Source organism: Micromonospora sp. NPDC048170, assembly GCF_040652795.1.
Taxonomy (GTDB): domain Bacteria; phylum Actinomycetota; class Actinomycetes; order Mycobacteriales; family Micromonosporaceae; genus Micromonospora.
Window position 1 is genome coordinate 1 of record NZ_JBEZMR010000047.1, and the last position, 41,191, is coordinate 41,191.

Sequence of the window (41,191 nt, forward strand, 5' to 3'; positions counted from 1 at the left end):
AGACCATGCCCGCCGCCGACCTCATCGCGCACCTGCACCCGCACGACCAGCCCAGCCGGGAGCACACCCTGGCCGCCGTGGCCCAGATCCGCGAGTTGGCCCGCTACCTGGCCACCGTGACCGACCACCCGCAGGACGTGTCCAAGGCGCTGCCGGCGCCGAACGTGGTCAGCGACGTCTGTCTCATCCTGCGCGACGCGATGCCCAACCTCGCCGAGCTGTTCCAAGCGCTGGGCGCCCGCACCGAGCAGTTCGCCGACAGCCCTCGGCTGTATTCCTACGCGGAAGACGACGGCGACGCGCCGCCCGGTAGCGCCGCCCACTACGTCACCCAGGCCGCGACGAAGCTGCTTGCCGTCGCCTCGACCGTCAACACGCTGCGGACCACCCTGGACACCGCAGGCGAGGCCGGCACCATGTTCAACCTGCGAACCGGTGCCTGAGCGGACACCTCGCCGGGTTGCTCCACGCGCGGGTCGGGACCATCCGAACTGGCCCCGACCCGCGCACCCCGATCATCTCCGACCACCCGGGAGGCCGCACCGCATGACCACCGACAAGCCAATGATCAGGGTGCGGATCGTCGCCGACGACGTCGACCAGGCCAACGCCGCGGCGTTGGCCATCGGCCAGGCCCTCACCATCACTCGGGAGAGCTCACCGCGGCCGCGCCGATCCGGTGACGGCGTCACCGTCTACCTGGACGCCGAGCTGCCGCCAGCCGACCGTGGCGCTCTCGATAGCGCCGAACAACGCGATCGGAGGATCCGGTGACCGTGCTGTCCGGCGAACTGCTGCCCGCCGTCGCGGCCCCCCATGGTGGGGCCCCCACCGTGGGGGCCGCCGCCGGCGGCGGTGAACTCGAGGAGCTGCTGCGCGAGTGGCTCATCGGGTACGCCTCCCCACACACCCGGGCCGCCTACCAGCGGGACCTGCGGCACTGGCTGACGTTCCTGGCCGCCTCCGACGTCGACCCGCTCACCGAGGCCCGCCGTGTGCACACCCACGCGTGGCTGCGCGCCCAGGAGGCCTCCGGCGGCGCGTCGGCGGCGACCCGGGCCCGCCGCCTCGCCGCCGTCAGCGCGTTCTACTCGTGGTTGATCGCCGAGGACCGCACCGACCGGGCCAACCCCGCCGCCATCAACCCCAAGCAGAAACCCAAGACCGACCAGAAGCGCTCCAAGACCCCCGGGCTGTCTCGCGCCCAGGCCGAGGCGCTGCTCGCCACCGCCGACGCCGACACCGGCCCCCAGGCCGCCCGCACCGCCACGGTCGTCGCCCTACTGCTCTACACCGGGCTGCGCGTCGGCGAGCTCGTCGGCGCCGACGTCGAGCAGCTCGACCACAACCGCAACCACCGCGTCCTGCGGTTCGTAGCCAAAGGGGGCGGGGAGCACCTGGTGGCGCTGCCGGCCCCGGTCACCCGCCGCCTGGACACCTACCTCGCCGGCCGCGCCGACCTCGCGGCCGCCGGGCTGCCGGTACCGGCGGGGCAGGCCGGCGTTCGGCCGCGCCGGCCGCTGGTGGCCACCGCCAGCGGCGCCCGCCTCGACCGGGGCGCGGTGTGGCGGCTGCTGCGCCGCCTCGCCACCACCGCCGGCATCCCCGTCAAGATGAGCCCGCACGTGCTGCGGCACACCTGCGCCACCCTCGCCCGCGACGCCGGCGCCCGCCTGGAGGACGTCCAGGAGCAACTCGGGCACGCCGACGCCCGCACCACCCGCCGCTACGACCACGGCGGCCAGCGCCTCGACCGGGCCCCCGCCTACACCCTCGCCGCGTACCTCACCGTCGACGACGGCGACGATTCGACGGAATCAGCCGAGGGGGCGGCGGCATGACCACCAAGGCCCGCACCTCGCCGGCGGCGGTGGCCGCCTGGACGGAACTCAACGACCGTCAGCAGGGCACCCTGCGCGCCATCTACGACATCGACCAGCAGAAAGAAGCGAGCCGGCGCCGCGACGCGGCCCGGGGAATGTTCGACGGCACCCCGGCGGTCGAGTGGCGGCGTATCGACTTCGCCCACGATCCCTCCGACCGGAGGGCTTTCGGCGTCACCGACCTGCAGGCACGCCTGGACATGCACGGGTGGGACAACCAAGGCAACGGCTCCACGATGGCGGCCCTGGCCAGCCGGGGGCTGATCACCCGCAACATCCGAGGCACCGCGTTCGGGGTGATGCACACCGTGGCGTTGACCCGGGCCGGCCGGGCCGCCGCCCGCGCCGGCACCTCCCTGGACACCGGCACGAAACCGAAGGTCGGACTCAGTGAGCGCGCGTGGGAGGTCCTGGCCCTGCTGTGGGCGGTCGACCAGCGCGGCCAACCACTCACCTGGGGCTACTCGAAGACGATCGAGCACGTGCTGATCGACCGGCACATACCGCCGCTGGCCGAGAGGTGCGCGGACGGCTACCGCATCACCGACCGGGGCCGCGACTTCTACCGCAACCAGCACGCCGCACACACCGCCGCCTATCCAACCGTCACCGCCCGGCACCCCGACGGCGCCGACGCCGAGCCGTGGCCCGCACGAGCCGACGAGCTGCTCGGCCAGCACCGCACGTTCTACCGCGCGCTGGTCACCGCGTGGAGCACCGCACGCGCCATGCAGCTCGCGGCCGAGAGCGAAGCGAACATCGAACCGCCGACGCCCGCCGCCGTCCTGCCCGCCACGGTGACCAAACAGGCCGCCAAAGTGCACCAGCTGTGGCAGAAGACCGCCCGCCAGCGCGCCACCCTCGCCACCACACACGTCACCGACCTGGCCGAACGCGCCGAGCGGGCCGCCCGCACCTACGCCGCCGCCGCGCTGAGCGTGTTCCACGCCGCCACCACCAAGGCCGACCCACTCAACGGCCTCCAGCCGCCGAACGACGCCGACACCTGGGACGAGCCACCCCTGCCACTACGCGGCGAGACCGGCATCCACGCCATCGACGCCGAGGTGCGGAAACTGCACGCCGCCGCCGTGGGCGCCCCCCTGAAACGACGCGGCCCCGCCCCGAAATGCCGACCCGCCCGCACCCGCCAGCCTGAGCAACCACCACCGCCCGGCGCCGCCCTGGCAGCACTCGCCGACTACCTACACAACCACACCCACGGCGGCACGCTGCTGCGCCGCCTGCACCACTGACCCGGCCAAGCCCGCCACGGCGGCCCCAACGCGCCAACCCACAAGACGCGCCAACCTCGACGCCCCCGGGGGCAAGGTCACCTTGCCCCCGGCGGTGCCGTCACCATCGACGGCCTCGATCGATGATCACGGCGAGGGGATGCGCCGCCGACGAAGAGTGCCCTCCCCCGTGTGGCACCCGTCGACGGCGCGGCAGGGGGCCGGCGCCACAGGGGTGGGGCGCCGGCCCCGCACCACAATCCCGACGCTGCTGGGGACAGCGGCTCAGTTTCGATACTCGACCCCTTGGTTGACCAGGGCGGGACACACGGCGCATGGCATGCGGCAGGTTGGCCACCGTGAACGGGTGGTGGAGTCGCGTAGCCGGGGGTGGCTGGGTTAGACGGATCGGCGCTTCTGGTGGGCCTCGATCTGCCGGCGCAGCTTGTGCATTCGCCGGCCAAGGGCAGCGAGTTCTCGGGTGATACGCCTGGACCTGGTTCGTAGTTCCTCCAGTTCGCGGTCCGCCGCGGGGGTCGGGGTGGCAGCGGGCGCGCTGGTGGGCATCGGTGCGTTCCGGCCGCTGGTGAGCCGTTGCTGCTCAGCGTCGACCATGCGGGAAACGGCCCTGGTTGCCGCGTAGCCGGTCGATGACCGGCAGGAGGTCTGGCCGCGCGTAGGCGTTATCGTCCCGGCCGGCTGTCCATCCTCGGCCGGCGTTACCTAGCCCGTTGTCGCTGGGCAGCTCGCCGCGCTGGTCCTCGCCCGCCGCCACAGCCCTCGCGCTCCCCCGGTAGGACGTGCGGCCGGCACCCGTCACTCCCCGGGTGCCGGCCGTGCTGCCCTTCGACGGTGTGGTGCGGTAGAGGTGACACCTAGCCGTCGATGGCGCGCACCCTTCGCCGTGTCCACCGATCGGCGCTACCAACGGGTAACGGGTTGACGGCGGACGAATGCAAACGGTTGCGGTCCCGGGGCCACCGTCCCTGACGAACGTGGTGTCGAAACAGTTGCCGATCACGTGCCCAACGCACCGGAGCTCGAAAACATGATGTCCAAGGACGACTGGTAACCGCTCCCGGCCGCCCTTGTCAGCGCAATGTCGAAGATCACCGCACACCCTTACCGACATCCCCGGCAGCCGGGAAGAGTTGCCACGCCGCCCGGCCCCGCCCGTAGGGCCAACTACAGGGCCAGCTGGTAGGCGCAGGTGCTTCACGAGGCTCGGATGGCCGCTCGATCCTCGTGGAGCACCCCGCCGCCGGCCGAGCGAGGGCAGGCACCCGCTGTTCATGGGACCGCGCTCACCAGAGGGATCTAACGAGGGTTCCAACGAGGAATCCAACGACGGGGACCGCTCGCCTGAACCCTCACCCGTGTTCAAGCCACCTCCCCTGGTGGCAGACGGTGAAGCGGCCGGCGTACCGGGGCCGACTGATAAGAGGTATCCCACCTACCGCCCACCAGCGCGCGCGAACCTGTGCCCGAACGGCGAGGGCAAGACCGCCTGCCCCGGCCGGTGTCCGGCCGGGACCGGCCGGAAACCTGCAGATCCGGCAGGTCGCGAGCCTTCGGAATCCAGATCCCCGGGTCGGGACGGGAACGGGTCGGGTCGGGAACCGACGTTTCGGTACGCCTGCTTGCAACACCGCCCGTTGCCGTGCATGCTCAGCCCGCACGACCCTGCGCGACCTGGCAGCCAGCCGGACACCGCCGCACGCGACCCGACAGCCAGCCGGACACCGCGACCGCTCGACGCCAGCGACCTGGCCGCCAGCCGGACCACGCTCCCCACCACCGCCGCCGGGTTCCGGGCCCGCCGCCGGTCACTCAGCAGCAGGGAGGGACACCGTTGGCCAGCGCCGCGTCCTTCCTCGACGACCTGGACCAAGACCCGCGCCAGACCTGCGTCAGACCTGTGGTCGGACCTAGATCCGGACCCAGGTCTGACGCAGGTCCGGACTCAGGTCCAGGTCCAGGTCGTGGGTGCGAACTCGACCAGGTCAAGCGCACGGGTCTGTCCGCAGACCCGCGCCCAGACCTGCGTCGGGATTCAGGTCCCGGGGTCTCCCGGGACGGGACGGGGCGGGACGCGCGTAGGTCCGCACCCAGGTCTCACCACCCGGCCGCCTCCCAGCACCAGGCGGCCGTTCCCGGCGATCCGGCACCCAGCCGGACCACGCCGCACCGCGACCCCGCCGCCAGCGGGACACCGCACGAGCAGCCCACCCTCACCCAGGACCAGCGACTGGCCAATCCGTCCAATCACCTGGCTACCGGATCCGGATCCCCGGGACGGGACGGGCAGGGCAACCCTGTCCGCCCCGCCCATGGCCCTGCCGTGGCCGCGCGCCGATCAGCGACGAACCACCGACCGATCACCGACGAAACAGCGACCGATCACCAACACGAACAAAAACCAGTCGTTGATCGGATCAGTGTTCGAACACTGATCCGATCACCGGTTCGTTGGCGATCCGAACGACGATCTGACGCCATCAGTGCGCCCTGCGTACCGCCGATCACCGACGGCGGTGATGCCAACCAGCGCGGGGAAGGGTCCGGGTTGGGTCGGGGCCGCGCGGTTGTTGGTGATCGGCCGCCAACGGCGCCCGGCAGGCTGGCCGCCAGCCCTCGGCGCGGGCACCCGCCGGTGATCCACCAGCCTCGGCGGGTAGGGGCGGGTCGGATCTCTGCCGGTAAAGGGCCGCGAAACGCGCGGGTAGGGCAGCTCACGCGCTGACGAGTTTCCACACTCGCCGTACCCGGTGGCCTGCGTTTTTCGGCGACGGCTGAACCAACGACCCCGAACCCAGGCGACAGAAAACTCTCCCCGGGGCCACGAGGGACACCGGGATCGACCGTGAGGATCAGCCGATGATCGGTACGGTCACGCCCGGGATCACCAGGGGCACAGGCGGACCTGACCCCGGCTCGGTTCGTTGAGCAGTCCATGACGGATCAGTCGCACCACCTGGTGGCCAACCCGCAGCGGTACTTCGAGGCGTTGGGGCGGGTCATGTCCTCTCTGCGGGACACCTGCGCGCTCAACGGCGCTACCAACCTCGACTGGTGGCAAGGCAAGGGTGGGCGAACATGGGAGATCGAGTGGCAGGGCGGCCCGTTCCCGGCCGAGGTCGCCGCGAAGCTGCTGGGCGTACCGGAACCCGGCGCTGCCGACGGCGCGATCGAGACGGCTGTGCAGGACCTGATCGCCCCGGGTCCGGACAACTCCGGCCGCGCGCATCTGGTCGTGCTCGACGTGCCGGTGAACCTGCGCGCCATCGACCCGATCGGCGCCAGCCAGGTCTGGGCGACGCTCACGCGGTGACGACCAGGAGGCCGCTCAGTCGGGCAGCCGCGCGTCGGGTTCCTGGTCGCCCCGGCCGGTCGTAGGTGTTGGTAACGGCGAGCCGGTGCCGGCCGGGGTGCCCCCGGGGTGATGTCCGTGGGGAACATGGTGGGAGACCCCAGGAGTGCCAGCCCCCTTTTTCTCCCCCCGAAGCCGCACGGCCCCACCGAACTGGTCACCACGACACGGGACCCGACCACGGCGATCAGGCTCACGATCGGCCAGGTGACACGGGCGCGGATCAGCCAGGGCATCGAGCCGGCCGGGCTGGGGAACGTGCGAACCCACAAGACCTGCGAACCGGGGCGGGGGAGCCCGGATCAGGGGCCGGCGGTCGGGCGGCACCGTCGACGGTAGTCACGCGCGCCGAATCTCAGAATGACACCGCGAGGGGTGCCCTGAACTGCGCCGGAACCGCAACTCGGCCTGCCATGCGGTCGAGGTGGTGTCGGGTGTGAACGTGCAGACGACAAAACGCGCGCGCGAAGCGGTGGGGGCGGCAGCTGGCCGCGCGGACCAGCCACCCTCACATCCGTTCCCAGAATCCTCACCTCGTGGTGACAGCGGCGAGTCTCAGTCCAGGCCCGCGCGGCGCCGGTACCACAAGCCGGCCAGGAACGCCGCCAGCACGCCGCACACGGCCGAGCCGACTCCACCGGCGAGCCGCACCGCACCGGATCCGGTCCAGGAGGCGAGCAGCGCCAACGTGGCCACTACCGCGCACACCACGGCGGTCGCCATCATCCGCCGCCCCGTTGCCGCCGTTGTCGCCTGGGTGGTCTGTCGTGGCACCAGCAGCGCCCGCTCGTCGAGCGGGTCCGGTTCGACCTGGTAGCCGGCTCGCTCCAGAATCGCCCGGTAACGGGCCGTAGTCTCCGGCACGCCGACGGTGTCGCAGTAGGTGACGATGAACGGCTCTGGCCCGTCCTGGCTGGCGTTGGCGCCCTCGACCGCGAAGCCGTCCAGGTGCCGCTCGTCGAAATCCCGCAGCCCGGCTTGGCGCAGCACCTTACGCAGCTTCTCCGCGTCGCGGTCACGTGACGACCACAGCGGCCGCCCGCCCCGGCCGTAGCCGTACCGCGGGTGCTCGGCATCCGTGGCGGTCACCGAGAACCGCCCGGGTGTCGGTCAGGGGCCGCCGATACGCGAGTTCCGCGAGCCGCCCACGCCCACGCGCACGAACGCGACCCGGATCCGGGCGCACCTCGGTCGATCATCGCCCACCGCCGGTGGGCGCCGTGCCGATCTGGTCATCGAGGACGATGGCAGGGATGGCGACGCCAGGTTCACCCGCGTCGTACTGCTTGAGGACGTCGCGGATCTCGACGTACAGCCTTGTGGCGATCGCCCGAGACTCCGCCGTGTAGTGACCTCGCATGAACGGGATGTCGGCGACGATGGCCAGCGCTTCAATGGCTATGGCCAGTTGAGGCCCGGACAGCCGCACCTCAACCATCGAATCCTGGCGGTCTGACATCGGCGCCGGGTCAGGAGACCTCCAGTGATCACGGCGGGAGGCGTGACGCTCGACGAACTGCCAGGTGTCGTCGTGACACTGCACCACCGCGACGGAGAGCCCCGCAGCGGTCTCCATCAGCGCGGCATGGTTGGCCCAACGATGCAGTTCGAGTTCCTTGACGGCACGGCGCTTTCGCAGCGAGTCCAGAAGTCCCATGGGCATGCATGATGCCCGATGCGCTGCGTGCGGGGAAAGGCGCTGTGCGTTGTGCAGCGGAGGGTTGGTTGTCCGCTTGGTGCCCTGTCATCGGTTGCCGTTTGCTTCGGACCCGAACGGCAACCCTGACCGCTCTCACACCGCAGGTCGCGCCGCCTGTGACAGATTCGGCTCGACAGGCGACTGACACTGTCTGTGTCACCGGTGGTGGCCAGAGGCAGCGAGATCGCGGGAGGCAGCGCCGTCGTGTCGGATCGGGCGTTCGTGCAGCGGCTACGGACCTCCGGCGGCCCGTCACACGACCTGCTGGTCCTGCTCAACGATCATCGGATCTTGACCACCGACCAGCTGGCCCGGGCCACCGCCGCACCGGTCCGTACGGTCCGCCACCGCCTGGACCGACTCCGTGCCGCCGGCCTGGTCGACGCGGTCCGCCCGGGCCGGGAAGCGGGGTCCGCGCCCCGGCACTGGTGGCTTCGCGTCGCCGGCGCCCGCCTCGTGGCCGGCACGGCGGCCGCACCAGGCCGGCAGCACCCGTCCGGACTGCACGTGGCCCACGCGGCCGCGATCGGCGAGACGTGGCTCGCGGTCCGCGACCACGGCCCCGCCGCAGGCCTGCGACTGCGGCAGTGGTGGTCGGACCGGGCCGGCTGGCAGCAATGGCAGTCCACCCGGCCGGGTCACGGTACCCGACAGCGGCGGCTGACCCCCGACGCGATGCTGCTCGTCGACGTCGCGCACGCCGACGTCGCCGGCGAGGCCGCCGCGTTCGTGGAGGTCGACCTCGCCACCATGACCCAGGCCGTGCTGCGGCAGAAAGTCGACCGCTACCTCGCCTACACCGAAGCCAGGGCGTGGGAAGGCCGGTGGCCGCACTGCCCGCCGCTGCTGCTGCTGACCACCACGCAGGCCCGCGCCGCCACCTTCCTCGCCGCCGCCGACAAGCAGCTCGCCGCCGCCAGCCGCGGCAACCTCGTCCACGGCGGGCAGGCCGGACGCGACATCGCCGACGCCCGCACCCTCGTCATCGCCGCCTGCGGCCTCGTACGCGACCCCGCCGCCGCGGTGGTCGACCAGCCGGTGTGGCAACTCTCCGGCGCCACCGTCACCCACGTCAGCCTGCCGCGGCTGCTCGCCGGGCGGATCGCCGCGCAGGCCCGCGCCCAACACCACCTGGACCAGGCCGACGACGACACCGCCCGCCACGACCGCGTCGAGCGGCTCCGCGAGGTCCACGACGCCGTCGAGCAGGTTGCCCGACTCCTGGGTGCCGCCGCCGGCGACATGCTCACCCACTGGTACCCGGCCGACCTGCCCGCGCTGGCCGACGACGACCCGCAGCTCGTCGACGCGCTCCTGCACTGGTGGGCCGACCCCGACGACCCCGACCGGGCCGGCCCGGCCCGCCAGATGCTGACCGACCGGCACACCACCACCTGGCACCGGCAGGCCGAGCAGCTGCTCGCCGCCGCCCACCACGACCACCCCCGGCTGCGTGCCGCTGCCGCCACCCTGGCCACCGGTCGGCTCCTGCGCGGCTACGACGTCGACCAGCTCCACCAGCCACCCCAGGCCACCTGGACGCAGATCCAGCAGACGGCACTCGAGGACTACCGGGCCCACCGCGACGACCAGGTCGCCGCCGTCTGGGCCAGGACCAGTTGGCGGGCCCGCCGCCACACCAGCCCCACCCAGCTCGGCGACGACCACGACCGCGAACATTTGCTCGTCTGCGACACCTGCGCGATCACCTACCCCCGGCCCGACCCGACCGGCCCCGACTGGCACGCCGGCGAGCACTGCCCGCACTGCCACACCGGCACGCCACTGCCCTACCGCCAACGCGACCAGGTGCCCACCCTCACCGAACGACTCGCCACCATCCGCACCCGCCTCGCCCCACCGCACTGACCACGAGTACGGCCGGTGCTCCGGGGCAGGCTGGGACGGCGTACCCGCCGGTTTTTGCGAGCCAGTCAGCGGGAGACCCCACACACCGCTCCCGACTTTTCTCCCCGACCACCCGCCACACCGCCGAACTGATCACCCTGATCCCTCGCCGGATCACCGCGATCACCACCCTGATCGCGACCCGATCACCACCGCGATCCGCGACCACACCCAGGCATCACCGGCCAGACGGACCAGCTCGTCGACGAGCCAGCCGCCCCGGGCATGACGTCTTAGAGGGGACACACCCCCTTGCATTCTCGGGCCGCCGCAACGTCAGTGACGCGACCGCAGCCCCGCCCCGCCGTGCGCGCGTGACGCCGGCAGGAACCGCTCGGTCAACCGGAACTCGGTGTTGCCGGACCCGTCGGGATGCTCGTACGGCAACCGCACGAACAGGCCGTCCTCGTTCTCGCCGAGACTCCCAGGCACCTCGTCGTCGCCGTACAACTCGCCCAGCAACCCCACCTGGTCCTCGTCGATCGTCACCGTGCCGTCGCCGTTGTCGACGGCCACGCTCTCACCGAGGGTGTTGTCGGCGTCCGCGAACCACGCCGCGTTCGCGGCACCCACGTCCGCGACGAAGTCACTGATGTAGAACGACATGCCGGATCTCCCAGTGGTCCAAGCCGCGCCAACGAGCGCGGCGAGCTGCGTCACCAGATGAAACCCACCAGGCGCGCAGCAAGATATGCGCGGCTGGCCGCCAAACACAGGAACCGACCGTTGCCGGGAAGGGGCAGGCGGCGCGGGCCTGAACTTCAAGTGCGCGCTCGTCGACGTGCCGAAGAAGTTGTCGACCAGCCATACCGGGGCGTTGCCAGCGTCCTGACGTGCCGCCGCACGCCGGCAGGCGAGGTGGACTTTCGGAAGCGCCCAGGGCCACGACCGAGGAACCACCCAAGGCAGATCGCGGGGAACCACCCAGGGCCCTCGACCGGAGGCGTTGCCACCCCGGTCGACGTCCTGGCCCCGCCGGAGCAAGTTGGAGAAGAAGAGGCTCTTGTCGCCGGGCACGGCCCCGACGTCGACGTCGTCGACGCCCGGCGCTGCCGGAGCAAGTTGGAAAAAAAGGCAGACTTTTGGCCGGCGCAGGGCCGTGTCGGACGCTCAACGGTGCCGGCCGCCGTCGTGTGTCCGGCGTCCGCCGCCCCGCCCCTTCGGGACGGGCCACCGTAGTTCACGTTGTGGGGGTGACAGACCGACCGGGCATGCTGGCCGATGTGAGTTCTGTTCAACGTCCTGCGGTGGTGGTGAGTTCTGGCCGCACGGGGAAGAAGGCGCTGCGGGCGGTGGCGGGTGTGCCCGAGCTGCTGGCCATGTGGGCGCGTGATCTCAACCCGGGCCTCGATCCCGCGACCGTTTCGATCCGCTCACGTACGCGAGTCTGGTGGCGCTGCTCGGCGGGGCACGTCTGGCATGCGATGGTGTCGAGCAAGGCCGCCGCGCCCGGTCGGTGCGGCCAGTGCCCTCGTGTCCGCCATCCCGGTCTCAGTGTCGGTCGACCCGATCTGTTGGCCGAGTGGGCAGCTGACCTGAACCCCGGACTCGACCCGGCACAGCTGCGATGCGGGTCGACGACGAGGGTGTGGTGGCGGTGCCAGGCTGGCCACGTGTGGGACGCCAAGGTCGAGGTACGGGCGCTACGCGGACGTGGCTGTCCGACCTGTGCGGGGGGACGCCGGCCGGCACCGCGGCTGCCACAGGCCGCGCCGATGCTGATGCCGCAGTGGGCGGTGGACCTCAACGGAGGCTTGGACCCGAGGACGCTTTCCGCCCGGTCGAACCGAGCGGTGTGGTGGCGGTGCGCGCGGGAGCACACGTGGCAGCAGAAGGTCGCTGATCGGACTAGGGGCCGTGGCTGCCCCGCCTGCTACGCCACGCGTGGGGGCCGCGAGGGCGAGGTACTTGTCGCCGTGGCAGCAGCCACCGGACTGCGCTACAGCGGGCATCCATCGGTGGCACCGCCGGTGCGCGGAATGCGCGACCTGGTCGACGCCGAGGAGCGCATCGTCGTCGAGTACGACGAGTTGGCGCACCGCTCGCGGATCGACCAGGACCGGCGGTTGACCGAACAGATGGAAGCAGCCGGATACCTGGTGATCCGGATCCGTGAACAGGGCCTCCCATTCGCAGGCGGTCTCACCGTGACGGTGAGTGCGCAGGACAGCCCCAAGGCGATCGGCCGGCGTGTCGCGGCTGCCCTGGACGCTGCCGGCCGATACCTGCCGCCGACCGCTACCGTGCCCATCTTCGTGCCTCGGCAGACTCCACCGCCCGTGCGGCAGCGAGCGGTGTACGCCCCGAGACCACACCAGGCCGCTGAGCTGTCGACCCCGGCTGGCCGGCCGCCGACGTCGAAGCGGGACCGGATCGAATCGGGCCTGGTGGTGCTGCTGTCACAGGGAGTACCGCTTTCCAGCCCCCGGTTGGGCGGTCTCCTGGCGTCGCTCACCGGTGCGTCGGAGTCCTACGCCAAGCAGATCCTGCGCGATGCCAGACGCAAAGCTGCGGTCCAATGACTGCCAACACCGAACGCGAGATCGAGACGCCGTGCGGGTGGTGCGGCAACGCCATCGTTCAGCCCACCACCGGCCGGCGCAGACGCTACTGCGACCGGTCCTGCCGGCAACGCGCCTACGAGCTGCGTACCGCCCAGCGTCGCCACCAGGCCGACGTCGACACCGGCCGGATCCGCAGCGTGCCCGCCCCACGGGTCATCGAGCGGGCCGTGCAGCCACGCCACCCGACGACCGTCGCGCAGTGGGAGTACACCCTGACCGACCTCGCCGAGCAGCTGCGCGCCGGCCGCCACGCGTGGGAACGGCACCGCATCCGCGCTGCGCTCAACACCGCGCTCGCAGCCCTCGGCGACCCGGTGCCGGCGGCGCCGAGGACGCCGGCAACGGCAGCCGCGGTGATGCTCGACGACGCCCTGGCGGCCGCTGTGGCCGCCGTCGTCGCCTGCACGGACCTGGACGGCATCGACACCACCCTGACCCGCCTGCAGGCCCGCACAGGCCATCCCACGCCCCTGCTCCGCGACGCCCTGCGCCACCTCACCATCTCTCGCTACGCCGTGCTGCGCCGCCACGGTGTACCCGTCGACGACGTCGACGAGCTCGCCGAGCACGCCCGCTTCCACCTCGCCATCCAGGCGCTTGAGGACCAACGTTCGGGAAAGTCACGCTAAGCCGACGACGACTGATCCGCGCCGCCGTCGGGTCGCTGCGCCCGGTACAGCGTGGAGCGGCCCACGCCCCAGTGCGCGGCGATGGCGGTCACGGACTCGCCACACGGTGGGGGGCGGTGGTCGCGCCGAGCATGGTTCCGGAAACGTCCCACAACCTCCTTCCGGGACCCACTTCAACCCGAACCAAGATCACCCTTAGCGTGGCTTTCCCGAACGTTGGTCATCACGGGCCGGGCCCAGCTCACCGACACGACACTGCCCCGGCTAGCCGAGCGCACCGGCCACCCCGTGGCGGTGATCCGCGACGCCTTGGACCACCTCGCCGACCGTCAGCTAGCCGTGCTGTACCGGCACGGCGTGATCGTCGATGAGGCCGTCGCGCTGGCCGAGCACGCTCGTTTCCAGCTGCGCGTCGCGTCTGTCCCACGCCGGCTGTCCGGGCCTGCTGGCCAGTAGGTGAGGCACCCGGCACCGCGCTTCGATCCACTGACGGGACACCGGGCAGATCCATCCGGCGACCAGCAGCGCCGTCGTCCGCAGCTCGTCGATCGGCCGGTTGAACATCGGCTCGTTGTGCGCCATCCGGTTGCGGGCCAGGTGAAGGTCACGGACCGCGTCGCTGACGTCGCGGCGCATACCGCGCCCCCGCAACTGCGGGAACGCCTGGCGGAGGCAATCGAGCCACAGGGTGCGCTCGTACCGGCTGGCCACCAGGTAGCGCCAGAAGCCGAGCGTGAGCTCGGCGACCACCCTGCCAGGAGCCTCGGTGCGGCCGTCACGAGTCGCGCGGCGGCGCGCGGTGGCCACGTCACGAGCCGCGTCCACGGTCAGCAGGTCACCGGGGTCCAGGTACCAGCGCGGCTCGCCGTGGCAAGCGGTCGACCATACGGTCAGCGCGTCGTGCATGGCGTTGCGGAGCAGCACCTCCAGATGGCCCAACGTGGTGCCCAGCGCCCCGGAAACCTCGGCGTTCCACTCGTAGAGCGCCACAGCGGCGGCAAGATCCCCACCGCACGCCGCCCGGTACGGTCCCAGCCGCTCGGCCGACAACCGCCGCTCCAGGACCATCAACTCAGCCGGTCCCACCACAGCCCACCCTTATTCCGCACCGCAGCGACAGACGCGCTATGCTAGCTGCGAAGACCCCGGTCGCCCCTACCCCTTGCGGGTATGCCGCCGGGGTTTTGACTTTCCCGGGCCAGGGCGGCTGGTCCGAGGTCACCCGGCCCGGCTCCGGGCCGGGTGACCTCGCCCGCGCTTACTTCTTTCGGATGTAGCCGTGTCGGCTCAGCCATTCAGTGAGTGCGGTTTCGACGATCTCTTGCGGTCCCAGTCCGCTCTGATCCACTGCATGAGTCAAGGCGTCGTCTACTTCGCTTTGGATCCGTACGGACAGGGCTACGCGCTCAGGGCCGCGAGGGCGCCCACGTCGACGGCCGGGGCGCTCTTTTCTGCTGGCGGAAATGCTGGCTTCTTCGCTAGCCCTGCTGCTCGCGACACTGCCGGCTCCTGGGCGAGCGCTGCTTGCACTGCCGCTGGCACGCACACTGGCGGCCTTGCTTGCAGTACCGCTGTCACGCGCGCTGGCGACCTTGCTTGCAGTGCTGCTGTCACCCGCGCTGGCGGCCTTGCTTGCTGATCGCCTTGCATCAGAGACAGCAGTAAAGCTGGCGCTGTTGCCATCGTGATTGCTGGCGTCATCGCTAGCCTTCTGGCTAGCGGAAATGCTGTCTAGTGCGCCTGCCTTCTGGCTGGCGGATTCGCTTTCTGTCTTGCCATCTTTGATGCCAGCTTCAACGCTTGCGTTGTTGCTGGTTGATTGGCTGGCGTTGCTGCTTGTGGGCGTGCTGGCGGTGGTGACAGCGGTTTCGGCGGGGTCTCGTTCCGCGTCACCGGCGCGCTGGAGGGCTCGCCCACGTGCTTGTCCCAGCAGTTTGCTCATGGGTCAGGCCACCTCCGCGACGCAGTTGAGGGTCCGGCAGTATGCGCGTTCGAGCAGCGTGGCTTCTGCGGTGCCCGCCGCCGTGAACGGCACGCGGGCACTGCGGGACTCCTGCCGGATGACGTACTTCGGGACGGCGGTGTCCAGGAGCCGCGGGCCGTCAGGTGAGTGCGGCGGGTACTCCTGGGCGAGCTTCTCGTCGAAGGTCTCGGCGAGGCCGCTGCGGCGGCGGTCCACGATGTTGCGAAGGACGCCGACGACAACCAGCGGCGCCAGCCCGTGATTCATCCGGGCGCGTCGCAGCGAGATCAGGCCGTCGTGGACGCCGATGTAGCCATCCTCATCGAGAGTCGCCGGCAGAAGCGCGTGCGTGGCGGTGAGCGCGGCCGCGGTCATCAACTTGCCGCCGGGCCGAGGCGGCACATCGATCAGCACCAGGTCGTAGTTCTCGGCAACCCCGTCGAGCGACAGCCGTAGCCGCTGCTCCATGCCGGAGGTGTTGTCGAACTCCCGGTTACCGAGCGCGCGTTCGGCAGCGAGCACATGCACGTTGTCCGGCCAGCCCTCGCCAGCGGGCAGGATGGCGTCCGCAGCCAATCCGCGCGGATCAACAGGATTCGGGTCGCTCGCGTCGATGTAGAGCAGGTCGTTGATCGAGTACTCCGGCTTTTCCACGCCCAGCTCGCTGGTGGCGGTGGCGCGCGGGTCGAGGTCGATGACCAGCACCCGCAGCCCGTTCTTGGCACCCACTGCTGCGAGGCCATTGGTGAGGCCGGTCTTCCCGACGCCGCCCTTCTCGCTGAAGATCGCGAGGATCACGGGACCGCCGCGTGTCGGCTTCCACCGCAGTTCGACCTCGGTATCGCTGAGGCCGCGCAGCAGCTCGTAGACGTCCACCTCGCACCCACCCTTCATCCTGGTTGTTGGACGACAGCATTTCCGCTGGCAGGAGAGCAGGCAAGCATGCGTGCCGAAAACCACGACGCGTTACCGGCGGCCGAGCTGATCGCGGCCACCGCGGCCGCCGTTCCGGCCGTACAGCGGCAGCTCCACGCCGAGCTGCTCGCCACCGACGAGCCGGTCTGACTCCCTCACAAACCAGCGCGGCGCCCAGCGTCACGCTGGGGGCCGCGCTGGTTGCTCGCAGGTGCAGGCACGATCGACGTTACGCGGCGGCGGCATCCGATCCGATACGGCTCCGCCGTCTCCTACACCTGTGGGGGACCATCCGCCTCGCGTATGCGGCGCGTCCAGCAGAGCGCGGACACTAGCCGCTGATCAGCCCAAACACCGCCGTCGCGTCGTCGCTGCACTTGTTGCGAGGCCATCGAATCCCCTGCGGGTCGCTCCGCTCGGCAGCTCGTACCTGCCGGATCAGCTCAGTGGCACCAGCCGCCTGCATCAGCTCCAGGGCACCGCCCCAGTCGTACAGGCCGAAGGCGGCAACTGCCCGTGCTGCTCCGTCCGAGAGCACCGCGAAGCGTCGCAGTTGGTCCAGGTGTGTCTGGCCTGTCAGGGCGTGGTCAACGGCGGCTGGGTTGGTCTCGGCAACCCAGTAGCCACCTGGTCGATTGCGGGCCGCCAACTCCTGCTGCTTCATGCGCAACAGCGCCTCCGACTTCGCCGGGGCCCCGATGGGGTGCCGGTCAGCCTCAGCTCGCTCAGCAGATGCCGTCCGACTCACGCGCTCATCCGTGATGACTCGCACCTGATCGCCGGTATCCAGCGCCACGGAAACATCGCCCAGCACGAGGTGCTCGACGACGTCACCCCTGATCCGGAGCGCACCAACCGCAGCTGACGGCGTGCCCGGATGACTCAGGTCGCACTCCGGATGCAACCCCGCGACGTACGGGATCGAGGCCGCAACGGAGGCTGCGAGGCTCGACTGGCTCGCCCGATCAACGATCGCCCGGCCCAGCTCGCCGACGAACCACGCAACTCCGTGGACGCACCCGGTATCCGTTCGCGCGGTCGCGCCGTCGAGCACGAGCACCAGGTCCTGGCTGACATGGACCCAGTCCTCGTTGTCCTTCGCGGCGTTGCCCTGCTCGATTGCGGCGATCAATTCCATGATCATGCGTCAGTTACCCGCATGACGACTACAGTCGCGTCGTCATGACGCTTGCCCCGCCAGCGCTGCGGCTCCAGATCGCTTCGCTCAGCCTCTCGTACCGCACGGATAAGCGACTCGGGCCCAGCCGAGCCATGTAGGGCCAGGACGTCTTTCCAGCTCCACTCGTAGCGCTCTGTGAGACGGGAGATGCCGTCAGAGCACAGCAGGACTTGGGTTGCCGCCGGGCTCCCAGGCAGCATGCCCACCAGCGCATGTTCAGCCACATCAGGCGACGAGGCCAACACCCAGAAACCGCCCGGCTTGTTGCGAACGGTGGCGACGTAGGCCGGTGAGTAGGTGCGCACCTGGCCCTCGACGATCGGCGCATTGTGCAGGTGGTCGACCCGATCGTCGATGACGCTCGTGCACCCCTTGGGGCCTTGGTCGATGACTACTGCGCAGTCTCCGACCACCAGCCAGTCGATTCGGTCCTCACGGACCCGGACGATCGCTCCCGCTGCTCCGGGGGAGAGCGGGTCGCTAAGGTCGCAGGTTGAGCCATGATCAGCCATGGTGGCCTCTACGGCAGACCGAACGATCGTGGTAAGTGGCTGCTTGGGCTGCTGGCTTAGACAGCTGGTGAGGTGGAGACCGAGTCGGGCTACGACCCACGTGACCGGGTGGATGCAGCCGCCTGACTCTCCGGGGTACCGGCCAGCGCCGTCCAAGACCAAGGCCCATCCATCGCCGACGGCGAAGAGGTCTTCGTTGGTGCTGTCGGGCGCCGCTGTAGTGGCGGCCGTGTAGGTGATGTGCACGTGCCGCCTTAGTCAGGAATCTTGAACCGGTACGACATCTCGACCATATCGCCGGCGATGACGGCGAGCATGACTTCGACAGGGCGGCCGGTGACGTCGTAGGTGGTGCGGGTCAGGTCCACGACCGGAGTTCCCGCTGGCAGACGCAGCGCAGCACTCTCTGGGCCGGTGGGCATGCGGACCGCCCACTCCTCTGCGATCTCGTCCAGCTCGTAGCCCGCGTCCTCCAGCCGCGCGAAGCTGCCGCCGGGGCCGGTGTCTTCGTCCTGGATCTGCGTGCCCTTAACCACGCCGAGCTCGAAGTAGGAGTCGGCGAGCTGATTGGGCCTGTCGTCAACGAGGGTGGTGCGCCGTCTCACCCAGACCGGGGTGCCCGTCGGGATTTTGAAACGTTCGGCGACCACAGCGGGTGCTGGCGTCTCAGCAAGCTCACGCAGCATCTGACCAGCGGTATGTCCTTGAGCCGTTGCCTCGGCAGTCAGGATTGCCTGCCCTGACCTCCAGCGACTCTTGGCGTACCTGTCGATGCCGTGCCGACGGGCAGACGGGCGTTCCCGGACGAAGGTGCCCTTGCCCTGAACGGTGATGACCAGCCCTTGCTGCTTCAGCAGGTCGATCGCTTTGCGTGCCACAGCAAGGCTGACGAGGTTGTCTGCCGCCAGCTCATCAAGCGTGGGCAACCGGTCTCCCGGGCTGTGGACGCCCGTTTCGATCTTCAGCCGAATGTCGTCAGCGACGCGGACTTGTAGCGGTCGAGCGTCTGTGGGGCCCGTACTCATGGGCACAGACTAGACCGTCTGAAGGTCTGCATACAGAAAAGCTTGACCGGTGACCGATCGGCGACTTAACGTTGTCCGCACGTTGATAGGTCTGCATACAGACCTTGGACCTTTCTTTGGTCGCTGTGGTGACCAAAGAGAAAAGGCCCCGGCGGGATTGGGCCCCGCCGAGGCTGCGGCATCACACCCCAAGGAGGCTCAGATGCCAGCAATGAGGGTACGTGCTGCCCGGAGAAATCCGGAGCAGACCCTACCTCGATCGATGGCCGGCGACGTGTCTGTGCTGGTGGCGCGGGCGCAGTCCGGTGACGCGGAAGCGTTCGGTCTGGTCTACGACCGGTACGTCGATCAGGTGTTCCGGTTCATCTACCGGCGCGTGATGGACCGCCAGGTGGCCGAGGACCTGACCTCGGAGACGTGGCTGCGGGCCCTGCGTAACCTGCCGGCGTTCCGCCGGCCGGGCGGCGACTTCGGCGCGTGGGTCACCACGATCGCCCGAAACCTGACCGCCAACCACATGCTGTCGCACCAGCGGCGCGAGCGGCCGGTGGCGGAGCTGCGCGACGCGGCCCCGGTCGAGCAGGCCCCGAACCCGGAGGCCGCCGCGATGGCGACCCTGACCCGCGAGACGGTCCTGGCCGGGATCGAGCAGCTCAACCCGGACCACCGGCGGTGCATCACGCTGCGGTACCTGCGGGAGCTGTCGATCGAGGAGACCGCCCAGGCGTTGGGCAAGACCCCGGCGGTGGTCAAGTCGATGCAGCACAAGGCTCTGAAGGCGCTGCGCGGGCTGCTGCCGGTGACGGCGGTGATGCCGGCATGACCACCATGACCCCGCCGCTGAACAGCGCCACCCGGGCCGCCGCTGTGCGGGCTGCTCAGGGACAGCCGGCTCCCGCGCAGCAGATGCCGATGGGCATCCGAGTTACCAAGACCTCCACCGCGCAGGCCCCGGCCGCCTCGGAGAACACCTCGGCCACGCCGGCGACCCCTCGGGGCGTGGAGGACGTGCTGCGCCTCGCCGCCGACAGCAGCGCCGCGCGGACCCGCCACCTCGCCGAGCGGATCGGCCGCCTGGTGCAGGAGCTGACCGAGCGGGTCGAGGCGGAGGAGACGACGCGCCAGGAGCGCGAGGCCGCCGAGAAGCGGCGCCGCGAACTGGCCGAGGCCGCCGAGAAGCTGGCGAGCCAGCTCGCCGAGGTGCGCCAGGAACTGCGGGCGACCGGCCGCCGCGAGCCTGCGGCATCGCCGAAGCGCAACCGCCGTGAGGGCGCCGACGAGCGGGCGGCGATGCGCCAGTGGGCCGTGGCCAACGGCTACGACGTCCAGAACCGGGGCCGGATCTCGCGCGAGATCCGCGAGGCGTACGCCGCCGCGACCGCGTCGGAGGTGGACCAGTGAGGGCGTTGAAGATGTTGGTCCCGGCCGTCGCCGCGTTGTCGCTGGCGGGGCACGTGTGGGCCGCGCAGGTGGCCCGCGCCCAGCGGTCCCGGCTGGCGCAGGCCCGCCGGGCCGCGACTACGGACCCGCTGACCGGCCTGGCGAACCGGGCGGGCCTGTCGGCCACGCTCGACGACCTGGACGGCGAGTCCTACGACTTGGCCCTGGTGGACCTGGACAAGTTCAAGCCGGTCAACGACACCTGGGGCCATGCCGCTGGTGATCGGCTGCTGGTGGAGATCGCCCGCCGGCTACAGGCGTCGCTGGAGGACGTCGAGGACGCCGTGGTGGCCCGCATCGGCGGTGACGAGTTCGTGCTCGTGTCGCCGTCGTCGGTGCCGCTGGCGCACTACCTGGCTGCGGGGGTCATCAGCGCCCTGCGCGAGCCCATCGAGGTTGTCGACGGCATCACCGTGTCGGTGACGGCCAGCGTCGGCGCGATTCACGCGGCGGCCAACGAGGACCGGGGCCGGGTGATGGCGGCGGCTGACGCCGCCGCGTACGAGGCCAAGCTGCGCGGTGGTGACGGCTTGGTCGAGCACAACTCCCTGTCCGCGCTGCCGGAGGTGGAACAGCGTCCGTTGCTGCGGCTGCGGGAGATGGCCGCCCTGACGAACGCGCTGGGGGTGGCGGCATGACGGCCCCGACCAAGGCGCTGGACCTGGCCGACGCGCTGGCCAACTACCGGACCAGCCTGCGTAATGCGTCGGACGTCGAGCTGGAGCACCGGGCGGCGTCGGTCGCGGCGCTGCCGGGTGCGGTCGCCGACGAGCTGCGCCAGGCGATCAGCGACGAGCGTGAGTCCCGCCGGCTCGCTGACCGGCCGACGTCGGCGCGGATGCCGAAGGTCGCTGCCGGTGCGGCGGTCGCGGCCCCGATCGCGGTGGTCGCGGGCCGGCTGCTGACCGAGCACGCCGAGCAGGTGCCGCAGGCCCTGCTCTACTCTCCGGCTGTCGCGGTCGGCCTGGTCGGCGCGGTGGTCGGTGGCGTCCGGCTGGGGCGGTGGCTCGATGAGCGCCGTTACGGCCTGGCCAGCAACGTCGACGAGGCCGACCTCGACCCTCTCGGTCTGGAACTGCTCGCGCAGGTCCGGGTCCGCCGCGCGGTTGGTGGTGAAAGCTGATGCCGACCCTTCGGATTCCGACGCTGGCGGGTGTCAGCATCCGCGCGACCGGCCGGTCGAACATCAGCAGTGATCGGCGCGGCACGGTGGTGTCGTACACCGGCCGTCTGATCCTCAACGGCCGTGAGGTGCTCTCGCCGGAGCAGGTTCGCGCCGAGTGGGCCGCGCGGGGCGAGACGGCCCTGCGGGAGGCGGACCGCACCGAGCACAGCGACCCGTCCGGGCACGCCTGGGCCAAGGGCGTCTGCGCGGCCTACGCGACGGCGGTGCAGATCCTTGACGCCTGGTTCGGCCAGTTCGGGCCGGCGGGGCTGCCGCTGACCGACATCGTCGCGGGCATCAAGGTGGCCCGCTCGGCGGTGTTCGACCAGGCGCCGGCCGACGTCGACGACCTGGGGCGGCTGAGCATCTCGGCGGCGACGTCGATGCTGCTCACGCTGGCCGGGGAGCTGGCCATGACGGCCTCCTACGAGTGGGAGGTGTCGCGGTGAGCCGGATTCGTGCCGCGTTCTACGACCCGGAGGGCACCCGCTACGGCATCCCCACCTTCTGGTGGCGGGGTGCGCCGGCCGGCTACGCCACCGTGCGGCAGCTGCGGGCGCAGGGTCTGCGTCCGGGTGGCCAGGAGCCGGCGGCGCAGATCCTCTGGCGCGGGGTGGGCGGCGAGCGCGTGGCCTACCTCTACAAGGTCGACCAGGCGGCCAAGAAGCGCACGGCCACGCCGGCGCAGCTCGCCGCGATCGGCAAGGCACTGACCGCCCGCCGCACCTGCCCGACCTGCCAGGTGGTGCGGCCCTACTACATCCCGCGCTCCCTCGGGGAGTGCCTGGAGTGCGCCGAGCCGGCGATGGGAGTGACCCGATGAGCACGATGGTGATGCACCCGGTCGGCGGGTACACGCGTCGCGGTGGCCTGTTGGTGCCGGCGGATGTGGTGGTGCCGATCCGCCCGGACGTGAGCGTGCCGGCGCCGGCCGCCGTGGTGGATGCCGAGGTTGAGGGCCGTCCGGACGACTTGGACGACCTGGTCGACGTTGTCAGCGGCGACCCCGACCGCGAGGACCAGGACCACGAGGACGACCGCGAGGACCAGGACCACGAGGACCGTGAGGACGACGACCGCGAGGGCCAGGAGGACGGGGGCCGCGCCGGTGGGCGGGGCTGGCGTCGCTCGCCGGTCGACGTCGACGAGTTGGCCGACCGGTTGTCGCGGGAGCGGGACCTGGCTGATGTGCGGCGTGAGGACGAGTTGGCGCGGCGTGCGGCGGCCAGCGAACACGAGATCGCGTTGGCTGACGTGCGTGGTGACGCGGCTGCGGCGGCGCGGCGTCAGCGGGAGCGGATCCGCGACGGGAAGGCGACCGCCGAGCTGGCCGAGCTGTACCGGCGGGCGGCGCGGCAGGGCACCCAGGCCCGGATCCGGGCGGACATCCAGCGCAGCGCGGAGATGCGGGCGCTGCGGGTGGCGAAGGTTCAGAAGGGCGCCCTGTGGGTGGGGCTGCCGATCCTGATCGGGTTTGCCGGCTGGTCGACCCCGGGTGTGCAGGCGGGCATGGTGCGGCTGTTGGGCCTGGAGCCCGGCTCGCCGGGTGCGGTGGCGGCGTGGGTTGTCGAGCCGCTGCTGATCGCGGTGGTGGCCTGCCTGATCGTGGTGCGGGCGGTGCTGCGCATGTCCGGGGGTGACACCGACTGGCGGGCGAAACTCGCCGAGGCTCTCGGTCTGGGCTTCTCGATCGCGCTGAACCTGCTCGGTGGCTGGAACCACACGGCCGCCGGGTGGGCCGATGCGTTGGGTGGGGCGCTGGGGCACTCGGTGGGTGCGCTCGGCGCGGCCGGCACGGCCTGGCTGATCGGTGTGGTCATCGACTACGCGACCAAGGCGACGCCGTGGGAGGAGGCTCCGCGGCTGGCCTCGATGGACCTGCGGATGCCGGGCGTGGATGGCCGTCCGGATGCCATCAACCTGCCCGGACATGGCGGCGCGACGGTGTCGGAGGGTGGCCTTCCGGACGACGTCCGGACGTTGCTGGCCGACGTGCGGGCCGCGATCGGTCGGGGCGAGTTGACGGCCCAGCCGTCGGGTTACGCGATCTACAAGCGTGTGATGGGCGGCCGCGGCGACAAGGGCCGCGCCTACCGGGTCGCGGAGTTGGTCGCCGGCGAGGTGCCGCTGCGGGTGGCCCGGTAGGGCACAGCCCAACCCCCTGTCCACGGCCTCATAACAGCTCATAACTCGGGGCCTTGAGCAGCCAAAACGTGTGATCGGGAGAGACGTGATGCAGACGGAGACGATGACGGTGGCCCCGACGATCGAGGGTGAGGCGACCGAGACGACGCTGCCGGCGCCGGACCTGTCGGTGCTGACTGAGCAGCAGCCGGTGGAGCCGGTGAAGGAGGAGAAGGCCAGCCCGCAGGAGTTGGCGGAGACGTCGCCGGCGTCGGTGGGCCTGGTGGTGGCGCTGGTGGTGGTGTCGATCGTCGCCGCCGTGGTGGTGGCGATGTGGATGGTGTCGCCGCTGATGGCGCTGCTGCTGGGTGGCGGGCTGATCGTGGTCGCGGTGCTGGCCGGCGCTGGCTGGCTGGCCTGGCGCAAGTACACCCGCCGGAACAAGACCGGCAAGGACCGCCCGGGCCGCGACGGCGCCGGCCGGGGCGACCGGTCCGGCAAGTCGCCCAACGGCCGGGGCAAGGACAGCTGGTGGCCGTTCAACCGCAACAAGACCCCCGGCAAGACCCCCGGCGGCGGCAAAACCCCTGGTGGGGGCGGTAAGACCCCCGCCGCGAAGACCCCCAAGGGCTCGAAGACCCCCAAGGGCAGCCCGAAGTCCTCCGGCGACAAGTCCGGGGACAGCTGGTGGCCGTTCAGCCGCAACAAGACCCCCAAGGGTGGCCCGAAGACCCCCAAGGGCAGCTCGAAGGCCCCGGGCGACGGGAAGCCGACCGGCGACGGCAGGAAGAAGCCCAGCGACAAGTCCGGGGGCGGGTGGTGGCCGTTCGGCCGTGACAAGAAGACCCCTGGCGACACCAAGACCCCGAGCGGCAAGCCTGCGGCCAGCGCGAAGACCCCCAACAACGGCGCGAAGCCGACCGGCGACGGCGGGAAGAAGCCCAGCGACGCGGGACGCAAGGCCGCCAAGACGCTGGGTGGGACGGCGCTGCTGGGCCTGCTCGGCCTGGCCCGCGGCGCGAAGGACAAGGACAAGACCAAGGACGACAAGGCCTCGGCGGCGAAGGAGCAGAAGCCGAGCAAGGACGACCCGGCGACGTCGAGCCAGTCGCGGCCGGCGCCGGGTGGGCATCGGCCGGAGACGGTGATCGACGTCGACCTGGACGACATCACCGTGCCGGGTGGCCGGTCGAGCAGCTCGTCGAGCGGCCCGACGGCATCGGCGCACCGCACGGCGCGTACCGATCCCTTCTTTACCCCCGGTCCTACCGCTGGCAGCGAGTGGGTGGACCGGCCTGAACCGATGTCGCTGCACAGCACCGCGCACCACCACCAGACCCCTGTTTCCCACCTTGGAGGACCAGAGATGAGCACCATGACCGACATCGACCAGGACGCGATGCGGGTGGCGAACCGTTACGCCGAGATGGTCGAGAAGGCGCAGACGCTGACCGAGCGGGCGCGGGCCTGCCGCGACGCCGCTGACCAGTACCGGCGTGACGCCCGGGCCAACCAGGAGTCGGCCGAGAACCACAAGCAGGCGTCTCGCACGATCAAGGACCCCAACGTGGCCCACGGGCACGCCGTGGCGGCGCGGGACGCGGAGGCGGAGGCGGCGCGGGAGATCCTCGCGGCCCGCTTCTACGAGCAGCAGGCCGAGGAGTACGAGGCGCAGGCCCGCGCCATCGGCTGACCTGTTCGACCGCGCGGGGGCCGCGCCGCACCAGGTGCGGCCCCCACCCCTCCGGAACCCGCAGTACCAGGCAAGACAGCAAGCGAAGGAGCAGCGTCCGTGACGAAGCGGCGAGCAGCAGGCATCGAGTGGAAGACGTTCTGGGCCGTGGTCGCGCCGTTCATCAGCGCGGTGTGGGTGGCGGTGTGGCTGGTCACGGGCTCGCCGGTGTGGATGGCGGGGCTGGCCACGGCGGTGCTGGCGGCGGCGGCCGCGTTCGGCGCGCGAAAGTTGGTGCAGATCAGCCCGATGTTCGCCCGGCTCAGCTCGGCGTCGAAGTCCCGGGTGGTGGGTTGGCTGGTGGCGGGGGTGACCGTCTACGCCGCCTGGTCGACCCTGGCGGTGTCGGTGCCGCAGATGTGGCCGGTGTGGGCTCTGCTGCTGCCGGCGTTGGGCGGCATCACGTGGGTGATGGCGCGGGCGCACGAGTACCTGCTGCGGTACGCGCCGCCGCCGGCCGCTCCGGCGCAGACGGCGTTGACCGCCACCGCCCACGCCACCCTCGCGCTGACCAGCGAGGACCTGTCGGGCCCGCGTGAGGGTGAGCCGCACCTGGCGTGGCTGCTGCGCCTGGCGGTGCGCCGCGCCGGCCTGGAGTGGCTGCGCATTTCCAACCCGCAGATGGTGGGCCCGGCGGAGGCGCCGTTCGGGGCGCGGATCGAGGCGTGGGCGCCGATCGAGATACGTCGCATCGTCAACGGCAAGGTGAAGACCGAGACGGCCCCGCGGCTGGATGACCACGACGCCCGCCGTATCGCCCTGGCCCTGCGCGACATCACCCGCCGCGACATCGCCCCGGACTGGGTGAGCGTCAGCGAAGACCCGAACCGGGTCGGCGTCTACACGATCCAGGCCAACACCGAGGACGTGATGGCGCGCATCCGCCCCTATACCGAGGGTGTCGACGAGCTGGTCGACGCCGCCGGTCGGCCGATCTGGCGGCGGGTCGCGGACCCCTGCTACGCGCTGTGGGGCATGGACGGCATGCCGATCGGCGTCGACGTCGCCCGCCACGCCTGGATTCTCGGCGCGACCACCGGCGGTAAGTCCGCCTACATCCACCGGGAGTGGGTGGACGTGACCCGCTGCGAGGACGCCCTGATCTGGGTGGCCGGCACCCGCAAGCTCTACGACCTGGTCGGCCCGTGGCTGGAGCCCTACCTCGGCACCGACGTTCGGCCGCCGCTGGACTGGGTCCGCGCCGACGCCGAGGGCGTGCTGCAGATGCTGATCGCCGCGATGGAGATCGCCCGCTGGCGCCAGGACCAGCCGTTCAGCGCCCGCCACGGTTTCCAGAAGATCCTCATCTACATCGACGAGGCGTCGTTCGCGTTGAACACCAAGGTCAAGGTCAAGTACGACGGGGCGGAGGTCACCGCCGGCGACATGTACGCCGAGTGCACCAAGGCCGTCGCCTCGGCCGGGATCTACCTGGTCGCGGCCACCCAGCGCGGGGTGCACCACCAGTTCGGCGACGCCGGCGGCGACGCCAGCGCGAACATCGGCCGCGAGATCGTGCTCATGTCCGGCGACGAGCAGGAAGCCGGCCGGGTCACCGGCAACTACAAGCTGCCCCCGCTGCGCCACCGCGGCGAGTGCTACGCCCGCCTCGGCGACGGCGACCCGGTCCGCGCGAAGATCGAGTACGTCCAGACCTCGGACCCCAGCAAGCCGGTCCTGCACGACGGACCCAAGTACGACGAGATTTCGTGGAATCGCCGCTTCCACCAGCGGAAGCTGGACGCTGGGTCGGCGGCCGCCGCCGGCCCGATCTACGCCGGCCGCCACCAGCTCGTCACCGACGACTACCTGGCCGACCTGCGCAGCGCCCGCGCCCGCAGCAAGAAGCCGCAGCCCAGCGCGCCGGAGCGCGACGGCGAGCAGGCGATGGCCTCCGCCGTGGCCAGCATCTTCAGCAAGCTCGGCGGCCGGCCCATGCCCGCCCCCGCGCCGGCCGCCAGCGAGGCCCCGGCCGCCGAGCCGGTGGAGCCGACGCCCCTGGCCGGCTACCGGACCCGGGCCGACCGGGTCGAGGCGGCGGTGCGCCTGATCTGGCGCACCAACAGCACGCCGGCCACGCCGAAGGACATCCTCGCCGTGCTGATGGAGGGCGGCGACGACACCGCGACCCCGCAGTTGGTGTCCAACGCGCTGACCCAGTTGGGCCAGCAGGGGCGCCTCGTGCGGCCGACGCACCCGGACGGGCGGGCGGTGACGGGGCAGTACCTGCCGCCCGAGGCCGCCACCACCACCGTCACGGCCAGTAACGCATAACTCCTCATAACCGTGGGGCCCCTCCCCCCGGCGAGGGGCCCCTATGCAGGGGCCAACCCCCCTCCTCCACGCCTGTTATGAGCCCGCCTGTTAGGTCACCGTCCGTATAGGAGACACCATGTCCCGGGTCGCCGAACTGGAGTCCGAGATCCGCCGCCTGACGCGCCAGCGCGACGTCCAGCCGCCGGACACCCTCTACGCGCTGACCCACCAGCAGCGCATCGACGCGCTGTCGGTCGAGCTGATGGCGTGGCAGCTCGACCCGGTGAGGATGCGCGCCGCCGAGGAGGCCATCCACGCCGCCGGCCGCCGCCGCCACCGCGCCCACACCGGCCGCCGCCGGTGGCCGGCCGTCGCCGGTGTGAGCGGTCTGCTCGGCGGCGTGGCCACCGCCGGGCACCTCGCCGCCGACGCCGGCGGCCCGCCGATCTTCGGCGGGACGCTGCTGAGCGTCGCGGCGGCCGCGCTGGCGCTGACCGCCGCCGAACGCGTTCGCGACGCCCGCGAACTCGCGGCCGCCGAGACGGACATGCACACCGCCCTCGATGAGTACGACGCCGTCGTGGCCAGCCACGCCCGCGCGATCACCCCTGTCCGCCCGCTCGCCATCCACACCCAGGAGACGTCATGCGCCAGTCCGCAGCTCCCGGCAACCAGCCCGTCCACCGCCATCAGCACGACCCCGGCGTCCGCTGCTGCGACCGCTGGCCGCCCGCCAACCGCGTCACGACCGTCGGGACCGTCCTCGCCGACCGCCGCCGCCTGATGCACGCCGCCGTCTACACCGGCTGGCTGCTGCTCGCCCTGGCCGCCGTCGTCGCCGTGCACGCGCTGCTGCTGCCCGCCACCACCGCCTGGGCCGGCGCCCACGGCCTGTGGGGCTGGGCGCTGTGGGCGGGCTGGGCCGCCAGCTCGCTGGCCGCCGTGGGCCAGGGCGTGCTCGCCCGCCGCCGCTCCCGCACCGCCCTCTACGTCCTGCACGCCGCCGCCGTCGCCGCCGTGCTGATGGGCATCGCCGCCCCCGGCGGATGGGCCCAGGCGCTCACCGCCATCGCCGGCACCGCCGGCGCGTGGCTGGTCGCCATGCTCGCCGCCCGCCGCTGACCCACCCACCCGCTCGACCGAACCGAAGGAGACACCGCGTGCACACCCCCGACACCGACCAGCTGCCCCCGCTCGACGACACCACCACCCCCGTCCCGGCCCGTCAGCGGTTGGCGGCCTGGTGGCGCACCGCCCGCACCTCCCGCGCCGTGGGGGCCCTGCGCGAGTGGTGGCTGATCGTCGTGGCCGCGCTGATCGCCCTGACCGTCGCCGGTGGACTGCTGTGGCTGCTGTGGGTCGTCATCGCCGGCCTGCTCACCGCACTCGGCGGCGCCGTCACCGCCGCCGGCGAGGCCGTCCCCACCCTCGGGACCTGGATCACCGGCGGGCCGATCACCCGCTCGATCTCCGACCCGGTGCGCGCCTACCTCGACACGCACACCACCGGCCTGCCCGCCACCGGCCGCGACGCCTGGACCGCCTGGCTCGTCGCCGTCTGCGTCCTCTACACCGCCGCCCTGACCGGCTCTACCTACGGCCGTATCGGCTGGGCCGCGATCGGCGCCCTGACCGGCGTGGCCGTCTACGCCGGCGCACCCGCCGGCACCGGCCCGGCCGCCGCCGGCCTGACCGCCGTGGTGTGGCTGACCCTGTCCCTGCTCGCCTACGCCGGCCCCATCGCCGGCAGCGCCCTCGCCGCGGCGGTCGACGACCTGCTCGACACCCGCCGCACGCCCCGCACCCGCGACGCCACCTGACCTGACCCCTGACCGAACCCTTTCTGGCCCGCCCGTCGATAGCACTCGCTTAGGAGGACTCATGACCATCACGACCACCCCCGCCGCCGCGCCGACGACCACCGCGGTGCGGCTGTACGTGAGCGACAACGACGCCGAGGCCCCTCGCCTCGTCGAGCGGGTCGTGACCGGCTGGCCGGTCGCGCCCGGCCTGGCCGTCAACGTCACCCTCGACGACGACGGACAGCGCCTCGACGGCCGCTACAGCCTCACCCACCTGCCCAGCGGCAAGGCCCTCGCCCAGAAGCTGTGCGCCCGCCACGTCGACCAGGCCGCCGCCACGGCGATCGGCACCGGCATCGACTGGACCGAACCCGCCGAGCAGATCGTCGCCGACGAGCGGACCACCCCGCTGCGTCCCGGCCTCACCGACTGGAACTGGTGCGGCTCCGACGACTCCTGCCGACCCGAGACGTACCCGCGCCCCGACTCCCCCACCTACGACCCGACCAGCCGATAACGCCGCGCGGGCGGCCCCCCTGCCTTCCAAAGCCGGGGCCGCCCGCCACCCCACCAAGCCCGCATCGAGCCAGAGGAGCACCCCCATGGTGCCTGATCCCACCTCGACCATCCCGCACGGCCGCGCGGTCGCCGCCCTGGACACCGCCATCGCCGGCGTGCGCGCCGAGCTGGCCCGCGTCGACCCGAAAGCCAACGGCTACCTCCAGGTCGCCGGAGTGCTGCTCGGCGCCGTCCTGGCCGCGCTCGCCGCCGCCGGCGACCGACTCGACCCGCTCGCCCTCACCACCGCGGCGGTCACCGCCCTCCCGGTCGGCGCCGCGCTGGTGCTGCTGATGCTGGCCTGCCGCCCCCGACTCGACGGCGACCACGGCCCGCTCGCCTACGCCGACGCTGACCCGTACGAGGTCATGACCCACCACAGCGCCGACGTCGCCGACGTCGACGAGCTGCTCGCCCTCGCCCGAGCCCGCGAACTGTGCTGGCTGTCCCGCACCACCCGCGCCAAGTACCGGGCGATCCGGCGGGCGGTGCCGCTGCTGCTGGCCGGCTACGCCGGCGCCGCCATCACCGCCGCCGCGGCGATCGGCCAGTGGTGACCATGACCAGCGACTACCGCCTCGACGACGCGTGCCGCCAGACGCGGCAGCTGCTCGACGACGTCGACGGCCCCACCGACCGCTACGGCGAGCTCTACGCCCACGACGGCACCGGCGGTGCCCTTTACTGCGACACCATCCACCGCGCGTGACCATTCTTCGCGCCCGAATAGGCGGTCCCATTTACCGGGCCGCCTATTCGTACGACCTTGGTCGCATTTTTTGCGAATATTTTTGCGCCGGACTCGTGCAGGTATGTACCGATTTTTCCATGGGATCCACACAGGATCCCTGGGGATCCCTGGTTTCGGCGCGTGTTGGGGCTCCGTCACGCGTGGGAGTCGCCGTAAGATCCACGGGTTACCACCCCAGCCTGATCTTCAGCCTTGTGAGGGAGCGCCAGCGCTCAACCCCTAACTCCATAAAAAAACAGAGCCCCAAACCCCTCTTCGTTTGGCCGCGCAGAGGGTTTGAGGCTCCCAACAAGCTCGGAGCACACCATAGCACTCCGCCTCCGGGCTGGGTGCATTGTTGTCTCCGACACGGTTACCGCGTGTCGTGGCGACGCCTGCCCGCGCCTGGCCCTCACCTCAACGCATCGACCACCGGCGGTGGACGATGACGCTTAGCGCAACCACCTATCACGCTCTGTCGGCTGAGCAGATCGCGGCGGCCGGGCACTGCCCGGTGTGCGCCGCCGCCGGCCGGGCGGTGCTCACCATGGCGGGCCGGGACCGGTGCATGGTGCACCTGGCCCACCCGACGCCGTCCACCGCCTCCGTTAGCGGTGTTCTTGGTCCGGAAACTACGGGCGGCCGCGCCACGCCCCCGGCGAGGCGGCCGGGTCGTCGGCCCGCTGGTGGCCGGCACGCCTGGCGGCGGATGTTCCTGTCCTGCTCGCCGGTGCGTAAGGCGCCGAAGGACACCGGCTCCAAGCGGCGGTTGTCGCCGCAGCGTCTGGAGGAGCACGCCTCGCTGTTGGTGGTGCAGGCCCTGTCCGCCCGCAAGGCGTACCGGCCGATCGGGTGGCTCGCCCTGGTGCTCTACGACCTCGACACCCACCGGCCGCCCGGCGCGTCCCGCGCCGACGCCCGTTCCAACATCGCCGCCATCGCCGCGATCCTGGCGTCGTCGGCCGACTGGGGCTCCGGCCGCCGTAGCCGCCCCGGCCGGCAGGTCACCGCAGGCCTCACCGGGCGGTGTGAGAAGACCGTCACCCGCCACCTGGCCCTCCTGCGGGCCCGTGGCCTCACCGAGGGCAACGCCGCCGGCCAGCTGCTCACCAAACAGCAGCGCGTCGACGTCCAGGCCGACCCCGACGCCACCGCCGACCAACGCGCCCGCTGGACCAACCGCGCCGAGTGGCGGCTACTCATCCCCGACTGGACCCGCGAGATCACCGACGAGCAGATCTGGCCCTACATCGAGCAGGCCGCCGCCCTCCTGGACGACCTGGCCGCCCCCGCCCGCCGCACCCGGGCTGTGGACAACCCTGCGGACCCGGTTGTGGATAACCGCCCTGGTCAGCCCGCAAAAAACAGAACTGTCCCCCCCTCAATTACCCACCAGGTACTCACGTGTGTTCCTGTCCGTCGTGGGTCTTTCTCCTTGCCGCCCACTGTGGACAACGTGACGGACGGCGCGTCGCCGGTCGCGGTAGAGAAGGAGCAGAAAGGCGGCGCGTTGCGCCTCTCACCAACAAGGAGGGGTTCACGTGCCTCGCGGGGCCGTCTGGCTCCAGGAGTGGTGCGTCTGGCCCGTGAGGTGGTCGCTGACGACCGGTTCGGGTTCACCCGGGGTCCGAACGACATTCTGCCGATCGCGGGCGTTCTGCACGCTCGCAAGCTCGGCCGTTGGACCATCGACGACCTGGTCGCCGAAGCGGAGCTGCGGTTGACCGAGAGCCACAAGGCCATGCTCACCACCGCGAAGGCCCCGGCCTCGTACATGGCGTGGCTGCTGGCCAAGGCCGTGCCCGACGAGCCGCCCGCGCAGATCGCGGCCGCGCTCGCCGAGTCCGCCCGCGCCGACCTCATCGCCCGCATCCACCACCAGTCCAGCCAATGGCACCAGCGCGAGCAGCACCGCGTCGACGCCACCGCCAGCGACGGCGGCCGCGCCGCCCGCGCCCTGGTCGACGAACTCGCCGAACGCCGCCGCCGCACCAAGCTGGCTGAGGCCCGCCGCTACGACGAGATCTCCCGCGACCTCGACGGCGGCACCGTGACGTCCTAGGCCGCTCCAGACCGTGTGGCGGCCGCCGCCACCAGGACCTCACCGACCCCGACCCGAAAAAACCGACAAGCCCCCTATCGGTTTCTAGAAATCAACGATAGTCTTCCTATCGCTAGTTGGTTCGACGAAAGGAGAGATCGGATGTCGAACAGTCCTGCTGACGTGGTGGCCGCCGCCGTGCAGCGGTTGCAGGCGGCCAGCGCGCAGCGAGAGGCCCTGGCGCCGTTGCGCCGGGCGATCAGCGACGTCGACGAGGAAGCGCGCACCGCGGCGTTGGCCGCGTCGGCGGCCGGCCTGTCCGAGCGCGCCATCGCCGCGCAGCTCGGCGTCACCCAGCCCACCGTCCACTCGTGGCTCGACGAGCGGCGCTCCGCCCCGGTGCCGGCCCGCACCGTCGCCGCGCAGACGTGGACGCTGCACCACCTCGCCACCGCGCTGGCGTCGCAGGTGGCCCGACTGCGTGGGCACGACCTGCCCGGACAGGCCCCCAGCGGTGAGCACGTGGCGCCCCGCAGCGCCGCCAGCCACGCCTACAAGGGGGCCGTCGACGTCGCCGGCACCCTGGCCAACCTCGCCGCCGCCCTCGACTACGCCACCCGTACCACGCACCTGCGGAGGGACCGCTGATGGGACTCCTGGACCGCTTCCGCACGCACCCGGCCGGCCCGGCCGCCGGCGTCGGGTCTGACGACATCCTCGCGGTGCCGCTGACTCCCACCGAGACTGGCCGCCTGGTGCAGGCGCTGCGTGAACACGACCGGCTCACCCGACTGCACCGGCCGGACATCGGCTACGGGGCCGGCTACAGCCGGTCCGAGGCCGAGACCATCTCCCGGACGGCCGGCGTCGCCGCCGCCCTCGGCCACCAGGTCGTGCCGCACCTCGTGTCTAGCGTCCACATGCACGACGGCCTGCTGATCGACCTGCAACGGTGGGCGCCGGGAGCCGCGCTCACCCGCGACCTGGACCAGCTGCTCACCAAGATGCAGCTGCTCGCCGGGATGGCGCGGCTGCGGCAGTGGACGGTCCGCTACGACCCGGCCGCCGGTGGCATGCGGTGGATCACCGTCCCGACCAACCTGCCCGGCAGCCCGGCGGCACCCGACCCGCGCCGGGAGACGGCAGTCGCGGCCGGCGTCCTGCCCGGTCACTCCACCGTCGGGCGCTGGACGGCCGAGGGCGGCCCGCAGCTTCCCGCGGCGCGGTACACCGTCCGCGTGGCCCTGACGAACGGCCGCGTGGACGTGCTGCACGGGCTCACCGACGACGACGCGCACTCGCTGGAGATGCTGATCACCCGCGACTACCACCGCACCGCCACCGTGCACAGCACCACCGGCCGCCACACCTACCGCGCCGAGCAGGTCCAGACCGTGGCCGTCGGCCGCGAGACGGCCCCGGCCGCCCCGGCCGAAACTGACGCTCCGACCACTCACGGCATGGAACCGGCCGACATCCTGATGCACGCCGGCCGCCAGGCGCAGGCCACCGGCAACCTGCCGGACGTGGCCGGGCTGATCGAGCAGTACGCCATCACCGAGTCGCAGGCACAGGCGCTGCACAACCTGCTGTGGACCGTCGTGCTGCGCCACCCCGTCGACCAGGCCCTCGCCGACCGGTCGGGTGGCGAGCGGTGAGCGCCGACCTGGAGGACCTGCTCATCGACGGGTCCGTGACCGGGTGGTGGCTCTACCAACTGCCCGACGGTCGGCAGGTCCGCGTCGACGTCGACCGCCGCCCGCTGCGCTGGAGCGTCGACATCACCGGCGGCGACCAGCTCTACGGACTCACCACCGAGCAGGTCGAAGCCCTCCTACACCGCGAGGCCCAGGCATGAGCGCCACGCTGGCGGTGCTTCTCGGTCCCTCCGGCTCCGGCAAGTCCACCTTCGCGGCCGCCCACTACCAGCCGCAGCAGGTCTACAGCCTCGACTGGCTGCGCGCGGTGGTGTCCGACGACGAGTGCGACCAGGCGGCCACCGCCGACGCCATCGTCCTGCTCACCGCGATCCTGCACACCCGGCTGGCCCGCCGGCTGACCACCGTCGTCGACGCCACCAGCACCAGCGTCGCCGACCGGGCGTGGCTGCTGGGTATCGCCGCCGAGCACCAGGTGCCCGCGACCGCCGTGGTGTTCACCACCGCCCTGGAGGCGTGTCTGGCCCGGCAGGCCGCCCGACCCGGCCCCGCTCCGGGCCGCCAGTGGGGACGCGCCGTGCCGGCCGCCGTCGTCACCCGCCAGCACGCCGACACCCTCAACGCCCTGGCCACCCTGCACACCGAGGGCTTCGCCCAGGTCACCGAGATCGGCTCACCACTGCCGGGATCGCCCGTGGGCACCGAGATCCACTACCAGACCTACTGCGCCGCCACCGACACCGCCGGTACCGCGACGCTGACCGTGGCGCACACCGTGGACAGCCTCGACGAGGCCGACCGCCTGGCCGCCGACCACGCCCGATCCGACGTCGACGTCCACGTCACCGCCGTCGTCCGCCCGGACGGCCGCGACCTCGTACGCGAGTGGGAGCACACCCACGCCGACGAGCGGTGACCGGCCACACCGGCCCGGGCGGCGGCACCCGCCGCCGTCCGACACCACCTCGCGCGGTCGGGGTCGTGCAGCCACACGACCCCGACCACTACCTCCGGATACGAAACCGCCGACAGCAACCCCGACACCCGAGAGGCAGCACCATCATGACCACTGACACCGCCCGTACCTACACCCACCCCGACGTGTACCTGCGGGGCGTCGCCGAGGGCTGGGCCGAGGCCCAGACCGACCCGACCCGCATCGACTGGCCCGCCCGGCAGGCCACCGCCGCGATCCCGTTCACGGTCCGCTACGGCCGCCCGGTCAACCCGGGCGAGTCCACCGGCATCCGCTACGGCCGCAACCGGCTCGGGCACTGGGGCGAGACGCGGTGCGCCGACGCCGCGGTGACCGCCACCGACACCACCGGCGGCCGCTGGATCGTCATGATCGAGCGCCGCGACAGGTACGGCTGGGCGCTGCCCGGCGGCCACATCGACGCCGGCGAGACCCCGGCGCAGGCGGCCGGGCGGGAACTGGCCGAGGAGACCGGCCTGGTCGTCGATGTCACCGACGTGTGGGTGCGGACGCTGCCGGCCCGCTACGTGCCCGACCCCCGCTGCTCCGACGAGGCGTGGATGGTCACCCACCTCACCACGATCGACCTCGGCGTCTACGAGCCCGGCCACCTGCCGGTGCTCATCGCCGGCGACGACGCCGCCCGCGCCGCGTGGATCCGCGCCGACAGCTACACCGGCCTGGCCCGACACCTGGCCACCACCACCGGCGGCATCGTCTTCCCGGCTCACCAGCAGATGCTCACCGACCTGCTCGGCGGCCCGGCCTGGCCGACCCTGGACATGGTGGCCGAGATCGACGGCATCGCCCTGGCCGACATCGGCGAGGACGGCGACATCATCGCCCAGGGCCACCACGACCCGACCCGAATGCTCACCGCGCTGCGCCGCTACGCCCGCGAGGTGTGGGGCGAGGCCCTGGAACCGGCGGACCCAACCGACCCGACCGCGCAGATTCGCCACCAGTGGGTCGTCAACACCGGCGACGGCACGGACCCGCAGCAGTGGTGCCTGCAACCGGCCGTACCGGACGCCGCGGGCGCCATCCCGGTGACCCGCTGGTTCCAGCAGTGAGCACCACCGCTGGGCCGCTCGATGGCTGGGACGTCTGCGCCCTCACCGGATGCCCCCTCGGCGATCCGGACGCCGCCGAGCCCGACGACATCGACGAGATTCGGGACACCGGGATCGCCCACGGCGTGCGGCACGTCAGCATCTCCGACCACTGGTGGATCGACACCCGCGTCGGCAGCGCGCCGGTGGAGCTCGCCGCCAACAACACCCTCGTGCTCGCCGCCGCCGCGTGGCTGGCCCACCACGAGGGGGCCGACTACTGCATCCGCAGCACCGAGTACGTCGGCGAGTGGCGCGGCTACCAGCTGCTCGCCAGCGACCTGCTGCGCGCCGTCGACGAGGCCGTTCACCACCCCTTGTGACCTTGCAGTGTGAAACTGTAAGGTGATGTGTGGAGGGTGGAGCACTCGACCGGAGGAGGAGAACGTGGGCGCACGGCAGGCGTACGAGGTCGGAGCGGGCGAGTACGAGGACTACCGGATCCTGGCCCTCTTCGAGTCCGCGACAGACGCGCAGGCGTTCGCCGACCACCACAACCTGACCAACATCGAGCGGATCTCGCGCGGGAACTGCTCTCCGGCGCTCGTCAGCGAGTCGACGGCCACCTACTACCCGGCCGGCACGTGGCGCCCGACCTCCACGGAGGTCATCGACGGCACGCTGGCCGACTCCCGCGCACTCACCCAGCACTGACCTCACCAGAGAAGGAGTAAGGCCATGGACACCGTGCTCGCGGTCATTCTCGCGATCGGCATTCCGGTCGCCCTCGTGTTCGGCATCGGCCCCCTGTTCTTCAACAGTCGGCGGTTCTGACCGCCCCCGCCGCTACCGGGCCGACCCCTTGGTTCGGTGGCGCGCGGAGGTCGCCAGAGCGGCTGGAGACCCGGAGAGGACACGACATGCAGGTGGAGCAGATCGCCGCCGACATGCGCAAGACCCTGGCGATGCCGGGCAGCTCGCCCGGCGTGGAGCGCTGGATCGCGCTCGGCTACATCACCGGGATCGCCCGACCGGCGTCGAGCTGCGCCAGCGCGGGCATGAGCGACGCGGACCGGCTCGCCGCGATCCGCGCCGTGCTGGACGCGCTGGACCTCATCGACGCGGACCACGCGGACAACGCCGAGTGGACCACCGAGCAGGTGTTGGCGTACCTGGCGGAGCAGAACCGGCCGGTGAACGCGAAGACCTGGTCCGGGTACGTCTCCCGGGGCCAGGCCCCCGCGCCCGTTCGGCACATCAGCCGGACCCCGGTGTGGGACTCCGCCACGATCCGGGCCTGGCACGCCGGCCGGCGCGGCCAGGCGTGGCGTGCGAGCCCCGACACGACGGAAACGGCCCAGGGCCCCGACGACACCCGGTGAGCACCTAGACGCCGACGACGGCGCCCAGGGCACCCCCGACCATCCCCCGAGGAGGCAGACACATGGGTTGGATCAACAGGGCACTCGGCACCGGCCGGGACCTCAACCGCGTCGAGACCGAACTGGCCGGCATGGGCCCCAGGGACCCCCGCCGCACCAAACTCAGCAAGGAGGCCGCCCGCCTCCAACAGCAGCAGACCGCCGAGATCTCCAAGGCCCTGCACAACGGCGCGGACGAGCAGACCGTCCGCTTCGCCTTGGGAATGCACGGGCAGGGAGCCGACCGCGCCGACAACCGGGGCCGACCCACTCCCGCGCAGACCTTGCAGCAGATGATCGACCGCCACGGCATCGACACCGTTACCGAGGCCCTGCACCGCAGAGGCTGACCGAACCCGACCCCCGCCGCTGGCGACGTCGACGAGCCGGTCCGGACCAAGGGCAACTCCACGCAACCGAATACGTAAGACACCTTGCAAATTATCTGCAAGGTGCCTTACGCTTTGAGGATGGACAACACACCCTTCGGGTTGCGACCACTCGTCGAGCGGCACGGCGATCCGGTCGACGTTGAGGACGCCCGGGCCCGCTGGTCCGAACTGGTCACCGCCGCCGAGGCCGGCACCATCACGCTGATCACCCGGGACCGGTACCAGTGGGCCGCCCTGGTGCCGATGAGCGAGGTCGCCGAGATCTCCCCCAACCTGCCGACCTGGCCGGTGTCCGACGCCCGCGCCAAGCTCGGTCACCTCGTCGGCGAGGTGCACAGCCTTGGCACCCGCGTGCAGGTGCTCACCCGCCACCGCCGGCCGGTCGCCGCACTGATTCACCCGAGCGCCCTCGTCGACCGACCCGAGCCGGCCGACCGGTTGCCCGCCGAAACGCTGCTGCGCGACGGCCACCGCATCGAACTCATCTTCGACCCCGGCCAGCCCGGCCGCCTGGACCCTGACGGGAACGTCCTGGAGGAGCCGGAGGACTGGTTCTACGCCGCCAACGCCTACGACAACCGCGACACCGTCGTCGCGGTCGGCGTCGGCGACACCCTCGGCGAGGCCCTGCTGCGACTGGCCCCGCCGCCGGCCGTGGAACTCGCCGACAGCCCGCCGTTCTGATCGGCGCATTCCGCAGAATCAGGCCCCGGCTCACGGCCATCGGCCGATGCCTCCATAACTGATCTTATCGAGGCACGAAAACGTCAGACCCGACCCGTAGCGTTGCCCGGGTCGGTGCCCATCCTGCGACAACACCCGTTGTCGCAGCCTTGACAACACTTGTTGTCGCCCGGTTAGGTGAGCGTCATGGAAACAGGTGTTGTCAAAGGCGGGTTGGCCCGCGTCGGTTTGCCCTTGACCGACGAGCAGCGGCGGCAGATGAACGAGCGAGCCGGTGACCTCATCGACCGGGCCGTGCTGCACGCGCTCGGCGTGGGCTCGCCGGACTGGCTGGCGAAGGCCCAGGCGCAACGGCCGGAGAAGACGACGATGGCCGAGGTGTCCATCAGTGACCTACTCAGGGAGGCCCGGCGGCGCCGGCCGAAGGAGACCGCGCTCGCCGAGGTGGCCATCAGTGAATACCTGCTGGCGTGGCTGGGCCAGATCAGCGCGGGTGCCGCGCAGACAGCGGCGGAGAGCGGCGCCTCGTACGTCGAGCTAGGGGCGGCTGCGGGGATGACCCGGCAGGGAGCCAAGCGCCGCTGGCCCGGCCTGGCCGACGTCGCCGCCGCCGCCCGCCGTCACGGCAGGCCGGCAGCGGACGCTCCGACCAAGCGGGAGGTGGGCCGGTGGAAGATCTCCCGCTGGGAGCGGCAGATCGACTTCGAGCTGACCGTGGCGGCCTGGCGGGTGGGCGACCTGCGTCTGGCGTTGGAGCCGGTGCCGGCCGACGCGCCGCTGATGGCCAGCCCAGCGGAGAGGCCGGGCGGCGACGTCGTCGACGACCTGCAGGTCGTCACCGCGGCGTACGTGAGCACCGAGGCAGCACCACGCGATCCCGAGACACGGCGGGCACATTCGACGCTGGTGCTGGAACTGGACCAGCCCAGCGGCACCTACTACAGAGGCGACAACAGCGAGGAGGCGTTCGAGCACCAGGCCGAAGGGCTCACCGTCGGCACGGTGCTGGCCACCCTCCAGGACCTGCCCGGGGAGATGCCCATCGTGGTCTGGGTCGCCGAACAGCCGGGCGGGGCCGGAGACGGCTCCACGCAGATCGTCTACGACGCCGCGATGGGCGCCGAATGGTCACCGCCCAACCTCCGCGAGGAGACCGAAGGCGAGTGGGTCACCGCCGACTGGTTCGGCCTCGAACTCGAATTTCCGACAGGCATCTACAGCCGGTGGGAGAACACCTGGGACGACGAGAGCTGAAACAACGGCCTCCGGAGGGCCGCCAACCGCCCGCTAAGAGACCGACTACCCGACGACAGATCACAGAACTCTGAGCCCCACAGCAGAGGAGACCTTCATGGACCACACCCATCCCGCCGCCGGCGCGGACGACACCCTGGTCGGGCAGGCGATAGAGGCGCTGACCTCCCTCGCGCGGCAGACCCGGGTCCGTGGCGCCGGCACCCCAGCCGAGACGACCGAACCGGTCGACTTCGCCGAAATCGCCGCCCACGTGCTGACCTCGGTAGCGGCGAACCTCGGCAGCGTCGAGACGCTGCTCGCCGGCCGGCCTGGCTCGTGGGAGGCCGACCTGGTGCGCCAACTCATCAACGGCACCGCCGAGGAGGACCGGCTCCTGGCCTGGCGCACCGAGCCGTACCAGGTGCGCCTGGACGTCGACGGGCTGTTCGACGACTTCGGGATCGGCGCCCTGCACGAGGCCGACCTCGACGCGGCCATCGCGGCCGCCAACGCCGACAACCTCACCGATGAGCAGTACGAGGCCGCCGCCGCCCGCGAGACGGCCATCGAGGACCTCTACCAGCAGGACCGCGACGCCTACGCCGCGGCGTATCTCGACATCGCCCGGTCCTGGCTCACCCGGCACGGCCTCACCACCGGCGCCGAGCTGGTCCGCACCGACTACGACCACCCCGGCCACCGCACCGACCAGCCGCAGTGGAACGCCCTGGACGACGCCCTGGACGAGTACGCCCGCGTGCACACCCCGCTGCCGCAGACCGGCACCCCGCCGCAGTGGACGGCCGGCGCGGAGCCGGCCGCCGCGATCCGCGCCGCCGGCCGCACCTACGCCGAGCGCGTCGACCAGGCCGCCGCCGGCCAGACGTCGGCGTGACGTCTACCCGCCCCCGCCCCCACTCCGCACGAAGGAGCACCATGGCCGACATCAAGACCATGCCCGCCGCCGACCTCATCGCGCACCTGCACCCGCACGACCAGCCCAGCCGGGAGCACACCCTGGCCGCCGTGGCCCAGATCCGC

45 protein-coding genes and 2 pseudogenes are annotated in these 41,191 nt (G+C 71.6%); 38 read left to right on the forward strand and 9 right to left on the reverse strand.

The window, feature by feature from the left end:
• The 5 genes from AB0D32_RS31215 to AB0D32_RS31235 form a co-directional block, all read left to right on the forward strand.
• A partial coding sequence (locus AB0D32_RS31215; RefSeq protein ID WP_357097968.1) for a hypothetical protein occupies nucleotides 1-443 on the forward strand: 443 nt, incomplete at its 5' end.
• Nucleotides 444-546: 103 nt separating this feature from the next.
• On the forward strand, nucleotides 547-774 hold the full coding sequence (locus AB0D32_RS31220) for a hypothetical protein (protein ID WP_357097971.1): 228 nt from the start codon (nucleotides 547-549) through the stop codon (nucleotides 772-774).
• Nucleotides 771-1,841, forward strand: coding sequence for a tyrosine-type recombinase/integrase (locus tag AB0D32_RS31225; RefSeq protein WP_357097974.1), 1,071 nt, complete (start codon nucleotides 771-773; stop codon nucleotides 1,839-1,841). Before AB0D32_RS31220 ends, AB0D32_RS31225 begins: the two co-directional genes overlap by 4 nt.
• Entirely contained in the window at nucleotides 1,838-3,139 is a 1,302-nt protein-coding gene (locus AB0D32_RS31230) for a hypothetical protein (RefSeq protein ID WP_357097977.1), read from the forward strand. Before AB0D32_RS31225 ends, AB0D32_RS31230 begins: the two co-directional genes overlap by 4 nt.
• A gap of 2,932 nt (nucleotides 3,140-6,071) precedes the next feature.
• Nucleotides 6,072-6,449 carry a hypothetical protein gene (locus tag AB0D32_RS31235; RefSeq protein ID WP_357097980.1) on the forward strand — a complete coding sequence of 126 codons (378 nt, stop codon included), beginning with the start codon at nucleotides 6,072-6,074 and terminating at the stop codon, nucleotides 6,447-6,449.
• Nucleotides 6,450-7,043: 594 nt separating this feature from the next.
• On the opposite strand, the gene AB0D32_RS31240 is transcribed toward AB0D32_RS31235, so the two are convergent.
• A complete protein-coding gene (locus AB0D32_RS31240; protein WP_357097984.1) occupies nucleotides 7,044-7,577 on the reverse strand; it encodes a hypothetical protein in 534 nt (177 codons plus the stop codon).
• A 106-nt stretch (nucleotides 7,578-7,683) separates the two neighbouring features.
• Complete coding sequence (locus AB0D32_RS31245; RefSeq protein WP_357097987.1) at nucleotides 7,684-8,145, reverse strand: hypothetical protein; 462 nt, start codon at nucleotides 8,143-8,145, stop codon at nucleotides 7,684-7,686.
• Between the two features lie 246 nt (nucleotides 8,146-8,391).
• On the opposite strand from AB0D32_RS31245, the gene AB0D32_RS31250 reads away from it, so the two are divergent.
• Entirely contained in the window at nucleotides 8,392-10,056 is a 1,665-nt protein-coding gene (locus AB0D32_RS31250) for a replication-relaxation family protein (RefSeq protein WP_357097990.1), read from the forward strand.
• Between the two features lie 315 nt (nucleotides 10,057-10,371).
• Here the strand turns inward: AB0D32_RS31250 and AB0D32_RS31255 are convergent, their stop codons facing one another.
• A complete protein-coding gene (locus tag AB0D32_RS31255; protein WP_357097993.1) occupies nucleotides 10,372-10,701 on the reverse strand; it encodes a hypothetical protein in 330 nt (109 codons plus the stop codon).
• 605 nt (nucleotides 10,702-11,306) lie between these two features.
• On the opposite strand from AB0D32_RS31255, the pseudogene AB0D32_RS31260 reads away from it, so the two are divergent.
• From AB0D32_RS31260 to AB0D32_RS31270, 3 genes and pseudogenes are all read left to right on the forward strand, one after another.
• Nucleotides 11,307-11,753: pseudogene (locus AB0D32_RS31260) on the forward strand (zinc-ribbon domain-containing protein); the annotation flags it as partial.
• A gap of 57 nt (nucleotides 11,754-11,810) precedes the next feature.
• Complete coding sequence (locus tag AB0D32_RS31265) at nucleotides 11,811-12,617, forward strand: zinc-ribbon domain-containing protein (protein WP_357098103.1); 807 nt, start codon at nucleotides 11,811-11,813, stop codon at nucleotides 12,615-12,617.
• Nucleotides 12,614-13,288 (forward strand): hypothetical protein, encoded by a 675-nt coding sequence (locus AB0D32_RS31270; protein ID WP_357097996.1) that lies wholly within the window; start codon nucleotides 12,614-12,616, stop codon nucleotides 13,286-13,288. The genes AB0D32_RS31265 and AB0D32_RS31270 overlap by 4 nt, the downstream gene beginning before the upstream one ends.
• 333 nt (nucleotides 13,289-13,621) lie before the next feature.
• On the opposite strand, the gene AB0D32_RS31275 is transcribed toward AB0D32_RS31270, so the two are convergent.
• The 3 genes from AB0D32_RS31275 to AB0D32_RS31285 all read right to left on the reverse strand — a co-directional run bounded on the left by AB0D32_RS31275 (nucleotide 13,622) and on the right by AB0D32_RS31285 (nucleotide 16,127).
• Nucleotides 13,622-14,374 (reverse strand): hypothetical protein, encoded by a 753-nt coding sequence (locus tag AB0D32_RS31275; RefSeq protein ID WP_357097999.1) that lies wholly within the window; start codon nucleotides 14,372-14,374, stop codon nucleotides 13,622-13,624.
• A 172-nt stretch (nucleotides 14,375-14,546) separates the two neighbouring features.
• Nucleotides 14,547-15,230 (reverse strand): hypothetical protein, encoded by a 684-nt coding sequence (locus AB0D32_RS31280; protein ID WP_357098002.1) that lies wholly within the window; start codon nucleotides 15,228-15,230, stop codon nucleotides 14,547-14,549.
• 3 nt (nucleotides 15,231-15,233) lie between these two features.
• Nucleotides 15,234-16,127 (reverse strand): ParA family protein, encoded by an 894-nt coding sequence (locus tag AB0D32_RS31285; RefSeq protein ID WP_357098005.1) that lies wholly within the window; start codon nucleotides 16,125-16,127, stop codon nucleotides 15,234-15,236.
• Nucleotides 16,128-16,193: 66 nt separating this feature from the next.
• Here AB0D32_RS31285 and AB0D32_RS31290 point away from each other — a divergent pair, with 66 nt between their 5' ends.
• Nucleotides 16,194-16,316 carry a hypothetical protein gene (locus AB0D32_RS31290; protein ID WP_357098008.1) on the forward strand — a complete coding sequence of 41 codons (123 nt, stop codon included), beginning with the start codon at nucleotides 16,194-16,196 and terminating at the stop codon, nucleotides 16,314-16,316.
• Between the two features lie 181 nt (nucleotides 16,317-16,497).
• On the opposite strand, the gene AB0D32_RS31295 is transcribed toward AB0D32_RS31290, so the two are convergent.
• From AB0D32_RS31295 to AB0D32_RS31305, 3 genes are read right to left on the reverse strand one after another with little or no spacing between them, the layout of a single operon-like run.
• Nucleotides 16,498-17,310: a hypothetical protein gene (locus AB0D32_RS31295; RefSeq protein WP_357098011.1), complete on the reverse strand. Its 813-nt coding sequence runs from the start codon at nucleotides 17,308-17,310 to the stop codon at nucleotides 16,498-16,500.
• Nucleotides 17,307-18,104: a protein phosphatase 2C domain-containing protein gene (locus tag AB0D32_RS31300; protein WP_357098014.1), complete on the reverse strand. Its 798-nt coding sequence runs from the start codon at nucleotides 18,102-18,104 to the stop codon at nucleotides 17,307-17,309. Before AB0D32_RS31300 ends, AB0D32_RS31295 begins: the two co-directional genes overlap by 4 nt.
• An 8-nt stretch (nucleotides 18,105-18,112) precedes the next feature.
• The gene (locus tag AB0D32_RS31305) at nucleotides 18,113-18,883 is read right to left on the reverse strand and encodes a GntR family transcriptional regulator (protein ID WP_357098018.1); all 771 of its coding nucleotides are present in this window, start codon (nucleotides 18,881-18,883) and stop codon (nucleotides 18,113-18,115) included.
• A 262-nt stretch (nucleotides 18,884-19,145) separates the two neighbouring features.
• Here AB0D32_RS31305 and AB0D32_RS31310 point away from each other — a divergent pair, with 262 nt between their 5' ends.
• From AB0D32_RS31310 to AB0D32_RS31445, 28 genes and pseudogenes are all read left to right on the forward strand, one after another.
• Nucleotides 19,146-19,706: a sigma-70 family RNA polymerase sigma factor gene (locus AB0D32_RS31310; RefSeq protein ID WP_357098021.1), complete on the forward strand. Its 561-nt coding sequence runs from the start codon at nucleotides 19,146-19,148 to the stop codon at nucleotides 19,704-19,706.
• Nucleotides 19,703-20,284, forward strand: coding sequence for a histone-like nucleoid-structuring protein Lsr2 (locus AB0D32_RS31315; RefSeq protein WP_357098024.1), 582 nt, complete (start codon nucleotides 19,703-19,705; stop codon nucleotides 20,282-20,284). Before AB0D32_RS31310 ends, AB0D32_RS31315 begins: the two co-directional genes overlap by 4 nt.
• Entirely contained in the window at nucleotides 20,281-20,961 is a 681-nt protein-coding gene (locus tag AB0D32_RS31320) for a GGDEF domain-containing protein (protein WP_357098027.1), read from the forward strand. The genes AB0D32_RS31315 and AB0D32_RS31320 overlap by 4 nt, the downstream gene beginning before the upstream one ends.
• Nucleotides 20,958-21,446 carry a hypothetical protein gene (locus AB0D32_RS31325; RefSeq protein WP_357098030.1) on the forward strand — a complete coding sequence of 163 codons (489 nt, stop codon included), beginning with the start codon at nucleotides 20,958-20,960 and terminating at the stop codon, nucleotides 21,444-21,446. Before AB0D32_RS31320 ends, AB0D32_RS31325 begins: the two co-directional genes overlap by 4 nt.
• The gene (locus tag AB0D32_RS31330) at nucleotides 21,446-21,937 is read left to right on the forward strand and encodes a hypothetical protein (RefSeq protein ID WP_357098033.1); all 492 of its coding nucleotides are present in this window, start codon (nucleotides 21,446-21,448) and stop codon (nucleotides 21,935-21,937) included. Before AB0D32_RS31325 ends, AB0D32_RS31330 begins: the two co-directional genes overlap by 1 nt.
• Entirely contained in the window at nucleotides 21,934-22,311 is a 378-nt protein-coding gene (locus tag AB0D32_RS31335) for an RRQRL motif-containing zinc-binding protein (protein ID WP_357098036.1), read from the forward strand. Before AB0D32_RS31330 ends, AB0D32_RS31335 begins: the two co-directional genes overlap by 4 nt.
• Complete coding sequence (locus AB0D32_RS31340; RefSeq protein WP_357098039.1) at nucleotides 22,308-23,633, forward strand: hypothetical protein; 1,326 nt, start codon at nucleotides 22,308-22,310, stop codon at nucleotides 23,631-23,633. The genes AB0D32_RS31335 and AB0D32_RS31340 overlap by 4 nt, the downstream gene beginning before the upstream one ends.
• 88 nt (nucleotides 23,634-23,721) lie before the next feature.
• On the forward strand, nucleotides 23,722-25,305 hold the full coding sequence (locus tag AB0D32_RS31345; RefSeq protein WP_357098042.1) for a hypothetical protein: 1,584 nt from the start codon (nucleotides 23,722-23,724) through the stop codon (nucleotides 25,303-25,305).
• A gap of 99 nt (nucleotides 25,306-25,404) precedes the next feature.
• Complete coding sequence (locus AB0D32_RS31350; RefSeq protein WP_357098045.1) at nucleotides 25,405-27,618, forward strand: hypothetical protein; 2,214 nt, start codon at nucleotides 25,405-25,407, stop codon at nucleotides 27,616-27,618.
• Nucleotides 27,619-27,736: 118 nt separating this feature from the next.
• A complete protein-coding gene (locus AB0D32_RS31355) occupies nucleotides 27,737-28,384 on the forward strand; it encodes a hypothetical protein (RefSeq protein WP_357098048.1) in 648 nt (215 codons plus the stop codon).
• Entirely contained in the window at nucleotides 28,384-28,722 is a 339-nt protein-coding gene (locus tag AB0D32_RS31360) for a hypothetical protein (RefSeq protein WP_357098051.1), read from the forward strand. Before AB0D32_RS31355 ends, AB0D32_RS31360 begins: the two co-directional genes overlap by 1 nt.
• 38 nt (nucleotides 28,723-28,760) lie before the next feature.
• Nucleotides 28,761-29,420, forward strand: a complete 660-nt coding sequence (locus AB0D32_RS31365) for a hypothetical protein (RefSeq protein ID WP_357098054.1) — start codon at nucleotides 28,761-28,763, stop codon at nucleotides 29,418-29,420.
• A gap of 61 nt (nucleotides 29,421-29,481) precedes the next feature.
• Nucleotides 29,482-29,919 carry a hypothetical protein gene (locus AB0D32_RS31370; RefSeq protein WP_357098057.1) on the forward strand — a complete coding sequence of 146 codons (438 nt, stop codon included), beginning with the start codon at nucleotides 29,482-29,484 and terminating at the stop codon, nucleotides 29,917-29,919.
• An 85-nt stretch (nucleotides 29,920-30,004) separates the two neighbouring features.
• Nucleotides 30,005-30,517, forward strand: a complete 513-nt coding sequence (locus tag AB0D32_RS31375) for a Pycsar system effector family protein (RefSeq protein WP_357098060.1) — start codon at nucleotides 30,005-30,007, stop codon at nucleotides 30,515-30,517.
• Nucleotides 30,518-30,519: 2 nt separating this feature from the next.
• Nucleotides 30,520-30,669, forward strand: a complete 150-nt coding sequence (locus AB0D32_RS31380) for a hypothetical protein (protein ID WP_357098063.1) — start codon at nucleotides 30,520-30,522, stop codon at nucleotides 30,667-30,669.
• 466 nt (nucleotides 30,670-31,135) lie between these two features.
• Nucleotides 31,136-32,752: a hypothetical protein gene (locus AB0D32_RS31385; RefSeq protein WP_357098066.1), complete on the forward strand. Its 1,617-nt coding sequence runs from the start codon at nucleotides 31,136-31,138 to the stop codon at nucleotides 32,750-32,752.
• Nucleotides 32,753-32,893: 141 nt separating this feature from the next.
• The gene (locus tag AB0D32_RS31390; RefSeq protein WP_357098069.1) at nucleotides 32,894-33,379 is read left to right on the forward strand and encodes a helix-turn-helix domain-containing protein; all 486 of its coding nucleotides are present in this window, start codon (nucleotides 32,894-32,896) and stop codon (nucleotides 33,377-33,379) included.
• Nucleotides 33,379-34,389 (forward strand): hypothetical protein, encoded by a 1,011-nt coding sequence (locus AB0D32_RS31395; protein WP_357098072.1) that lies wholly within the window; start codon nucleotides 33,379-33,381, stop codon nucleotides 34,387-34,389. Before AB0D32_RS31390 ends, AB0D32_RS31395 begins: the two co-directional genes overlap by 1 nt.
• Nucleotides 34,386-34,589 carry a hypothetical protein gene (locus AB0D32_RS31400; protein ID WP_357098075.1) on the forward strand — a complete coding sequence of 68 codons (204 nt, stop codon included), beginning with the start codon at nucleotides 34,386-34,388 and terminating at the stop codon, nucleotides 34,587-34,589. The genes AB0D32_RS31395 and AB0D32_RS31400 overlap by 4 nt, the downstream gene beginning before the upstream one ends.
• On the forward strand, nucleotides 34,586-35,305 hold the full coding sequence (locus tag AB0D32_RS31405; RefSeq protein ID WP_357098078.1) for an AAA family ATPase: 720 nt from the start codon (nucleotides 34,586-34,588) through the stop codon (nucleotides 35,303-35,305). The genes AB0D32_RS31400 and AB0D32_RS31405 overlap by 4 nt, the downstream gene beginning before the upstream one ends.
• Before the next feature lie 146 nt (nucleotides 35,306-35,451).
• A pseudogene (locus AB0D32_RS31410) lies at nucleotides 35,452-36,120 on the forward strand (NUDIX domain-containing protein); the annotation flags it as partial.
• Between the two features lie 314 nt (nucleotides 36,121-36,434).
• On the forward strand, nucleotides 36,435-36,800 hold the full coding sequence (locus AB0D32_RS31415; RefSeq protein ID WP_357098081.1) for a hypothetical protein: 366 nt from the start codon (nucleotides 36,435-36,437) through the stop codon (nucleotides 36,798-36,800).
• A 64-nt stretch (nucleotides 36,801-36,864) separates the two neighbouring features.
• A complete protein-coding gene (locus AB0D32_RS31420) occupies nucleotides 36,865-37,131 on the forward strand; it encodes a hypothetical protein (RefSeq protein WP_357098084.1) in 267 nt (88 codons plus the stop codon).
• Between the two features lie 206 nt (nucleotides 37,132-37,337).
• Nucleotides 37,338-37,799 carry a hypothetical protein gene (locus tag AB0D32_RS31425; protein ID WP_357098087.1) on the forward strand — a complete coding sequence of 154 codons (462 nt, stop codon included), beginning with the start codon at nucleotides 37,338-37,340 and terminating at the stop codon, nucleotides 37,797-37,799.
• Between the two features lie 62 nt (nucleotides 37,800-37,861).
• Nucleotides 37,862-38,188 carry a hypothetical protein gene (locus tag AB0D32_RS31430; protein ID WP_357098090.1) on the forward strand — a complete coding sequence of 109 codons (327 nt, stop codon included), beginning with the start codon at nucleotides 37,862-37,864 and terminating at the stop codon, nucleotides 38,186-38,188.
• A gap of 120 nt (nucleotides 38,189-38,308) precedes the next feature.
• Nucleotides 38,309-38,914, forward strand: a complete 606-nt coding sequence (locus AB0D32_RS31435) for a type II toxin-antitoxin system Phd/YefM family antitoxin (protein WP_357098094.1) — start codon at nucleotides 38,309-38,311, stop codon at nucleotides 38,912-38,914.
• 234 nt (nucleotides 38,915-39,148) lie between these two features.
• Complete coding sequence (locus AB0D32_RS31440) at nucleotides 39,149-40,168, forward strand: DUF6225 family protein (RefSeq protein ID WP_357098097.1); 1,020 nt, start codon at nucleotides 39,149-39,151, stop codon at nucleotides 40,166-40,168.
• Between the two features lie 97 nt (nucleotides 40,169-40,265).
• Complete coding sequence (locus tag AB0D32_RS31445; protein ID WP_357098100.1) at nucleotides 40,266-41,045, forward strand: hypothetical protein; 780 nt, start codon at nucleotides 40,266-40,268, stop codon at nucleotides 41,043-41,045.
• Nucleotides 41,046-41,191: the final 146 nt, after the last annotated feature.

Excerpts from the sequence above, each read along its gene's own strand:
- AB0D32_RS31220 (WP_357097971.1), top strand. The coding sequence starts at position 547 with ATGACCACCGACAAGCCAATGATCAGGGTGCGGATCGTCGCCGACGAC.
- AB0D32_RS31230 (WP_357097977.1), top strand. The coding sequence starts at position 1,838 with ATGACCACCAAGGCCCGCACCTCGCCGGCGGCGGTGGCCGCCTGGACG.
- AB0D32_RS31235 (WP_357097980.1), top strand. The coding sequence starts at position 6,072 with ATGACGGATCAGTCGCACCACCTGGTGGCCAACCCGCAGCGGTACTTC.
- AB0D32_RS31245 (WP_357097987.1), bottom strand. The coding sequence starts at position 8,145 with ATGGGACTTCTGGACTCGCTGCGAAAGCGCCGTGCCGTCAAGGAACTC.
- AB0D32_RS31255 (WP_357097993.1), bottom strand. The coding sequence starts at position 10,701 with ATGTCGTTCTACATCAGTGACTTCGTCGCGGACGTGGGTGCCGCGAAC.
- AB0D32_RS31265 (WP_357098103.1), top strand. The coding sequence starts at position 11,811 with ATGCTGATGCCGCAGTGGGCGGTGGACCTCAACGGAGGCTTGGACCCG.
- AB0D32_RS31270 (WP_357097996.1), top strand. The coding sequence starts at position 12,614 with ATGACTGCCAACACCGAACGCGAGATCGAGACGCCGTGCGGGTGGTGC.
- AB0D32_RS31280 (WP_357098002.1), bottom strand. The coding sequence starts at position 15,230 with ATGAGCAAACTGCTGGGACAAGCACGTGGGCGAGCCCTCCAGCGCGCC.
- AB0D32_RS31290 (WP_357098008.1), top strand. The coding sequence starts at position 16,194 with ATGCGTGCCGAAAACCACGACGCGTTACCGGCGGCCGAGCTGATCGCG.
- AB0D32_RS31295 (WP_357098011.1), bottom strand. The coding sequence starts at position 17,310 with ATGATCATGGAATTGATCGCCGCAATCGAGCAGGGCAACGCCGCGAAG.
- AB0D32_RS31305 (WP_357098018.1), bottom strand. The coding sequence starts at position 18,883 with ATGAGTACGGGCCCCACAGACGCTCGACCGCTACAAGTCCGCGTCGCT.
- AB0D32_RS31310 (WP_357098021.1), top strand. The coding sequence starts at position 19,146 with ATGGCCGGCGACGTGTCTGTGCTGGTGGCGCGGGCGCAGTCCGGTGAC.
- AB0D32_RS31315 (WP_357098024.1), top strand. The coding sequence starts at position 19,703 with ATGACCACCATGACCCCGCCGCTGAACAGCGCCACCCGGGCCGCCGCT.
- AB0D32_RS31325 (WP_357098030.1), top strand. The coding sequence starts at position 20,958 with ATGACGGCCCCGACCAAGGCGCTGGACCTGGCCGACGCGCTGGCCAAC.
- AB0D32_RS31330 (WP_357098033.1), top strand. The coding sequence starts at position 21,446 with ATGCCGACCCTTCGGATTCCGACGCTGGCGGGTGTCAGCATCCGCGCG.
- AB0D32_RS31340 (WP_357098039.1), top strand. The coding sequence starts at position 22,308 with ATGAGCACGATGGTGATGCACCCGGTCGGCGGGTACACGCGTCGCGGT.
- AB0D32_RS31345 (WP_357098042.1), top strand. The coding sequence starts at position 23,722 with ATGCAGACGGAGACGATGACGGTGGCCCCGACGATCGAGGGTGAGGCG.
- AB0D32_RS31355 (WP_357098048.1), top strand. The coding sequence starts at position 27,737 with ATGTCCCGGGTCGCCGAACTGGAGTCCGAGATCCGCCGCCTGACGCGC.
- AB0D32_RS31360 (WP_357098051.1), top strand. The coding sequence starts at position 28,384 with ATGCACGCCGCCGTCTACACCGGCTGGCTGCTGCTCGCCCTGGCCGCC.
- AB0D32_RS31370 (WP_357098057.1), top strand. The coding sequence starts at position 29,482 with ATGACCATCACGACCACCCCCGCCGCCGCGCCGACGACCACCGCGGTG.
- AB0D32_RS31375 (WP_357098060.1), top strand. The coding sequence starts at position 30,005 with ATGGTGCCTGATCCCACCTCGACCATCCCGCACGGCCGCGCGGTCGCC.
- AB0D32_RS31380 (WP_357098063.1), top strand. The coding sequence starts at position 30,520 with ATGACCAGCGACTACCGCCTCGACGACGCGTGCCGCCAGACGCGGCAG.
- AB0D32_RS31385 (WP_357098066.1), top strand. The coding sequence starts at position 31,136 with ATGACGCTTAGCGCAACCACCTATCACGCTCTGTCGGCTGAGCAGATC.
- AB0D32_RS31390 (WP_357098069.1), top strand. The coding sequence starts at position 32,894 with ATGTCGAACAGTCCTGCTGACGTGGTGGCCGCCGCCGTGCAGCGGTTG.
- AB0D32_RS31395 (WP_357098072.1), top strand. The coding sequence starts at position 33,379 with ATGGGACTCCTGGACCGCTTCCGCACGCACCCGGCCGGCCCGGCCGCC.
- AB0D32_RS31405 (WP_357098078.1), top strand. The coding sequence starts at position 34,586 with ATGAGCGCCACGCTGGCGGTGCTTCTCGGTCCCTCCGGCTCCGGCAAG.
- AB0D32_RS31425 (WP_357098087.1), top strand. The coding sequence starts at position 37,338 with ATGCAGGTGGAGCAGATCGCCGCCGACATGCGCAAGACCCTGGCGATG.
- AB0D32_RS31430 (WP_357098090.1), top strand. The coding sequence starts at position 37,862 with ATGGGTTGGATCAACAGGGCACTCGGCACCGGCCGGGACCTCAACCGC.
- AB0D32_RS31435 (WP_357098094.1), top strand. The coding sequence starts at position 38,309 with ATGGACAACACACCCTTCGGGTTGCGACCACTCGTCGAGCGGCACGGC.
- AB0D32_RS31445 (WP_357098100.1), top strand. The coding sequence starts at position 40,266 with ATGGACCACACCCATCCCGCCGCCGGCGCGGACGACACCCTGGTCGGG.